Here is a 49,088-nt window from a genome sequence, read left to right on the forward strand (position 1 = left end):
ATCATAAAAATAAATCTCCTTTGAAATGTATTAATGCTGTTTTAGAACCACAGGGTGCTCTTTGCGATTGTAACCTCGTTCTAAATAAACCGTCATGCGGTATCTAACTGATTAACAAATGAACAAAGAGACTGTGGTTGGAGCCTTTCTTAAACCATCAAGTGGTAGGAAATAATAACCAATCCACAGCATCCTAAACATCATAGTCGAACCTATAGAAAAGGTAAAGAAAAGACTATGACTGAATAGTTATAAAGACCTTGGAGAGGGTCTCTAAAAACTACTACTATATAATACGAGGAATATGTATTATGTTAACATTAGACAAATTTGAAGAAGCAAGTGAAAAAGTCAAGGAAGTTACACTAGAAACTAAATTAGTTTATAGTGATTATTTAAGCCAGCAAACTGGAAATAAAGTATATTTAAAACCAGAAAATATGCAATTTACAGGAGCTTATAAAGTTCGTGGAGCGTATTACAAAATAAGTACATTATCAGAGGAAGAGAGAAAAAAAGGTTTAATAACAGCATCAGCAGGTAACCATGCACAAGGTGTTGCATATGCCGCTAAATGTTACGGAGCTAAGGCAGTAATTGTTATGCCAACAACAACTCCGCTCATTAAAGTAAATAGAACAAAGAGTTACGGTGCAGAAGTTGTTTTATATGGTAATGTTTACGATGAAGCATGTGCGTACGCTCTAGAGTTGGCAAAAAAAGAAGGATATACTTTCATTCATCCATTTGATGATTTGCAGGTAGCAACAGGTCAGGGAAGTATCGCAATGGAAATTTTTAAAGAACTTCCATTAGTAGAATATATTTTAGTACCAATTGGAGGAGGCGGTTTGGCGACAGGAGTTTCAACTTTAGCTAAATTGTTAAATCCTAAAATTAAAGTGATTGGAGTAGAACCAGCAGGTGCTGCTTGTATGCAAGCTTCATTGAAAGAAGGAAAAGTGGTTACCCTTCCAAAAGTAAATACAATTGCAGATGGTACAGCAGTTAAAACACCAGGAAGTAAAATTTTTCCTTATTTACAAAAAAATATTGATGAAGTAATAACAGTAAATGATGAAGAATTAATAGTTGCTTTCCTTGATATGGTTGAAAATCATAAAATGATAGTTGAAAATTCAGGCTTATTAACAGTTGCCGCATTAAAACACTTAAAGGTAAAAAATAAAAGAGTTGTATCTATATTAAGTGGTGGTAACATGGATGTAATCACAATGTCATCAGTTGTTCAACATGGCTTGATTTTTAGAGATAGAATCTTTAGCTTATCAGTTTTATTGCCAGATAAACCAGGTGAACTTTCTAAAGTTGCAGATGTAATTGCAAAAACAAAAGGAAATGTTATTAAACTTGAACACAATCAATTTGTTACAACTAATAGAAGTGCAGCAGTAGAATTACAAATAACACTTGAAAGTTTTGGAACAGAGCATAAACAAGAAATTTTAAAATCGTTAAAAGAAAATGGTTATGATCCAAAATTAATTCAGACAAATTTATAGGATAAAGTGACCAATGTAAGTTTCATTTTTCACATAAACGACACAAAATAAACATATAAAAATGATATTATTCACATTTTTTTTCCATAAAGATATTTTAAAATGTATTTATAATAATATGTGAGTATAAAGGAGATGACGTTATAAATGAACGAATCAAATGAAAAAATCATTAATGATACTAGCAAAAAGAAAGGTGACGGCAAATTTTTAAGAGGTGTTTTGATAACATTGACATGTGGTGCTATTGCAGGAGGAACGTTTGCAGGTTCATTTTATTTGTATAATACAAAGTTAAAAACTTTTATAGAACAGCAAGAAGATTCAGGATTACAAACGGCCACATCGACTTCAAGTAAGAAGACTCTTATAAAAAATAATGATGTGTCTGGAGTTGTAAAAAATACAATGCCTTCTATAGTTGCTATTACTAATACTTCTGAAAAAAAGGTTTCTTCTTTTTTCTCAAGTGAAGATAGATATCAGACACAAAAAAGTGTTGGAAGTGGAATTATCGTAAAAGAAGATGGTGATAAATTATATATTGTAACAAACAATCATGTTATAGATGGTTCTACTAAATTGACAGTCAAATTTTGTGATAATGAAACAGCAGAGGCTAGTATTCGAGGAAATGTTGCAAAGAACGATTTGGCAGTTATAACTGTTAAATTATCTTCACTTCCTAAACGTACTAAAAATAAAATAAAAGTAGCAACATTTGGAAAATCAAGTGAAATAAAAGTTGGTGAGTCTGCTATTGCCATCGGAAATGCACTAGGTTATGGCCAGTCAGTAACTACAGGAATTATAAGTGCAGTGGATAGAGAAGTGACAACATCGGATACAAATAACACACAAAAATACACTAATAAATTAATTCAAACAGATGCAGCAATTAATCCAGGTAATAGTGGTGGAGCATTACTTAATGCAAAAGGGGAATTAATTGGAATCAATTCAGCAAAATATTCGTCATCAGCAGTAGAGGGAATGGGATTTGCAATTCCTATAGATACAGCTGCAACGTTGATAAATGATATGATTAAAAACGGAACTAGAGACAACAGCTACAAGGACAGCGAACCATCTTACAAGAGACGTTATAGAAGTTACGATGATGATAACGGCTATGGAAATCCTGGCGATGATGACTCTGATGATGAGTTTGATGGTAGCGATGATGGAAATGATTACGATGGTAGCGAATATGGATATTGATTTTTTTAATTATCAAATTGTAGAGTAAATGCCTATAGGAAAAGATGGAAAATTTGTTCTATCAAGAAAAAATACTTGACATCATTTTTGGATTATGGTAATCTATTCAAGGTGACAGACATGGAAGAAAAAATAGAACAAGCTTTTTTATACGATTTTTATGGCGAATTGCTCAATGAGCATCAGCGTCAGATTTATGAAGATTTTGTCTTCAATGATTTATCCTTAGGGGAAATTGCAGAGACAAGGAATATCACAAGACAGGGTGTCAGTGATATGATAAAGAGATGTACTAGAAAATTAGAAGGATATGAGGATAAGCTACATTTGATTAAGAAGTTTATGATTATTAAAGATGAAGTGGCAGAGATTCATAATTTGACTCGTAAGTTCAAAGATGAGCCACAGACTGATATTATTAATCAAATTGAAGCAATATCAAATCAAATAATAGAGGAATTGTAAATATGGCATTTGATAGTTTATCAGAAAAATTACAAAATGTATTTAAAAATTTAAGAAGCAAAGGCCGTTTAACTGAGGATGATGTTAAGGCAGCTCTTAGAGAAGTTAAGATGGCATTACTTGAAGCTGATGTAAACTTCCGTGTAGTAAAACAGTTTACTAAGAGTGTTCAAGAAAGAGCAATTGGACAAGACGTTATGAATGGTTTAAATCCAGGACAAATGGTTATCAAAATCGTAAATGAAGAGATGACTAAACTTATGGGTTCTGATACTACAGAGATTGATTTTAAACCAGGTAACGAGTTGACTATTATTATGATGGTTGGTTTACAGGGTGCTGGTAAGACAACAACTACTGCAAAGATAGCAGGAAAGTTAAAGAGCAAAGGCAAGAAAGTTTTATTAGCAGCTTGTGATGTATATAGACCTGCAGCTATTGAACAATTAAAAATCAATGGTGAGAAACAAGGCGTAGAAGTATTTGCAATGGGTAATAAAAATAAACCAGCAGATATCGCCAAAGCAGCAGTTAACCATGCTATTTCTAATGGCAATAATGTTTTGATTATTGATACGGCTGGTCGTCTTCATATTGATGAAGAAATGATGGGTGAGTTAGTAGAAATTAAGAATTCTGTTGATGTACATAAGACATTACTTGTTGTTGATGCAATGACAGGTCAGGATGCGGTTAATGTAGCTGGTACATTTGATGAGAAGGTTGGAGTAGACGGCGTTATTTTAACTAAGTTAGATGGTGACACTAGAGGTGGTGCTGCACTTTCAATTAGAGCCGTTACTGGTAAGCCAATTCTTTTTGTCGGTATGGGTGAGAAACTTTCAGATTTAGAGCAGTTTTACCCAGATAGAATGACATCACGTATTTTGGGTATGGGTGATGTTTTAACAATGATTGAGAAGGCTCAAGAGACAATTGATGAGAATAAAGCTAAAGAGCTTGAACGCAAGATGAAACAAAATGAATTTGATTTTGAGATGTATCTTGAATCAATGAGCCAGATGAAGAAAATGGGTGGATTATCAAGTATCATTGGTATGCTTCCAGGATTAGGAATGGGAGCTAAGATGCCTGAATTTGATTCTGATGCAGCAGAGAAAAATATGGCAAGAATAGAAGCTATTATTTATTCTATGACACCAGAAGAAAGAAGAAATCCCAAAATTATGAACCCAAGTAGAAAGAACCGTATTGCAAAAGGTGCTGGAGTAAATATTTCTGAGGTTAATAAATTGATCAAACAATTAGAACAGATGAAGAAGATGATGAAACAGATGCCAGGCATGTTTGGCGGAGGTAAACGTGGTAAAAAAGGATTGTTCAAAGGACTTCCTTTTTAACATAAATGCATTATGCATAAAGCAATATTAGGAGGTGAAACAATGGCAGTTAAAATCAGATTAAGAAGAATGGGACACAAAAAAGCTCCTTTCTATAGAATCATCGTTGCAGATTCAAGATCTCCAAGAGATGGTAGATTCATCGAAGAGATTGGTACATATGATCCAACAAAGGATCCATCAGAATATCATGTAAACGAAGAGTTAGCAAAAAAATGGTTAGCTAATGGTGCTCAACCAACAGAAACAGTTGCTAGACTTTTCAAAAACGCTGGTATCGAAAAATAGGATTTGAGAGGTGGACGTAATGAAAGAATTAGTTGAAGTAATTGCAAAATCGCTAGTCGATTATCCGGAGAAAGTTGTTGTAACTGAATCTGAAAATGAGAAAGCAATTGTTTTGGAATTACGTGTTTCACAGTCTGACATGGGCAAAGTGATTGGCAAACAAGGTCGTATTGCTAAAGCGTTACGTACAGTTGTTAAAGCCGCTGCCTCAAAAGAAGACAAAAAGGTAATTGTTGAAATTATGCAGTAATCCTACGGCCGTCTCGTAAGAGACGGTCTTTTTCGTATATATATTTAAAGAAAAATTCGACAAGGAGAATATTAATGAGAGATAAATTGCAGGTAGGTGTAATTACAAGTACTCATGGAATTCGTGGAGAAGTAAAAGTTTTTCCGACTACTGACGATGCACACAGATTTTTAGATTTAAAGAAAGTTTATTTAGACACAGGAAGAGAAGAACTAGAACTTGAAGTTGAAAGAGTTAAATTTTTCAAAAATTTAGTAATTCTTAAATTTAAAAATTATGATAATATTAATGATATTGAAAAATACAAAAAATGTCCTCTTTTAGTTGCAAGAGAGGATGCAGTTGAATTAGAAGAAAATGAATACTTCATTGCTGATTTAATAGGACTTGAAGCAGTTTCTGACGAAGGCGAAGATTTAGGAAAAATTGCAGATGTATTACAAACAGGTGCAAATGATGTTTATGTTATAAAGAAAAAAGGAACAGATGATATTTTAGTTCCAGCTATTGAACAATGCGTAAAAGAGATAAATCTTGAAGAAAATAGAATTACAATTCATCTTTTACCAGGCCTTAGATAGAACAACAGGAGGATATGATGAATTTTCATATTTTAACTTTATTTCCTGAGATGGTTTTAGGAGGACTTAATACAAGCATTATTGGAAGAGCTTTAAAAAGTGGATTGATATCACTTGAAGCTATAAATATTCGTGATTTTTCCAATAATAAATTTAATAAGGTTGATGACTATACATATGGGGGCGGTGCAGGAATGCTTATGCAGGCAGAACCAGTATATGCCGCTTATAAAAATGTAGAAGACAAAATAAAACCTGAGAAAAAAAAGAGAGTTATTTATGTTACACCTCAGGGATACCCTTTTACTCAAAAAAAAGCAAAAGAATTAGCGCAAAATGATGATTTGATTTTTTTATGTGGTCATTATGAAGGAATAGATGAAAGAGTATTAGAAGAAATTGTAACAGATTATGTGTCTATAGGAGATTATGTTTTGACAGGTGGAGAATTGCCAGCAATGGTAATGATTGATGCAATTTCAAGACTTGTGCCAGGAGTGCTTCATAACGAAATTTCCGCAGAAACAGAATCATTTCATAATAATTTACTAGAGTATCCACAGTATTCAAGACCGGAAGTTTGGAGAGGCAAAAAAGTACCAGAAGTTATTTTGTCGGGAAATACTAAAGAGATTGAAAAATGGCGTCTAGAACAATCTATTATTAGGACTAAAGAAAGAAGAAGTGATTTGTACGTTAAATATGAAGAAAGTATTGAATGTATAGATGCACTAAAGAAAAACAAAATAAATTATGCGGATATAATTAATTTATTCGAAACAGGACGTGCAGAAATTATTCATAAAGATGATAGTCAAATTTTAGTACAAGATATTGAATCTATGAATTATTTTTATGTGGTATTAGATGAAAAAGCAAAAGCTTGTGATGTTTTAAAATTAGTAGAGCAACGTGAAAATCAAAAATCTGATTTTAAAATTGTATGTCACGATAAGAAGGCATCTAAAATAATAGAACAGTATTTTAGAGGAAACGTCAGAAAAGAAGAATATACTCAGTTAGTATATACACAAAAGAATCGTTTGACTATAAAAGGAATGAAACATCCAAAAGTTGATGTAGATAATTCAGTTATATTAAATCAAGAGAAAATTTTAGCAAAGGCAAATATTTGTACTAATGATTTAACTGTTGTTTCATCAATTTGTGTTGATGAAAATGATGAATTCAACTTATTTGATAGACAAACTATATTAACTGCACTTATAAATTATTATCTAGACTTAGGTATTATGCCTATTTTTTGGATGAAAAATGATGATTTAGCATATTATGATGAAGCTATAAATAAGACATATTTATACGAAGCTCGTGAAAAAGTTAATATATTTTTTATAGACAAATAGCTTGACTTTTGCATAATGATTATGATACTATTTTAATGTTGTATTGTGAATAAGAGATGGTCCTCTGTTGCGATATACGCTTTAAGAACATCAAAATTTTAGGAGGTCACAAAATGAACGAAATTATTAAGAAAATCGAACAAGAACAATTAAAAGCTGAAGTTCCAGCATTTAACACAGGTGATACTGTAAGAGTTCACGCTAAAATCAAAGAAGGAAATCGTGAAAGAATTCAGATTTTCGAAGGAACTGTAATTAAAAAACAGGGTGGAAGCAACCGTGCTACATTTACAGTAAGAAAACTTTCTAACGGTGTTGGAGTAGAAAAAACTTGGCCATTACACTCACCAAACGTTGCTAACGTAGAAGTAGTACGTAAAGGTAAAGTAAGACGTGCTAAACTTTACTACTTAAGAGACCGTGTTGGTAAAGCAGCTAAAGTTAAAGAAATCGTTAAATAATTTTTGTTTAATGTGGCAGATGCTTTTGTGGCATCTGCCTTTTTTCACATTATAATTACAATAAATTAACTTTCATGGAGGTTATTTATGTTTTTTAAAAGCAAAAAAGGGCTAGATTTTACTAGAAAAAAAAGAAAAGTTAATCATAAAGCAGTTAGAAAAGTTGTCATTTGGACAATGGAAATAGTGTTTGTTATTTTATTGGCTTTTTCAGTGGTATTCTTTTTCGGAAAAAGAGTTGGTGTTGTTGGGAAAGCGATGGAAACAGATTTGAATATTGATGATCAAATATTAGTAAATAAATTTATCTATAAAGTAACAAAACCTAAAAAGGATGATGTGATAGTATTTAAACCAAATGGTAATAAAAAGTCACAATTCTATTTGAGAAGAGTAATTGCTACACCAGGTGATACTGTTCAAATTAAAAATGGTATGATTTATGTAAATGATAAGATGCTACAAGAAAATCGTAAAGTTGAATCTATCGAAAATCCTGGTCTTGCAAACAAGAAAATCAAATTAAAAAAAGATGAGTATTTTGTTTTGGGTGATAACAGAAATAATAGTGAAGATAGTAGATATTCTAGTGTCGGAAATGTCAAAGCAAAACATATAGAAGGAAAAGCTTGGTTAAGAGTTGTTCCTATGAAAAAAATAGGTTTTGTTAAATAAGAAGTTAATTATTTAAACATAATTTTGTTATATAGAAAAGAGGTTATATATGAATTTTCAATGGTATCCAGGTCACATGACAAAGGCCAAAAGACAGATGCAAGAAGATATTAAACTTATAGATTTGGTAATAGAATTAGTTGATGCAAGAATTCCACTTAGTAGTAGAAATCCTGATATAGATGATATAGGCAAAAATAAATTTAGACTTATTTTAATGAACAAGTCTGATTTGGCAGATAAGAGACAAAGTGAAGAATGGAGTAAATATTTCCAAGCAAAAGGGTACTTTGTATATGGTTTAGATGCTAGAACTAAAAATGGCATGAAGAAAATAACTGATATCATAATGGAAGCATGTAAAGAAAAAATTGAAAGAGATAGAAGACGTGGAATAAAAAACAGACCAATTCGTGCAATGGTTGTAGGAATTCCTAACGTAGGAAAATCTACTTTTATAAATTCTTATGCAGGTAAGGCTGTTGCTAAAACAGGAAATAAACCAGGCGTAACTAAAGGCAAACAATGGATTAGAATGGGTAAAAATGTTGAACTTTTAGATACTCCAGGTATTTTATGGCCTAAATTTGAAGATCAAATGGTTGGGCTTAGATTAGCTCTTGTTGGTTCAATTAAAGATGAAATTTTAAATACAGATGAATTAGCAGTTGAAGTTATTAAATTATTAAAAGATAAATATCCAGGAATTTTACATGATAGATACGATGTGAACGAAGATACCAAAGAAGTTGATATAATATATGAAATTGCTAAGAATAGAAATTGTATTTCAAAAGGCAATGAACCAGATTTTGGTAAGGCAGCGGTTCTATTAATAGATGAATTCAGAAGTGGAACACTAGGTAAAATTACAGTTGAGTGGTGTAAGGACTATGAGTAAAAAGATAGGCGAAATCAAAGAAGAATTAGCAAATATACAAGAACATGAACTTTCAGAGTTTATCAATAATTATATGTCTGATGAAAGAAGTGGTGTAATTAAACTTGTAGAAAGAGCATCTAAAAAGCTACAGGCTTATGAAGCTGAACTTGAAAGACTTGAAATGATTAAAAAGTTTGAAAGGCAATATAATGACTGTGAATTTATTTGTGGAATTGATGAAGTTGGAAGGGGACCATTAGCGGGACCAGTTGTTGCTGGTGCTGTTATTTTACCTAAAGATTGTAATATTTTATATATAAATGATTCTAAGAAACTTTCTGAAAAGAAAAGAGAATTATTATATGATCAAATTATAAAAGAAGCGGTTGCATGGTCGACAGGCCTTGTTTCGCCAGCTCGAATTGATGAGATTAATATTTTACAAGCAACTTATGAGGCAATGAGACAGGCACTTTGTAAGCTTTCGCCACAGCCCGATATACTATTAAATGATGCGGTTACAATTCCACAAGTTAAAATTCCACAGGTCCCTATAATAAAAGGAGACGCAAAAAGTATATCTATTGGAGCTGCTAGTATAGTAGCAAAAGTCACAAGAGATAGGTTGATGGTTGAGTATGATAAAATAATGCCAGAGTATGATTTTGCGTCAAATAAAGGATATGGATCAGCTAAACATATACAGGCTTTAAAAGATATTGGACCATCACCAATTCATAGAGCAACTTTTATAAAAAATTTTGTATTGCCAAAAGATAAATAGTATAATAGTATTTAGATAAAGAAGAATGTAATAACGGGTAGTTGTTGTTGTGGGTATTATTGTAAATTTTGAAAATGGGGTATTAATATGCAAATTTCTAATTTATATGATAAATATAACAATTTGAATAATCAAAAATTAGATTCTAATATTAATATAAAAAATACAGATAGGTCACAAGGCATACAGAATCTAAAAGCTGGAGATGTATTTGAAGGAACTGTTATCTCTGTAAAAAATAACAAGGTGGAGATAGCTTTAGCAGATGGACAAAAAGTAAAGGCTCGTCTTGAAGATAACGTAAATGTTACAAAGGGGCAAGCCTTATTTTTTGAGGTTAAATCTGCTTCTGCAACTACAATTGAGATAACACCATATAGATCAGGAGAAGAAGGTAATAATCCAATTCTTACTAAGGCATTAAGAGAAGCTTCGATAGAAATTAATGCTAAGACGATTGACATGATAAATGAAATGATGCATGAAAGTATGCCAATTGATAAAGAAAGTTTGGCAAAAATGTATAAGATTCTTTCGAATTTTGAAAATATAAATGTTAAGACTCTTGTACAGATGACTAAATTGGATATACCAATTACAGAACAAAGAGCATTTCAATATGAAAATTATTTAGATGATAAACAGGCAATAACTAACAAATTAAATGATGTACTAACTAATCTTGTGAAAGATATTTCTGATCCAAGTATTCCAATAAAACAAATAGAAACTAATAATGTGAAACTTCTTGATATAGTATCAAAGGAAATTGAAACTGTTAAAATTGATCAAATTTTAGGAGAAAAAGAAATAACTGCTTTATTGGAAAGTCTGGCAAAAGTTGAAGAATCAAAAGATGAGGGTAATGATTTTTTGAAGATGTTGAAGTCTTTTCAATCTGGAATTATTAATGAAGGTGAAGGACAAACCACATCGCAAGATGTATCTTCAAAAGATGCACTCAAACCGGATGGTTTAATAAATAACAATGGCATATTAGAAAATACTAATAAAGAAAATGAACAGAGTGCGTTAAAGGGCAATATTGCAAAAGAAACCCTGCAGGAAGAAAATGTTATTAGAGATAATATTTCAAAAGAAGTGGAGCCACAAGAGAATGGTGCAAAGGATATAAATTCGCAAGGAAATATAAAACAAGAAGCATATCAAAATGAAATTGCTAAGCAGGATACAACTTTTCAAAAAGAAGTTGTTCAGCAAAATACAGTATCTCAAAATGAGATAAATCAATCGTCTAATAATGCGCAAAATCGCTTAGAAGTAGGTGATCTTGTAGATAAAATAAAGGCATTATTAAATAATACCTCTGTAAATGAAAAAGAGATTCTATCATTTGTATCAAGTAAAGAATATAAGGGATTTGTTGAGTCAATAATAAAGGAACAGTGGCTAATAGAACCTGAACAATTAAAAGAAAATGGTAAAATTACACAATTGTACAAAAAGCTTGACTTTCAAATAAGTCAAATTGAGGAACTAGTTAATGCTATAGGACAAAACAAAAGTGGTTTAATGTCAACTTTATCTGAGATAAGAGGTAATCTTGATTTTATGAATCAAATAAATAATGTATATAATTATGTTCAGATTCCACTTAAAATGGCAAAACAAGATGTAAATGGAGAACTTTATCTATATACTAGTAAGAAAAATTTGAAGGAAAAAAAGGGTGAGTTATCGGCTTTTTTGCATTTGGAACTAGATAATTTAGGAACTACAGATGTTGCAATTAAGTTGCATGATAAGAATTTAAAGACAAATTTTTTTGTAGAAGATGATGTTTCATATGATTTGATTTTATCTAACTTGCCAATGCTTTTGAGTAGGCTAAAAAAATTAGGATATACGTGTTCTTTAGATGTTATTAATGAAAGAAAGAAAATGAATTTCGTTGATGATTTTTTAAAGAAAGATTTACCAACAGCTGGACCAGTTAAACGATTTTCATTTGATATGAGGGCATAAATATGAATGATAAAAGTTTTAAACAAAAAAATGATAAAGTGTCTAAGATTAATAAGGATAAAACGGCTGTAGCGTTGTCGTATGAACCAGGAGACAAAGCACCAAAAATTTTAGCAACCGGAAAGGGAAATCTTGCGGATAAAATTATTGAAACAGCAAAAGAAAATGATGTTCCTTTATATAAAGATAATAAATTGGCTAATACTTTGTCAAAATTAGAAATAGGTGATGTTATTCCGCCAGAATTGTATGAAGTTGTAGCTGAAATACTAGTTTTTGTGGATGACATGGATAAACTAAAAGCTAAAATAGGTAAATAGATGATTTAAAAAAGAAAATATCTATGGAAAATTAGTTAAAAAAATAATGATAAATGTATTGCATTATTTTTTGTTAAGGAATAAAATATATAAATGAATGAATTTTGCATAAAAAAGTAGACAGAAACGAAATTCAAAGGTAAAATATAATTTGTATGTTTTTTTCAGTTTTCATTTTTAGAGTAAATCAATAAGATGAATTACATGAATAATAAAAGAGAATTTATATACAACAAACGTCAGATAGGACATGAATATGAACGACAAGCCGCTAAGTTTTTAGAAGATAAGGGATATCATGTACTGGTATTAAATTATCAAAACAGAATTGGCGAAATTGATATAATTGCAATGGACGGAGAATGTATAGTTTTTGTTGAAGTCAAGTATAGGAAAAGTTCAAAGTACGGGTTTCCTATAGAGGCGGTTAATTATCAAAAACAAAAAAATATAATTATGGTTGCAAATTATTTTATTATGATGAATAGAATAACTAATAAACAAATTAGGTTTGATGTTATTTCTATTTTAGGTAATAAAATACAACATGTGCAGAATGCGTTTGGTGTATAGCAATAAAACATAAAGGTGAGTTGAGCAGATAGAAAATGAATTTGAACTTAAAAAATGACAAAAATGTTTTAAAACTAGTAAATTATAGGATTTGTGAAGAAATAGCAACAAAAGATAAATCTTTAGAAGATAATTTTTCACAATCAACAATTGATTTGCCATTGCTTAAATTTAATAAGCTTGAAGAGATTGATTTTATAAATCATTGCTTTACAACTCGTGAAGGTGGAGTAAGTAAGAATCATTTATCATCATTAAATCTTAGCTTTACAAGAGGCGATGAAAGAGAAAAAGTTCTTGAAAATTATCGACGTTTAGCAATTGCACTAGAATGTAATTTAGATGATTTTGTTTTGTCTTCGCAGACACATACAACTAACGTCTTAAGAGTGACTAAAGAGGATGCAGGCAATGGTATTACTAAAGAACTTCCATATGATGATATTGATGGTTTAGTTACTAATGAACCAGGACTTGTTCTATCGACTTTTTATGCAGATTGTGTGCCACTTTATTTTGTGGATACAAAAAATAAAGCAATTGGATTAAGTCATTCAGGTTGGAGAGGAACAGTAAAAAGAATGGGCCAAGTGACTTTAGAAAAAATGGCCAAAGAGTTTGGTACTGATCCTAAAGATGTGATTTGTGCGATTGGTCCATCAATATGTCAACAGTGTTATGAAGTAAGTCTTGATGTCGCAAATGAATTCATTGACGAATTTAAAGGACATGAGGACGAGATAATAATTTATAAAGAAAACGATAAATGTTTGTTGAATTTATGGAGAGCAAATGAAATAGTATTAGAAGATGCGGGTGTTTTAAAAGAAAATATTGCGATTACAAATGTGTGTACATGTTGTAATTCAAAATATTTATATTCACATAGAGCATCAAATGGAAAAAGAGGTAATTTAGGAGCATTTATGTATATAAAATAATGTGACTCGAAGCTAATTTTAGGAGGGCAAAATGGAGACAAAAGAGTACGTAGAATATATTTTAGATAAATTAAAAGAAATAATGGCTATTGATAGTCCAACAGGATTTACAAAGAACGTAGCTGATTTTGTAGTAGAAGAATATAAAAAACTAGGATACGATGCAAAATTAACAAAAAAAGGCGGAGTTTTTGTTGATTTAGGTGGAGAAGACAAAGAAGATGGATTAGTTTTAGCCGCACATATTGACACTCTTGGTGGGATTGTAAAAGAGATAAAGTCTAACGGATGTCTTAAATTATCTCCATTAGGAGGAATGAATGCTAATAATGCTGAGGCCGAGAACGTTGTAATACATACACGTTTTGCGGGAGATTTTTCTGGAACATTACAATTAACAAATGCATCTACTCATGTAAATGGAGAATATGATGACACAAAACGTACATGGGATGTTATGGAAGTTGTTATCGATGAAGATACAAAAAGCAAAGAAGATACAGAAAAACTAGGTATTATGGTAGGCGACTTTGTTTGTTTTAATCCACGTACAACAATTACTAAATCAGGATATATTAAGAGTAGATTTTTGGATGATAAATTAAGTGTTAGCATTTTGTTAGGATTTGCTAAATATCTAAAAGATAACAAAATTAAACCATCTAGAAGAATATACAATCATATTACAGTTTATGAAGAAGTTGGTCATGGTGGAGCAGCATCAATACCAGAAGGTGTTACAGAGATGATTTCTGTTGATATGGGATGTGTAGGTGAAGGGTTAAATTGTACAGAAAGACAAGTATCAATTTGTGCAAAAGATTCAAGAGGACCATATAATTATGATGTTGTAACTAAAATGATAGAAATTTCTAAAGAAAAAAATATTGATTTTGCAGTTGATATTTATCCATTTTATGGTTCAGATGTCGATGTTGCCCTATGTGCAGGACATGACATAAGACATGGTTTGATTGGTGCAGGTGTATATGCATCTCATGGATATGAAAGAAGCCATATTGATGGAGTTACAAATACATTTAAATTATTAGTCGAATATTGTAAATAGGATATTTGCATTAATTTTTGAGATTTTGATAGGAGAGTAAAAAATGAGTAAACCAATAGTAGCAATAGTAGGACGCCCAAATGTTGGTAAATCAACACTGTTTAATACTTTAGCAGGAGAAAGAATTTCTATTGTTAAAGATACTCCAGGTGTTACAAGAGATAGAATTTATGCGGAAGTAAGCTGGTTAGATAAAAATTTTACAATGATTGATACAGGTGGTATTGAACCAGAAAGTAAAGATATTATTCTATCTCAGATGAGAGAGCAGGCACAAATTGCGATTGATACAGCAGATGTAATTATGTTTGTAGTAGATGTTAGACAAGGACTACAAGATGCGGATTCAAAAGTGGCGGATATGCTTAGAAGATCTAAGAAACCTGTTGTTTTAGTAGTAAATAAGGTTGATGATTTTAATAAGATGATGGCAGATGTTTATGAATTCTATAATCTTGGTATTGGTGATCCACATCCAGTTTCTGCATCAGGTAAATTAGGTTTAGGTGATATGCTTGACGAAGTTATTTCACATTTTCCTGAAGGCGCTGGAGAAGAGGAAGAAGATGATAGACCAAAAATTGCCGTTATAGGTAAACCAAACGTAGGTAAATCATCACTTATTAATAAATTATCTAACGAAGATAGATCAATTGTTTCAAATATTGCAGGTACTACAAGAGATTCTATTGACACTAATGTTAGATATAATAAAAAAGATTATTTGTTTGTTGATACAGCTGGTATTAGAAGAAAGAGCAAAGTAAAAGAAGATATTGAAAGATATAGTATCATTCGTGCAGTTGCAGCAGTTGAAAAAGCAGATGTTGTAGTTATTATGATTGATGCAACAGAAGGTGTAACAGAGCAGGATGCTAAGATAGCTGGTATTGCTCACGATAGAGGTAAAGGTATTATTATCGCGGTAAATAAATGGGATGCCATTGAAAAAGATAATAAGACTATGAAAAAACATACAGAAGAGATTAGAGATGTTTTAAGCTTTATGCCATACGCAGAAATTTTATATGTTTCTGTAAAAACGGGACAAAGATTAAATAAATTGTTTGATTTAATTGACATTGTTATGGAAAACAATGCGATGAGAGTTCAAACAGGTGTGTTAAATGAAATTGTAACAGAAGCAGTTGCAATGCAGCAGCCACCAAGTGATAAAGGAAAGAGATTAAAAATCTTTTATGTTACTCAGGTTGCAGTTAAACCACCAACATTTGTTATATTTGTAAACGATAGAAACTTAATGCATTTCTCATATACAAGATATTTAGAAAATCGTATTAGAGATACATTTGGCTTCCAAGGAACAGCTTTGAAATTCATAATTCGAGAGAGAAAGGAAGGGAAATAATGATTTTCGCACGATTAATAGCTCTATTAGTTGGTTATTTATTCGGAAATTTTCAAACAGGATATCTTTATGGAAAAAGCAAAGGAATCGATATTAGAAAGCATGGAAGTGGCAATGCAGGAACAACTAATACTTTAAGAACATTAGGCGTGAAAGCTGGTTTGATTACATTTTTAGGAGATAGCTTTAAGGCAATTATAGCAATCTTAATTATAAAATATGTTTTTAGAAATCAGTATCCTGATGCAATTAAAATTCTTGAAATGTATGCGGGATTTGGAACAGTTTTAGGACATAATTTTCCATTTTATCTCGGTTTTAAAGGTGGAAAAGGCATTGCATGTACAGGTGGTGTTATTTTAGCTGTTTGCCCATTAGCTGCTATTTTATGCTTGGTAGTATTTGTTTCAATTGTTGCAATAACTAGATATGTTTCGTTAGGATCAATAGTTATGGTTTCTGTTTTCTTGATTCAAGTTATAATATTTAATCATTTTGGAATTATTGGATTAGATAGTAAAGAAATGAACTTGATACTGGAATTTGATATTATTGCTGCATGCTTTACTTGTATGGGAATCTGGAGACATAAAGCAAATATTGTGAGATTATTAAGTGGCAATGAAAATAAATTCTTAATGAGTAAAAAATAATAACTTAATTATTGGAAATTAATAAAGTTAGGAGTAATGAGATAATGAGAAGAATAGGTGTTATAGGAGCAGGAAGTTGGGGCATTGCATTGTCAAAAGTCCTTGCAGATAATGGTCATAATGTTGTTGTATGGTCAATTGTGGAAGACGAAATTAAAATGTTAAGAGAAAAAAAAGAACACGTTGAAAAATTGCCTGGTGTTAAATTGCCAGACAGTATAGAATATACAACAAATATAGAAGATGCCATTAACGAAAAAGAAATCATTGTTTTAGCAGTTCCATCTGTTTTTACAAGAAGTACAGCTAAAATGATGGCTCCATTTGTTAAAGAGGGACAGATTATTGTTTGTGTTGCAAAAGGAATTGAAGATAAAACACTTAAACCATTAGCAGAAGTTGTTTCTGAAGAAATTCCAGTTGCACATGTTGCAGTTATGTGTGGACCATCTCACGCAGAGGAAGTTGGAGCAGGTCTACCAACAACACTTGTAGCAGGAGCAAAAGAAAAAGCAATTGCTGAAAAAATTCAAGATACATTTATGAATGAAGTGTTTAGAGTCTATACTAGTCCTGATGTTTTAGGAATGGAATTGGGCGGATCACTTAAAAATGTAATAGCTCTTGCAGCAGGAATGGCAGATGGCTTAGGTTATGGTGACAATACTAAAGCAGCTCTTATCACAAGAGGAATTGCTGAAATTAGTAGATTAGCTTCAAAAATGGGAGCTAGCATGGAAACTTTAAATGGTTTGACAGGTATCGGAGATTTAATTGTAACTTGTGAAAGTAAACATAGTAGGAATAGAAAAGCTGGTATGTTAATCGGTCAAGGTTATACAATGGATGAAGCTACTAAAGAAGTAAAAATGGTAGTAGAAGGTATTTTCTCTGCAAAAGCTGCATTATCTTTAGGAGAAAAATATAATGTTGAACTTCCAATTATAAGAGAAGTAAATAAAGTGTTATTTGAAGACAAAAAGGCAAAAGCTGCTGTTATTGATCTAATGTTAAGAGATAAAAGAAGTGAGAATAGTATGCTAGAATGGGAAAAGTAATGTTAGAAAGGTGCCAAAATGGAAAAAATTTTAATAAAATATTTTTCAGATGAAATTGAAAAATTAACATATATCGAAGGTAAATCTGATTGGATAGATCTTCGTGTCTCAGAAGAAGTTGAATTGAAAAAAGGTGATTTTAAATTAATTCCTCTAGGAGTTGCAATGAAATTACCAAAAGGATATGAAGCACATTTAGTACCAAGAAGTTCAACTTTTAAGAATTTTGGTTTAATTCAAACTAATAGCATGGGTGTGATTGATGGTACATATTGTGGAAATAATGATATGTGGAGAATGCCAGTTTTAGCAACTAAAGATGTCACTTTACATGTAAATGATAGAATTTGCCAATTTAGAATTGTAAAAAATCAACCTGAAATCGTTTTTGAACAGACAGATCAACTTTCCGATGAAGACAGAGGTGGATTTGGAAGTACAGGCATTAATTAATATAAAAAATAATTGAATATTCAGAAAAATATAGTTATAATTATAATTAATAAAACACACTAGAAAAATATAAAAATGTGTATTGTTGAAAATATTAAAGTTATACTATAAAAAATTAAAGAGCTTGCATTTTTTATGCAAGCTTTTTTTGGAAGGAGCATACTATGGAATCAGAAAGAATGGAAGATCGAATGGTTAAGTTTTATTCAAAAGAGAGTAATAGGTTAGCACTTCATGCAATTCCAGGTCATTTTGCAACAAGTACAGCTCATATTAATTTTTATGTAGATGTGACTAGTATCAAAACAAGAGCAAATGAGGCAATGGAAGCTGCAAAGTTGTTTTATTCAAAAATTGATACTAGCGTATATATTGATACAATAATTTGCATGGATGGAACAGAAGTTATTGGGGCTTTTTTGAGTAAAGAATTAGAATCAAGACATTTTTTGTCAACTAATTTACATCAAACTCATTATATAATTACACCTGAATATAATTCTAATAATCAAATGATATTTAGGGATAATAATAAAGCTGCAATAGAAAATAAACATGTTGTTTTACTTTTTGCAAATACTACAACAGGTGAAACAATTAAAAAAAGTCTAGAATGTGTTAGATATTATGGAGGAATTGTAGAAAACATAATGTCTGTATTTGGAATAATTGATAATGTAGAGGGCATTCCAGTAGAATCGTTATTTGGCGAAGATGATGTGCCAGGATATGCTTATTATCCAGCCTATCCAGCAGATGCATGCCCATTTTGCAAGAAGAAAATCAAAATTGATGCAATGGTAAATGGATTTGGATATTCAAAATTTTAGATAGGTGGTTTCGAAAACTACATCAAAAAGAAAAGAAAACTATTTGACGTTGTTAAAGCTAATAGGAAAATTGTACATGATTACTTTACTGTTACCTCTAAAACACGAATGCTTGAAAAATAGGGAAAAATTCTTTTTATTTTGAATGTAATATGTTATACTGTAAAAGTGTTATTGAAAAATAATGGAAACTAAATTGAAAGTAACACATAATCCACGGGACTATAAATGTTGGATAATACATTAGAATTAATAAATTGAAATTATAAATTGGAGGAAGAATGAGTAAAGTAGTTGTTGTTACAGATAGTAGTTGTGCGTTTACACAAGACGAAGCAAAAAAGGTTGGAGTTGAAATAGTGCCATTACCATTTTATATTAATGGTGAAATAAAATACGAAGATGTTGATTTGACACAGGAAGATTTTTACCAAAAATTACAAGAGGGTGTTGAATTAAAAACATCTATGCCATTATTAGGTGATGTGACAGATAAATGGGATGAATTGTTAGAAAAATATGATGAAGTAGTATACATTCCATTGTCTGCAGGATTAAGTAGTTCATGTGAGACTGCAATAATGTTAGCACAAGATTATGATGGAAGAGTTCAGGTCGTAAATAATAAGCGAGTATCCGTAACATTAAAAAGATCTGTATATGATGCAGTTGAATTGGCCGAGCAGGGTAAGAGTGCTAAAGAGATTAAAGAAATTTTAGAGAAAACTGCACACGATTCATCAATTTATATTATGGTTGATACTTTATCATATTTGAAAAAAGGTGGACGTATCACAGCTGCAGCAGCAGCAATTGGTACATTATTAAAAATCAAACCGGTATTACAAATTCAAGGTGATAAATTAGATGCTTTTTCAAAAGCTCGTACAATTAAGCAGGCTAAATCTACAATGATAAAAGCAATAAAAGATGATTTTGAGAAGAAATATAATGATCCAGAAGGAAAGAATATGTATATTCAAGTTGCATATACTCATAATCTAGAGGATGCTTTAGCTTTTAAAGAAGAAGTAGAAAATGAATTCCCAGGTATTGAAGTAAAAATGGATCCTTTATCATTATGCATCGCATGTCATATTGGACCTGGTTCATTAGCTGTTGCTTATTCAAAGAAAGTAGAAGCATAATATAAAATATTATACAAAAAGAAACATATAAAAAAGAAGGTAAAAAGGTTATACGTATTTATATGGATATAAATTTAGAATATTATAAAATTTTTTATTATGTGGGTATGAAACAAAGCATAACACTAGCTGCTGAAGAATTGTCTATTTCACAACCAGCAGTTAGTCAAGCAATAAAAAATATAGAACAGTCATACGGTTGTAAATTGTTTGCAAGAGTTCCGAAAGGTGTACGCTTTACCGCTGAAGGCGAGGTTTTATTTTCCTACGTTAAAAAAGGATATGAAACAATAATGGCTGGAGATAAGCGTCTTAATGAGATGCTTAATCTAGAAAGTGGTGAGATTAGAATAGGTGCGAGTGATATGACGTTAAAATATTATATTCTTTCGTATCTTGAAAAGTTTCATGAGTTGCATCCAGAGATAAAGGTTACAGTGACTAATGCACCTACACCGGAGACAATAACATGTTTAGCAGATGGTGAAATTGATTTTGGCGTCGTAAGTACACCTTTTAATGATGTAAGTAATATAAAAAAGATTCCAGTTAAGGAAATAAGAGATATTTTTGTGGCAGGAAATCGCTTTAGTCATTTAAAAGGAAAAAAGATATCTTATAAAGACTTAGAAAAAATGTCTACAATGTGTCTAGAAGGACATACTTCAACTAGACAATATGTTACCTCATATTTAAAAAAATTTGGAGCAAAGCTTAAACCTGAATTTGAATTAGCTACAAGTGATATGTTAGTTCAATTTGCAAAAAGAAATCTTGGAATAGCAAGTGTAGTAGAAGATTTTGCTAGGGAAGAGCTAGAAAATGGTGAATTGTTTGAATTACAATTCGAGGAAGAAATTCCAAAAAGAAAATTTTGCATAGTATTAAATGAGAAGTTGCCTATGTCAACGGCTGCTAAGGAATTATTATCAGCTATGCTTGATCAAGATAAAACGTTATAAGCACAGATTATCTAGTTTATAAAAAACTATAATTTTACTTATGATAATTTTTGCTTTATAATCATAAAGTAAGGACGGCAAGTTGTTTTTACACTTGCCGTTTTCTATTTTAAACATAATTATTTTATTTCTAATCACTTTTATAGTGTTAGTAGGTTTAGGAGGACAAAAAATGGTTAAAGCAGTAGTTGGAGCCAATTGGGGCGATGAAGGAAAAGGTAAAATTACAGATACTCTTGCAAAAGAAGCAGATATTATTGTAAGATTTCAAGGTGGAGCGAATGCAGGACATACTATTGTAAATGATTACGGTAAATTCGCATTACATACATTGCCATCAGGTGTCTTTTATAGTCATACAACAAGTGTAATAGGTAATGGTGTTGCATTAAATATTCCAATTTTATTCGAAGAAATCAAATCTATTACAGATAGAAATGTACCAATGCCTAAAATTCTTGTGTCTGATAGAGCACAAATTGTTATGCCTTACCACATTTTATTCGATCAGTATGAAGAAGAGCGTTTAGGTGGTAAATCATTTGGTTCAACAAAATCAGGTATTGCACCATTTTATTCAGATAAATATGCTAAAATCGGATTTCAGGTTAACGAGTTATTCGATGAAGAATTATTAAAAGAAAAAGTAGAAAGAGTAGTCGCATTAAAGAATGTTTTATTAGAACATTTATATCACAAACCTTTAATTGACAAAGATGAGTTATTAGAAACATTACACTCATATAGAGAAATGATTGAACCATATGTTTGTGATACAGCTACTTTCTTAGAAAATGCTAATAAAGAAGGAAAAACAATTCTTTTAGAGGGACAACTTGGAACATTAAAAGATCCAGATCACGGAATTTATCCTATGGTTACATCTTCATCAACATTAGCTTCATACGGAGCAATTGGTGCAGGTTTAGCACCATATGACATCAAACAAATCATTACTGTATGTAAAGCATACTCATCAGCAGTAGGTGCAGGTGCATTTGTAAGTGAAATCTTTGGTGATGAAGCAGATGAATTACGTCGTCGTGGTGGAGACGGTGGAGAATTCGGTGCAACAACAGGAAGACCAAGACGTATGGGATGGTTCGATTGTGTTGCTTCTAAGTATGGATGTAGATTACAAGGAACAACAGATGTTGCATTCACAGTACTTGATGTATTAGGCTATTTAGATGAAATCCCAGTATGTGTAGCTTATGAAGTAGATGGTAAAGAAACAACAGATTTTCCAGTTACTCACCTTCTTGAAAAAGCTAAACCTGTTATAAAAAAATTACCAGGCTGGAAATGTGATATCAGAGGAATTAAAAATTACGATGAATTACCAGAAAATTGTCGTAAATATATTGAATTTATTGAAGACCATATTGGATATCCAATTACTATGGTATCAAATGGTCCAGGTAGAGAAGATATCATTTATAGAGAGTCTAAGTTGAAATAAATAATAAAAATAATATAATAAAAATAATATAATACAAAAAACAACCAGAAAGAGATATTATGTTAGTTTTGAAGGTTTCTTTTCAAGAACTATTAAACAATATCAAATCCTGGTTGTTTTTTATTTCTTATTTCTTTTTTTGTTTCTAATTTCTAATTTTTAATTTCTTTTATTTTTTAGATGAATCATTTTTTTTCATTTCTTCGATTTGTTCTCGTAATTCATCTAAGTCATTATCTTTTTTAGTTACAATCTTATAAACAAATGTGTATGTCCAAATTAAAACAGGAATTATAAAAGTTGCAACTATTGATGCGGCAAATAGGTTTTGCGTGTTTGAGGTGTCAAAAATAGCACAAAAAATTGTACTTAAGTAAAGAGCTGTTAACACAATTATTCCTAAAATTGCCAAAATTTGTTTAATCCTTTTCATGTTATATCCTTTCAAAAAAATGTTAAACTTGCACTAAATAAATAATTAATTATAAAAAATTATTTGTTTTATTGTATAATAATACGAAAAATAATGTCTCTAGTCAAGAAAAATTGTTGAACAATTTTAAAGTTGTATTAAGAAGTATTGAATAATATACTAAAAATTGCTATAATAATGATAGATAAAATGTACGCAATTAGCGTATAATAAAAGACGATAAAAGGTGGTAAGAATATGACATTATACAAGAGATGGTACAGTGAGGCTTACAATGAGAAAGCTGATAAAGGGGAACTACAGAGATTTTGGCAGAATTATTTCCTATTAGAAAAAGGAGTATATGAGAAACTTTTATCAAATCCAGATGAAAGAGTTGAAGGAACAGTTAAAGAATTAGCTGAGAAATATGGCCTTTCAACAATAGAAATGATTGGTTTCCTTGATGGAATTAACGATAGTTTAGTTATTCCAAATAATGTTGAAGAATTAGAAGAAGATGATGTTGTAAATCTTAACTTTGATAATGAAAAATTATATAAAAATATGGTAGACGCTCAGGCTGATTGGCTTTACAATTTACCAATGTGGGATAATATTTTTGATAAAGATACACAGCACAAGTTATATCTTGAGCAGAAAAAATCTAAAACAGTTGTTGTGGGTAAGAAAATTGGTAGAAATGAGCCATGTCCATGTGGATCAGGCAAAAAATACAAATATTGTCATGGAGCAATTAAAAAAAATAAATAAAACAACAAAAATTAATTAATTACAAGTTTTCTCTTTACTTTTTGATTAAATAGGAGTATTATGGAACACAGATATTCTTATATCGTCAAAACGTTGAAGAGAAGAGTAGAGTAGTGGAAAGTAACAGAGAGAAATATGTTTGGTGAGAGTATTTTTACGATAAGCTATTTGAAGACCAGCTCTGAGTGACCCCAATCAGGTCCGGTGATTCCGTTATAATCGAATGAGTGACTATGTGGTGGCGCAGAATTTTGACTTTCTGCAGATGTTGTGCATAGTAATTCAGGGTGGAACCGCGTATTTACGTCCCTGATACCTAATATAGGTATCAGGGCTTTTTTATTTGTCTAGAATTTAAAGCGGTATAGGTCCCAAAATGGATTTTCTAGATTACTATAAATTCAGATAAGTCCAAGATGTTGGCGAAAGGAGATATGATGAAGATTACATTAAAAGATGGTTCAGTTAAAGAATATGAATCAAAGATGACAGTTTACGAAATCGCAAAAGATATCAGTGAGGGTCTTGCTAGAGTAGCATGTGCAGGTGAAGTTGATGGTGAAGTAGTAGATCTTAGAACAGAATTAGATAAGGATTGTAGCTTAAATATTATTACAGCATCTGACGAAGAAGGTCTTAAAGTTATTAGACATACGGCAGCTCATGTATTAGCAGAAGCTGTTAAAAGATTATATCCAACAGCAAAAATCACAATCGGACCTGCTATTGATGAGGGATTCTACTATGATTTTGATGCAGAACCATTTTCAAGAGATGCACTTGACAATTTAGAAAAAGAAATGAAAAAAATCATCAAAGAAGGCAAAGAAATTAAAAGATTTACTTTACCAAAAGATGAAGCGATTAAATTTATGCAAGAAAAAGATGAACCATATAAGGTTGAACTTATTGAAGAATTAGATGATGACGCAGTTATCTCATTCTATGATCAAGGTGATTTTGTTGATTTATGTGCAGGACCACATTTGATGAATACTAAAGGTGTTAAAGCATTTAAATTAATTTCTTCTTCAATGGCTTATTGGCGTGGAGATGAGAAAAAAGCAAGATTACAAAGAATTTATGGTACTGCTTTTAATAAAAAAGATGAATTAAAAGAATACTTACAAAAATTAGAAGAAGCTAAAATGAGAGATCATAATAAACTTGGTCGTGAAATGGATTTATTTACAACAGTTGATGTAATTGGACAAGGTCTTCCATTATTTATGCCTAAGGGAACAAAAATGATTCAAAAATTACAGCGTTGGATTGAAGATTTAGAAGACAATGAATGGGGATATGTACGTACACGTACACCATTAATGGCTAAATCTACATTATACAAAATTTCAGATCACTGGTATCATTACAAAGATGGTATGTTTGTTATGAGTGATGCAGAGCTATCTGAAGAAGAGGCAAAACGACAAGGTGGAAGAGAAATCCGTGGAGTACAAGATTTAAGCTTAATTGAGCATGATGCAGATGCAGATACATACGCACTTCGTCCAATGACTTGTCCATTCCAGTACTATGTATATAAAGCTCGTCAGAAGAGTTACCGTGATTTACCATACCGTATGGGTGAAACATCTACATTATTCCGTAACGAAGATTCAGGTGAAATGCATGGATTGACTCGTGTACGTCAATTTACAATTTCAGAAGGACATTTAGTATGTACTCCGGAACAAATTGATGAAGAATTCAAAAACTGTGTTAAACTTGCTAAACACTGTTTAACAACATTAGGTCTTCAGGATGACGTAACATACCGTATGTCTAAATGGGATCCAGAACATTCAGAAAAATACCTTGGATCTAGCGAAGATTGGGATCGTGTAGAAAACGCAATGAGAACAATTTTAGATGAGATTGGTTTAGAATATACAGAAGCAGCTGGAGAAGCAGCGTTCTATGGCCCTAAGCTTGATATTCAGGCAAAGAATGTATATGGTAAAGAAGATACAATGATTACAATCCAATTAGACATGTTCTTAGCAGAGCGTTATGATATGTACTATGTTGACAAAAATGGCGAAAAGAAACGTCCATACATCATTCATAGAACATCAATGGGTTGTTATGAAAGAACACTTGCATGGTTAATTGAAAAATATGCAGGTAAATTCCCAACATGGTTATGTCCAGAACAAGTAAGAGTATTACCTTTATCAGAAAAATATATCGAATATGCTGATGAAGTTGCTAAAGCACTTAAAGCTAGACACGTTGATGTAACAGTTGATAGCAGATCAGAAAAATTAGGTTATAAGATTAGAGAAGCTAGAAACGAAAGATTACCATACATGTTAGTAGTTGGTGCAGAAGAAGAAAATACAAGAACAGTTTCTGTTAGAAGTAGATTTGCTGGAGATGAGGGAATTAAATCACTTGATGAATTTATTGAGCAAATTTGCAAAGAAATTGATACAAAAGAAATTAGAAAAGAAGAAAATCTTGAAGAGACAAAATAATCTAATTTTCTAGAAAATAAATGATTAATCCATAAGGCTTTTATAAGTTCTTTATAGGAGTTTTATGGATTATTAATAATATTTCTCTATTACTTAATTGAAAAAGGAACCATTACATAATAAAATTTAAGATGTTAATGCGCAAATAGTTTGTTAGGTTAATAAATATTTTGTATGTAATTTGGAAGGAGAAATAGATTGCGTAAAAAATCACATTTAGCATTGTCTAATTTTTTAATTAAAACAAGTTCAGATTCGTTTATCAGTAAATATAAAATGGCTTATAGATTTGGAAATATTTTGCCAGATTTAAGAATTTCATTTATATATAAGAGACATGAATTTAAAGGGACAATAGATGATTTAGAGCAATTTGCAAAAGATTTAGTATTTAATAATAAGATTTCAGATAGAAAAAGAGCAATGATGTTAGGGGAAGTAAACCATTATGTAGCAGATTATTTTACATTGCCACATAATGATTTCTTTGAAGGAAATATGAAGGAACATTGCGAATATGAAGAAACTTTAAAACAAATGCTAAGACGATATTTAAAAACAGAGCATGCATATAACATTTTGCCAGAAATAATTAGAGCACAAAATGTTGAAGAAGTTTTTGATGAAATAAAGAAAATGCATGAGTTGTATGCAAAGCAAGAGGCAGGAATATATTGTGATATTGAGTTTATTGTGGTTGTTAATTATCTTGTGGCTAAAAAGATGCTTATTTTAGCACAAAGAGCACAAGTAGAAAATAAATTATATAGCACAGGCTCATTACTTTATTAATAATTAACTAGAGAAGAAATATATTTTGGGAATTTAGTATGATACAAAGAAAAGAGGGTTAAAATTGAATCAAAATATTATTTTTCCACATCTTCACATATGGTTTAGTGGAGTTGGCAGAATGATTGATATTAAAGGTTTTACTATTGCATATTATGGAATAGTTATTGTTATTGGAATGTTAGCAGGAATAACATTAGCATGTTACATGGCTAAAAAAACAGGACAAAATCCTGATAATTATTATGATTTATCAATTTATGCAATAATTTGTTCAATTATTGGAGCTAGACTCTATTATGTTATATTTAGATGGGATATTTATAAGGACGATTTGTTAAGTATCTTTAATATTAGAAATGGTGGATTGGCTATTTATGGCGGAGTTATCGCTGCAATTATTACCACATTTGTATATACAAAAGTAAAAAAATTATCTTTTCCGTTGATGTGCGATACAGCGGGGCTAGGATTAATCTTAGGCCAAGTGATTGGAAGATGGGGCAATTTCTTTAATAGAGAAGCATTTGGTGAATATACAGATAGTATCTTCGCTATGCAATTACCACTTGATGCAGTTAGAAGTTCTGATGTTACGAAAAAAATGCTAGCCCATACAGTTACAAATGAAGGTGAAGTTTATATACAAGTTCATCCAACTTTCTTGTATGAATCTTTATGGAATTTATGTTTATTAATTCTTTTATTGTTGTTTTTTAAACATAAAAAATTTGATGGACAGATTTTCTTATTATATTTGTTAGGATACGGCATAGGAAGATTTTGGATTGAATCGTTGAGAACAGATCAACTTTTGATTCCATACGTAAAATATCCAGTTTCTATGTTTATAGCAGCTTTATTAGTTGTTGCATCTATAGCAATAAATGTTTATATGATTTATTTTAAAAAAGATAAAACAGTAGAAGTTGAATCGTAAAAATTATATAAAACATACAAAAGCATCCTTAAATTACAAGGGTGCTTTTTTAGTTGTTTAAAAAAAATTAATAAAATATATTAAAAAGTGGTGAAAAGTGGTATAATGTTTACAGAAAGTGGTAGAAAGTGGTAAAATAATACCTGAAATAACCGAACTAATATTTAGAAAGTTCTAGGTAAAGCGAGGTGAGACTTATGTTCATGGGCGAATATAGCCATACAATTGATTCGAAAGGCAGAATGATAGTACCAGCCAAATTTAGAGAACAGTTGGGCAATTCGTTCGTAGTCACTAAGGGATTAGATGGATGTTTATTTATCTATTCTGTTGAAGAGTGGAAGAACATAGAAGAGAAGTTTCGCCAAGTACCACTAACTACTAAAGGAGCTAGAAAATTTACAAGATTTTTCTTTGCATCAGCTGCAATGTGTGAAGTGGATAAGCAGGGAAGAATTCTAGTGCCAAATAGTTTGCGAGAATATGCTCAACTTACAAAGGATGTTGTTTCTGTTGGAGTGTTGACTCGTGTTGAAGTGTGGGATAAAGATAGATGGCAAGAAGATAATGACTATGAAGATATGGATGAAGTGGCAGAACAGATGGCTGAACTTGGTCTTTCAATATAAAGATAAATACAAAGATAAATAGCAACAAAATAGAAATAAACAATAGCTATAAAGAACAGATATAACAAAATAGAAATAAACAATAAATACATAGAAACAACAAATACAAAAGAAGCAATTTAAATAAGATATATAGAAAAGAGGTCAAGAATGGAATTTAAACATTATTCCGTTTTATTAAATGAAACAATTGAAAATTTAGATATTAAACCAGATGGAATCTATGTTGATGGTACACTTGGTGGCGGGGGTCATTCGCTAGAAATTTGTAAAAAATTAGGTAAAAATGGAAGACTAATCGGTATAGATCAAGATCAAGCTGCTATTAATGCAGCTAGTGAAAGATTAGCTGATTATAAAGATATTGTAACCATTATAAGAAGTAATTATTCTAATATGAAAAATGTATTAGCAAACATTGGTATTACTAAAGTTGACGGAATAGTGCTTGATTTAGGTGTTTCATCATATCAATTAGATACACCAGAAAGGGGTTTTACTTACAGAGTTGAAGATGCTCCATTAGACATGAGAATGGATGATAGACAGCAATTGACAGCAAGAGATATCGTAAATGATTATAGCGAAAAAGAATTGTTTAGAATCATTAAAGATTATGGAGAAGATCGATTTGCTAAAAATATCGCAAAACATATTTGTGCAGCTAGGCAAGAAAAACCAATTGAGACAACTGGTGAACTTAATGAGATTATAAGCGCAGCAATTCCTAAGAAAATTCAAAAGACAGGCGGACATCCATCAAAGAGAACATATCAGGCAATAAGAATTGAACTTAATCATGAATTAGATGTGTTAAAGAATAATCTAGATGATATGATAGATTTGTTAAATGATGACGGAAGAATTTGCATTATAACTTTTCATTCTTTAGAGGATAGAATTGTTAAATCTGCTTTTAAAAAGAATGAAAATCCATGTACTTGTCCAAGAGAATTTCCAGTTTGCGTTTGTAAAAATAAATCAAAAGGAAAAGTTATTTCAAGAAAACCAATTCTACCATCAGAACAGGAATTGGAAGAAAATTCAAGATCAAGAAGTGCAAAACTAAGAGTTTTTCACAAAATCGACAATTAATTAGTTTATTATTACAATAAATATAAATGGGGGAGTAAAAGACGTAAGTCTCTGATTAAAAAGGAGTAGATAATATGGAGAAGAGAAGAGTTAATACTTACAAAGCGAATAAAACAAATAATCGTTTTTCACAAAAATATGCGGTTGAGGGAAGTGCTGTAAGAAGGGTATCACCTGCTTATGATCCAAATGAAGAAAGAAGGAGAAAACGAGAAGAAAATCGTAGGAAGCGAATTAGAAAGAATGCGGTAAGAAGAAACCGCGAAAAAGCAATGTTCATGAGTGCTTCGTATGTAATGTTTTTAGCAGTGTGTGTATTATGTGGTACAATATTCACTACTTTTTATGTTCAAGAACAGGTTAAAATGAATAGCAATAAAAGAGAAGTGACTAAACTACAAAGAACATACAATGATCTAAAAGTGGATAATGATGAAAAACTAAAAAGAATAGAATCTTCTGTTGATTTAAATCATATTAAAGATGTTGCTATAAATCAGTTGGGAATGAAAAATGCTCGACCAGATCAAATAATTACATATTCAGTAGAATCAAGTAATTATATGAATCAATATAGTGAAATACCGGAAAAATAGGAGATTTAAAAGTGGCTAGAAGAGTTAGAAGAAGACGAGTAAGACCAAAATTTAATAAAAAGATGAGAAAAAAACTTATTCTATTGTTTGGTATACTCATGATTGTTTTTGTAATCTTGATTGTTATGATAACGTATCTTAATATTAGAAATAAAAATGAATATGAAAAAATAGTACTAGACCAACAGGCTTATGGTAGTAGGGTTATTCCGTTTAGACGTGGTGATATACTTGATCGAAATGGAACAATTCTTGCAACTAGTGAGCCTGTTTATAGTGTTATAATGGATTGTACTATTATAAATTCAAATAAAAAAACAAAAAATAATACATTAAAAGTCTTGAAGACAGCATTTAATGAAGTTGATGAAAATAAAGTTAAACAGATTTTGTCGGAAAAGAAAAATAGCAGATATGTTGTATTGTTGAAAAAGCAGCCTAAGGATAAAAAAGATGCTTTTGAGCAATTAAAAAAGAATTCAAAAAACAAAAAATTTATAAAAGGTATATGGTTTGAAAAACATTATCAAAGAAAATATCCATATGGTTCATTAGCAAGTTCTGTTATTGGATTTGCGTCATCAGGTAACGTTGGTACGATAGGTTTAGAAAATCAATATAATAGTACTTTAAATGGTATTAATGGTAGAGAATATGGTTATCTTAAATCAGCTAGTAATATAGAAAAGTCTATTATAGAACCCAAAGAAGGCAAATCAATTGTAACAACTTTAGATTTGAATTTACAGTTAATTGTTGAAAGAAAAATAAAAGAGTTTAATGATGCATATGCTAATAATGCACGTCCAGGAACAGGTAGTAAACATACTGCAGTAATTATGATGAATCCTAATAACGGAGAAGTTTTAGCAATGGCTAGCTATCCAAATTTTGATTTAAATAATCCAAGAGATTTATCTGCATATTATAGCCAAGATGAAATAAATGCTATGTCAGATGAGACTAAGATGGATAATTTAAATAAATTGTGGCAAAATTTCTGCGTGAATTATACTTATGAACCTGGTTCTATTCAGAAACCATTAACAGTTGCAACTGGTTTAGAAACAGGTACAGTAAAAAGAGATATGACATTTTATTGCGATGGTGGAGAATTTTTTGGAAAAACTAAAATCAGATGTGAAAGTAATCATGGTGTTCAAACTGTACAACAAGCTTTAATGAATTCTTGTAATGATTCATTGATGCAGATGTCATATCTGATAGGCAAAGAACGTTTTGAAAAATATATGAAATCGTTTGGAATGTATCAAAAAACTGGTATTGATTTACCTGGCGAAGTTAGAAATAAGGGATTAATCAGAACTGCAGATAAGATGACACCAGTTGATTTGGCGACTAATGCATTTGGACAAAACTATAACTGTACAATGATACAGATGATTTCTGCTTTTTCAAGTATAATAAATGGTGGAAGTTACTATCAACCTCATATGGTCAAAAGGACTATTGATTCAAAAAATAACACTATATCGGTGAATGATAATAGTATACTTAGACAAACAATTTCAAAATCTACAAGTGATCAAGTAAAGGAATATTTATATCACGTAGTTGATGCTGGAACAGGAACAACAGCAAAATTAGATGGTTATTCAATGGGGGGTAAGACTGGTACAGCAGAAAAATTACCTCGTGGAAAACATAATTATTTAGTTTCTTTTATGGGCTATGTGCCACAAAATAATCCTAAGGTAATAATATATTGTATTGTAGATGAACCAAATTCAGATAATCAGCCACACAGTACATATGCACAAAATATTGCAAGAGAAATATTAAAAGAAGCATTACCTTATCTAGGTGTATATATGGATGAACAACCAACAGGCAGAAATGCTGATAAATCGGTAGTTGGAAATGGTGCAATTGCTCCAAAATCAGCACCACAGCAACAAAGTCAGCCATCAGATTTACCAGTTGAAGCATCCGATGTTGGTGATGATAATCAACAAACCGGTGAAGAACAAAACCAAGCACAACAAGAAGAAGCTAAGAAGAAACAAGAAGAGGCGGTTGCACAAGAACAAGCTGAACAAGCTCAATAAATGGGCATTTTTAATAAATTTGAATTATATCATGTGGAGGTCAAAATGAAGTTAGAAAATAAAAAAGTAATAGTAGTTGGAACTGGTATTAGCGGTATTGCTGCTACAGAATTATTAATGGAAAAAGGTGTTCAAACAACATTGTTTGATGGAAATAAAGATTTAGATTTAGAAAAATTATATGATAGAGCACCAAAGTTAAAAAATGTTCCGATTTTACTGGGCGATTTAGAAGGTAAAATTAATGATTTTGATGTAGCTGTTTTAAGCCCAGGTGTACCAACAGATTTACCAATTGTAAATGAAATGAGAGATAATGGTATCGAAATTTGGGGCGAAATTGAATTAGCATATTATTTTTCAAAAGGTTTAGTTGGTGCAATAACAGGTACAAATGGAAAAACAACAACAACTGCATTAACAGGAGAAATTCTAAAAAATTATTATAGCGACGTTAAAGTTGTAGGAAATATCGGTATTCCATATACTTCAGTGGCTAAGGATACAACAGAGAAAACAGTTACAATTGCAGAGATTAGCAGTTTTCAATTAGAAACTATCCATGAATTTGCACCTAAAGTTACTGCGATTTTAAATATTACACCGGACCATTTAAATAGACATCATACTATGCAAAATTACATAGAAGCTAAAGAAGCAATAACTAAAAATCAAAAAGAAGATGATGTTACAGTATTAAATTACGAAGATGAAGTTTTACGTAAATTTGGTGAAACTTTAAATAATAAAGTGATTTATTTTAGCAGCCAAAGAAAATTAGATAATGGTTTCTACTTAGATAATGATGTTATTTATTTTGCACAAAATGGTGAAAGCAAGAAATTTATACACGTTGATGAGCTTAATTTATTAGGTGTTCATAATTACGAGAATGTTATGGCAGCAAGTGCTGTTGCATTATCTATGGGGGTTCCAGAAGAAAAAGTTATTGAAGTATTAAAAAAATTCCAAGCTGTAGAACACAGAATTGAATATGTAACAGAAAAAAGTGGTGTTAAATATTACAACGATTCAAAGGGAACAAATCCAGATGCAGCTATTAAAGGAATTCAAGCGATGAATCGCCCTACATTCTTAATAGGTGGTGGATATGATAAAGATTCTGAATATGATGAATGGATCGAAAGCTTTGATGGAAAAGTAAAAAAATTAGTTCTTATTGGACAAACAAAAGAAAAGATTGCAGATTGTGCTAAAAAGCATAATTTTAATGATGTTGTTTTACTTGATACTTTTGAAGAAGCAGTAAATTACTGCCATGACAATGCATTAAGTGGAGATGCAGTATTATTATCTCCAGCTTGTGCAAGTTGGGGAATGTTTGCTAATTATGAAGAAAGAGGTAGAATTTTCAAAGAATTAGTTAATAATTTCTGCGACTAATTATAGGGGGATGGTTATGGCGAGTATAAAAAGTAAAAAAAATAAAATGGCGGCCCGTAAAAGGGCTGCCTCATATACAAGAGAAAAAAGAGAAAAATCAAAAGCTATTGTTAGTACTCGAACCGTATCAACTACACGCAAAATGACAGATGAAGAACTAATCAAAAAGGCAAGAAATTCTAAATATAAATCCAGAATAAATGATAATATTAAAGCAAATAGCAAGAAAAATTATATGGATTATAATTTTTTGTTTATAATGTTTTTTTTAATTTGTTTTGGGTTGATAATGCTTTATAGTACGAGTTATTATACAGGATTGAATAAATTCAATGATCCAATGTTTTATATGAAAAAACAGCTTAGGTCGATTATTTTAGGATTTATTTTGATGTTCTTTGTTGCAAAAATGAATTATAAATCATTAAGAAAATGGGCATTTCCTCTTTTTTGTATTTCGACATTTCTATGTTTACTTGTACATGTACCTAAAATTGGAATAGAACGTAATGGTTCAAAAAGATGGATTGGATTTGGAAGTTTTACAATTCAACCTTCAGAAATAGCTAAAGTATGTGTCATTATTTGGATGGCTTATTTCTTAGAACGAACAGCTAAAGAAGCTAAAGATTTAGTTTATATCATGAAGGCTTTGATTCCACTAGTAATAGTTGTTTTTGAACTTACGTTTTCAAACTTAAGTACAGCAATTATTGTTGTAGGTATAGCAATGATAATGATTTTTGTTGTAATAAAAAGGGTAAAACCGTATTTTGAGGCGTGTGGCCTCTTGTTGATATTTGGTATAGTAGGTATAAAGTTACAGTCTTATAGAGGTGGTCGAATAAGAGCGTGGTTATCGCCTGAAAAAGCAGCTGGCCCAGTAGGAGAACAAACACTTCAAGGTCTATATGCAATTTGTTCCGGTGGCTTCTTAGGAAAAGGATTAGGCAAAAGTATGCAGAAAATGGGACGTTTACCGGAGGCTCAAAATGATATGATTTTTTCAATTATATGCGAAGAATTAGGTATTTTTGGCGCAATTTGTTTGCTTTTATTATTTGTTTTGTTAATATGGCGAATGATGATTATAGCTAATAATGCACCAGATATGTTTGGAACACTTATTGTTGTAGGTGTAATGGCACATATTTCATTACAAGTTGTACTAAATGTAGCTGTTGTAACTAAAATGATTCCAAATACGGGTGTAACATTGCCATTTGTAAGCTATGGAGGTACATCAATAATTATTTTGATTGCAGAAATGGGCTTGGTTTTATCAGTTTCAAGAGGAATTAAGTTTTAGTATTTAATTTCAAAGAAGAGGTATCTAGATTATGCAAAAAAAACGAAGATTTGAGGAAGCAGAAGATTTTTCATTAGAGAATATAACAATAGATAACATAGAAGAATCACAAGAAGGTACTAAAAGTAAAGCTAAAAGTAAAGAAAAAAATTTTAATGCAATACCAAAACCATTAAAAATATTTGTTGGTATTGCAATGGTATTGCTTATTATTTTCATAGTTTTGTGTTCTTCTTTTAAATTAAAAAAAGTCGAAATTGAGGGAAATACCTTATATGACAACGAAAAAATAAAAAAAGTTGTGTTAAATGATGGTAATAGTTGGAATACACTTTATGTGTTCCTTAAATATCGTATGACAAAGACTAAAGCTGTTCCATTTGTAGACAAAATGGAAGTAAATATGGTTAATGCAACAACATTAAAAGTCCATGTTTCCGAAAAAGAAATTTTAGGATACATTTATATTCCTGCAATAAATTCGAATGCGTATTTTGATAAAGATGGTATTGTAGTCGAGTTATCTCAAAGGATAATTCCTAATGTTCCAAAGGTAGATGGACTATCATGTGCTAAAGTTGTTCAATATGAAAAATTACCTGTTTCTTCTAAAAAATTAGATGACTTATTAGCGTTGACTAGATCATTGAAGAAATATAAGATTCCACCAGATTTGATTTCATATTCGAAAGAAGACACACCAAATTTAAAATATAAAGATATAGATGTTCCATTAGGTAAAACATTAGAGTATACACCAAAGATAGAACGTTTATGTCAAATATTAAAGTCTTTAAATAATCTTAAAGGTGTGTTACACTTAGAAAAGTGGAATTACGGTGACAGTAATATTATTTTTGAAAAAACACAGTAACATTTATCGGTTTATTTGAAAGAAATAATTAGACAAAATAAACAATTTATTGTTGATTATTTTTGAAAAAAATTATATTATTATTTATATAAGTGTTTGTTTTTATAAGAAAATTAAAATAACAGGCGCTATGGATGTTTCTATTATTGAATATAAGGGGTAAGCAAACGTTATTCACATTGTGGAAACTGAATCCATATTTATAATACGGGAGAGAAAGAGGAGGATGGACTTTGCTTGAAATTAAACAAACTGAGACAGATGCTAGCGCAAAAATAATAGTAGTTGGTGTAGGTGGCGCTGGTAATAATGCTGTTAATAGAATGGTAGATGAAAATATTGAAGGTGTAGAATTTATTGGTGTTAACACTGATTCTCAGGCCTTACAATTATGCAAAGCACCAACATTAATTCAAATTGGAGAAAAATTAACTAAAGGTCTTGGAGCAGGTGCACAACCTGAAATTGGACAAAAAGCGGCAGAAGAAAGTGCAGAAGAATTAACAGCTGCAATTAAAAATGCTGACATGGTATTTGTAACATGCGGAATGGGCGGTGGAACAGGTACTGGTGCTGCGCCAGTAGTTGCTAAAATTGCTAAAGAGCAAGGCATCCTTACAGTAGGTGTTGTTACTAAACCTTTTAGATTTGAAGCTAAACAGAGAATGATTAATGCCGTAGGTGGAATTGATAGACTTAAAGATAGCGTAGATACATTGATTGTAATTCCAAATGATAAATTATTAGAAATTGTAGATAGAAGAACAACTATGCCAGATGCATTAAAGAAGGCAGATGAAGTTTTACAGCAGGCAGTACAGGGAATTACAGATTTGATTAATGTACCATCATTAATTAACTTAGATTTTGCAGATGTTCAGACTGTAATGAAAGATAAAGGATTAGCTCATATTGGTATCGGTTCAGCTAAGGGTGATGATAAAGCTATTGAAGCTGTTAAACTTGCTGTTGCATCTCCATTATTAGAGACAACAATCAATGGTGCTTCACACGTAATTATTAACATTTCTGGTGATATCTCATTAGTTGATGCAAACGATGCAGCAACATATGTAGAGGAGCTTGCAGGCTGTGATGCAAATATTATCTTTGGTGCTAAGTATGATGAAACAATGGCAGATGAAACTATTATCACTGTAATTGCTACAGGCTTAGAAGAAGTTGATGAGGATAGAGCAAGAGTTGGAGGTATGGCAGCTTCTAACAATGTTAACGCTAACACAAATGGTTTTATGAGATATGCTCAGCAACAGAATACATTTTCACGACAGCCAGTACATTCAGGCGGAATGAATTATGGTTTTGGATCTGATTCAGTAGGAAATGTCGGAACAGTTCGTCCAACTAATACACAAACATACAATAATAATTCACAAGATTCGATGTATGGTTCATTACAGAGACCACGTCAACCAGAAAGTACTGTTTCACCAGTTGAAATTAGTATTCCAGACTTTTTAAAAAGTTCAAGAAAATAAAACACAAAACTCCAAGATATGTTAAGCATATTTTGGAGTTTTTATTGTTGTTAAGCAAAATTTAATCTGAAATTATAATATTTATTTTTAATATATACAAAATTTAAAAAATATAACAAAAAATACATATTTTTCAAAAAAACAACTTCCGAAATACAAAATAAAGAAATATACATTGCCAAGGAGGGGGATGTTTATGTTACTAGAATTTCTAGGTGCAGATCATGAAGTAACAGGAAGTTGTCATTACATAAGTTTTAATGGAATAAATATATTAGTAGATTGTGGAATGGAACAGGGGCCAGATATTTATGTCAATCAAGAAATTCCTGTAAATGCGACTTTAATTGATTATATTTTTGTCACACATGCGCATATTGATCATTCGGGATTGTTACCACTACTTTATAATCATGGGTTTAGGGGTAAAATTTATGCTACTAAGGCAACATGTGAACTGTGTGATATTATGCTAAAAGATTCAGCGCATATTCAAGAATTTGAGGCAGAATGGAAAAATAGAAAAGCAAAAAGAGCTGGTAAAGAGCGAGTAATTCCAATGTATACAATAGAAGATGCTGTTGGAGTTATGGATTTTTTTGTTCCATGTGAATATAATGAAAAAATACATATTACGGACGGCTTAGAAGTAAGATTCATAGATGCAGGACATTTATTAGGTTCTTCATCAATAGAAATGTGGATTACAGAAGAAGATAAAAATAAATATGTACAAGATTTATTTGAAAATGAAAGATTTATCACTAAAAAAATTGTTTTTTCAGGGGATATCGGAAGCGGAAATAGGCCGTTGATTAAAAATCCAGAATATATAACATCTGCAGATTATGTTGTAATGGAATCTACCTACGGAAATAGAAATCATCAAATTTCAATTGACTATGCATATGCACTTGCTAAAGTTATAAAAGATACATTTGATAAAGGTGGAAATGTTGTTATTCCTGCATTTGCTGTTGGTAGAACACAAGAATTATTGTATTTTTTAAGAAGAGTAAAAACCGAAAATATTTTGCCAGAATACCAAGATTTTGAAGTATATATTGATAGTCCACTTGCAATTGAAGCAACAAATATTTTTCATAAAAATGTTGCTGATTGTTTTAATGATGTGGCGAGAAATTTAATACTTTCAGGTATAAATCCACTTAAATTTCCACAGTTAAAGATTGCAACGACAAGTGATGATTCAAAAGCAATAAATTTTATTGATAATCCTAAAGTAATAATATCTGCATCAGGAATGTGTGAGGCGGGACGAATAAGACATCATTTGAAACATAATTTATGGCGTGAGGAATCGACAATTGTTTTTGTAGGTTATCAAGTTCCAGGAACTTTAGGATATAGCCTTCTAAATGGCGTACAAAAAGTTAGATTGTTTGGAGAAGAAATTGATGTAAAAGCAAGAATACTTAATTTGCCGGGCATAAGCGGTCATGCTGATAAAAAACATTTGGTAGAATGGATTAGCCATTTTGATGAAGGGCGTCCTAAAAAAGTATTCATTGTTCATGGTCAAGATCAAGTGACAGATATTTTTGCAGATACTCTCAAGCGAGAAGTATGCCTTGATGCAATAGCACCATATAGTGGTGATACATATGATTTAATAACGGGAGAATGTGTAAAAAAAGGTCAGAAAATCAAAGCAAAAACGAGCGAGAAGAAGAAAGAGCATTCTTATTCATCACAAGTATTTGCAAGACTTGTTGCAATGGGTGAGCGTTTAATGGCGGTTATAGTGAAAAACGAAGGCGTAGCAAATAAGGATTTAGCTAAGTTTGCAGATCAGATAAAAGCATTGTGTGATAAATGGGATAGGTAAAAAGGTTTGGATTTGACAAAATAAATTAATGGTAGTAAAGTAAACGTTGCTAATTATTGGCAACGTTTACTTTTTTTAGGTCAAATAAAAGAATTGGGATGAAAATAAAATAGAGCTTTAATATTAAAAGATAAAAAATAAAAATTAAAATCAAATTTCTTTCGTTGACAATACTTTTATAGGTATAGTAAAATAAGAAAAGTATGTAAAAATTCAAAAAATTAGGAGGCCAAAATGGTTAAGATTATAGATTTAATTTCAGAAGAAGTAGTTAAAGCTTTTGTTGAAGCTGGCTATGATTCAAAATATGGTAAAGTCACATTATCTAACAGACCGGATTTATGTGAATATCAATGTAATGGTGCAATGGCAGCAGCTAAAGAATATCATTGTGCACCTTTTATGATTGCAGATAAGGTGGCGGAAAAATTAGAAGGAAACAATATGTTTTCTGAGGTTGAGTCCGTTAAACCAGGATTTTTGAATTTGAAATTAAATAATGATTATTTGGCAGATTATTTAAATAAAATGCAACAAGACGAAGAAAGATTAGGATGTGATAAAGTATCTAATCCTTCAACAATTATGGTTGATTACGGCGGACCAAACGTGGCTAAACCTCTTCATGTCGGTCATCTTCGTTCAGCTGTTATCGGAGAAAGTGTTAAACGTTTAGCAAGATTTATGGGTAATACTGTAATTGGTGATGTACACCTAGGTGACTGGGGACTTCAGATGGGATTAATCATCACTGAGCTAAAACTTCGTAAACCAGAATTAGTGTATTTTGATGAGGCATATAATGGTGAATATCCAACAGAGCCACCTTTTACAATTTCAGAATTAGAAGAAATTTATCCAACAGCTAGTGGAAAATCAAAAGAAAATCCAGAATACAAAGAAGCTGCTATGCAGGCAACTTTTGAATTACAAAATGGAAGAAGAGGCTACAGAGCATTATTAAAACATATTTTAGATGTATCTGTATCAGATTTAAAGAAAAATTATGAGAAATTAAATGTTTCTTTTGATTTATGGAAAGGTGAATCTGATGCTCAACCATACATTGCTGATATGGTAAAAAAAATGAAAGATGACGGATTCGCTTATTTAAGTGATGGCGCTTTAGTAGTAGATGTTAAAGAAGAAACAGATACTAAAGAAGTTCCACCTTGTATGATTCTTAAATCAGATGGTGCGTCATTATATAATACAACTGATCTTGCTACAATGGTATGGAGAATGAAAGATTATAATCCATCAAAATTAATTTATGTAGTTGATAAGAGACAAGAATTATACTTTACACAAGTATTCAGATGTGCTAAAAAGACAGGAATCGTTCCTTCAGAAACAGATCTTAAGTTCTTAGGATTTGGTACTATGAACGGTAAAGATGGTAAGCCTTTCAAAACACGTGAAGGTGGAGTTATGCGTTTAGAGTATCTTTTAAAGAGTATTAATGATCAAATGTATAATAAAATCATTGAAAACAAAAAGAACAAAGAAGATATTGACTTTAATGAAGATGATGCAAAGAAAATCGCTCAAGAAGTTGCTCTTGCAGCAATTAAATACGGTGATTTATCAAATCAAGCAAGTAAAGATTATATTTTCGATATAGACAGATTTATTTCTTTTGAAGGAAATACTGGTCCATATATTTTATATACAATTGTACGTATTAAATCAATTTTATCTAAATATAACGCAGAAAATAAAAATGCAAGAGATTGTGCATCAAATATTATGGGTGCTCATTCTAAATCTGAAAAAGATTTAATGTTATCTCTTATTAAATTTAATGCTGTAATGGAAAATGCATATGAGGAGGTTGCTCCACATAAAATTTGTGCATTTATTTATGAATTAGCTAATGCATTTAATAGTTTTTATCACAACAATAAAATTTTAGCTGAAGAAGATGAAAAAATTAAAACATCATATATTGCTTTATTATTACTTACAAAAGATGTATTAGAGAAGTGTATTGATGTATTAGGTTTTTCTGCTCCTGAAAGAATGTAGTAAATAAGTAATATCAAATGTGGTTCGGAGGATATTGTGAGTAATTTAAGAAGTGAAATTGAAAAAAGAAGAACATTTGCCATAATCTCGCATCCAGATGCTGGTAAAACAACATTGACAGAGAAATTCCTTTTATACGGAGGAGCTATTAATTTAGCTGGATCCGTAAAAGGAAAGGCTACAGCAAGACATGCTGTATCAGATTGGATGGAAATTGAAAAACAAAGAGGTATTTCAGTTACATCATCGGTTTTACAATTTAATTATGGTGGATATTGTATAAATATTCTTGATACACCAGGACATCAAGATTTCTCGGAGGACACATATCGTACACTTATGGCTGCAGATTCTGCAGTAATGGTTATTGATGCTAGCAAAGGTGTTGAGGCACAAACAAGAAAATTATTCAAAGTTTGTGTTATGAGACATATCCCAATTTTTACTTTTATCAACAAAATGGATAGAGATGCAAATGATACTTTTGATTTGTTAGAGGATATCGAAAACGAACTTGGAATAGAGACTTGTCCTGTAAACTGGCCAATTGGTTCAGGAAAACAGTTTAAAGGTGTATATGATCGTGAAACTAGAAAAGTGATGACTTTCTCTGATACTTTAAAAGGTACAAAAGAGGGTACAGAAAAAGAGATTGATATTGATGATCTAGCACTTGAAGAGGAAATTGGAAAAGAATTTAAAGAAAAATTACTTGAGGATATTGAATTATTAGATGGAGCCGGTGCTGAATTTGATATTGAAAAAGTATCAAAAGGTGAGCTTTCACCAGTATTTTTTGGATCAGCATTAACAAACTTTGGTGTCGAAACATTTTTACAGCACTTTTTAAATATGACATATTCTCCATTAGCAAGAAATTCTGATAAAGGATTAATTGATCCATTTAACGAAGATTTCTCAGCATTCGTATTTAAAATTCAGGCTAATATGAATAAGAATCATAGAGATAGAATTGCTTTTATGAGAATTTGTTCTGGTAAATTTAATGCAGGAATGGAAGTTACACATATTCAAGGTGGAAATAAAAAGGTTAAACTTTCCCAACCACAACAAATGATGGCGGATGAAAGAAAAATTGTTGAAGAAGCTTATGCTGGAGATATTATAGGTATTTTTGATCCTGGTATTTATTCAATTGGTGATACTTTAACAACAGCAAAAGATAAATTTTCTTTTGAAGGTATTCCAACTTTTGCACCTGAGCATTTTGCAAGATGTTCATTAGTAGATTCTATGAAGAGAAAACAATTTGTTAAAGGTGTAACTCAAATTGCACAAGAAGGTGCCATTCAGATTTTCCAAGAATATAAAGGTGGAATGGAAGAAATCATTGTAGGTGTTGTAGGTGTACTTCAATTTGATGTTCTTAAATTTAGACTTAAGAATGAATACAATGTTGATATTAGATTAGAAACATTACCATATGAGTATATTCGTTGGATTGGTAATCCGAAAGAAGTTAATATGGATACTTTATCTGGTACATCAGATATGAAAAAAGTAAAAGATATGAAAGATCGTCCATTACTTCTATTCGTTAATGAGTGGAGCATTGGAATGACATTAGATAGAAATGAAGGCTTAGTTCTAGAAGAGTTTTCTAAAAACTAAATAATAATGTTTGCAACTATTTTATTCTTTATAATAGGGTGTATAGAGCAAGGAAGCTGTTATGCTCTATAAATATATTAAAAGTTATATGGCAAGAATTGTTTTGCCATATCTGTACAAAATTAATAAAACTTTAAAAAAATAGCGAGGAAGTCTAGGCTGAATCGCTATTTTTTATTAAATAAAAACTTATGTTTGCAAAATAAACGAACATGTGTTATACTAGTAAATGGTGATAAAAAGAGTAGATGAAAGTAAATAAAAATATTGACAAAATATCAGAATCACGATATTATGATACAAGTCAAGTGATTTTTGATTTAAGAATTAATTTTAAAATTTGAATCGTTTAATCACTTATGTAATCATTTCGAGATGAGTTATTTTTATTCTTAGATATATAATAGTCTTATTTTTATTTATAATTCTAAATTAAATTCCAAAGTAAAAATATAGAAAATTAAATGATAAAATAATTAATGTTAAAAATTAATAGTTAAATTGAAGGTATCAGTTTTTCATGTTTTGTATTTCGTGGTTTATAAATTATATTTTGTATTTTATAGTTTATAAATTATATTTTGTAGTTTATAGTTTATAGATTATATTTTATATTTTATATTTTATAGTTTATAGTTTATAGATTATATTTTATAGATTATATTTTATATAAGGTGAAATATAAAGGGTTCAATTTTGGTCATAGAAACACTTGACAGAAACAAGAAAATAATATAATATTAAAAACGAACATTAGTTTGAAAAAAGGAGAAGCAAAATGGCAAAAGAAGATAAATTAAAGGCACTAGATGCCGCAATTTCACAAATTGAAAAACAATATGGTAAAGGCTCTATTATGAAACTAGGTGAGAATGCTGCAAACATGAATGTAGAAGCAGTTCCAACTGGTTCTTTAAGTTTAGATATAGCATTAGGAGTTGGAGGACTTCCAAAGGGAAGAATTATCGAAGTATATGGCCCAGAATCATCTGGTAAAACAACGGTTGCATTACATTGCGTTGCAGAAGTTCAAAAACGTGGTGGTATTGCAGGCTTTATTGATGCAGAGCATGCTTTAGATCCAGCTTATGCTAAGAACATTGGTGTTGATATAGATAATTTATATATTTCTCAACCAGATAACGGAGAACAAGCTCTTGAAATCACTGAGACAATGGTACGTTCAGGAGCAGTTGATATAGTAATCGTCGATTCAGTTGCTGCATTAGTTCCTAAAGCTGAAATAGATGGAGATATGGGTGATTCACACGTTGGTTTACAGGCAAGACTTATGTCACAGGCTTTAAGAAAATTAACAGGTGTAATTAGTAGATCAAAATGTACAGTTATTTTTATTAACCAATTAAGAGAAAAAGTTGGTATCATGTTTGGAAATCCTGAGACAACAACAGGTGGACGTGCATTGAAATTTTATTCATCTGTTCGTTTAGATGTTAGAAGAGTTGAAACATTAAAGCAAGCAGGTGAAGTTATAGGTAACCACACAAGAGTTAAAATTGTAAAAAATAAAGTTGCACCACCATTTAAAGAAGCTGAATTTGATATAATGTTTGGCCAAGGAATTTCTAAAGAAGGAGATATTCTTGATTTGGCCGCAAATATTGATATCATTACAAAATCAGGAGCATGGTACTCATATGAAGGTGAGAAAATTGGACAAGGAAGAGAAAATGCCAAGACATACCTAAGAGAGAATCCTGAATTTAGAGACATGATTGAAGCTAAGGTTAGAGAACATTATTTCAATAATGATGAGGAAGAATCAGACGAATTAGAACAAGCAGATAATAAAGAAAAAAAAGATTCAAATAAAAAAACAGCTGAAGATACTACAGTAAAGGATAATAAATAATGAATCAGATTAGTGTAGAGTCGATAATGCCCGTTTCTCAAAAGAAATATAAAGTAAGATTTGATAATGGTGTCGTTGTGGAACTCTATAAGGGGGATATTAAAGCTTTTTCGCTCTCAGAAGGAAAAACATTAGACGAAGAACAACAAGTTGTTTTTTTTGAAGAATTTCTGGGAAAGAGAGCAACTAAAAGAGCGATGCATCTTTTAGAAAAGTGTGATAGAACCGAATGCGAAATCAGGAATAAACTTAAGAAAAATATGTATCCTGAAGAATGCATAGATATAGCAATTAATTATCTTTATAGCTATCATTATTTAGATGATATGAGATATGCCCAAAATTATGTCATGTTTTATAATGAAACACGAAGTAAACAAAAAATAAAGTGTGATCTTCAAGCTAAGGGAGTCGGCAGAGAAATTATTAATGATGTTCTTGAGGAATATTATCAAGATAATGAAATGGAACAAATAAAAAAATTGCTTGAAAAAAAACAGTTTAATCCAGAAGGGGCAGATGCTAAGGAATTTAATAGAGTATATTCTTTTTTAATGAGAAAAGGATTTAAAAGCTCAAATGTGTTAAAAATGATGAAAAAAGATAATATTTATTATGATTAACTACAAAATTTGCTTTGAAAGAGTCTATTTGCTTGACAGAAGTGTACAAAAAGGATAAAATTTAAGTGTTGTAAGTTATGACATTGAAAGTTTTATTTTGTTATATGTACAATGAAAATTTAATAAGGGAGGTGCTCCTGTGTCGACGATTATAGTGGGTATCGTGACGTTTGTTCTTACCGCAGCATTGGTATGGTTTGTATCATCATGGCATCAAAAAAATTCAGCTGATTCAACATTAAATCGTGCTGAAGAGCAAGCTCGTGAAATAATTGATAATGCAGTTAAGTCTGCAGAAGAGAAGAAACGAGAGGCTATGCTTGAAGTTAAGGAAGAATCAATTCGTACAAAGAACGAACTTGATAAAGAAATCAAGGAAAGACGTTCTGAAATTTCAAGAAATGAAAGACGAATTAATCAAAAGGAAGAAAACCTTGACAAGAAGCTTGAAGCTATGGAAAACCGCGAGCAGAGTTTTAACGCTAAGGAAGAACAATTGGCAAAGCAAAAGGAAAAGATTGCTAAGCTAAATGAACAAAGAATACAGGAACTTGAAAGAATCTCCGGATTAACCTCTGAACAAGCAAAAGAATATCTCTTAAAAACCATCGAAGAGGACGTTAAACTTGATACTGCGAAGATTATCAAGGAAATGGAATCTCAAGCAAAAGAAGAAGCAGGAAAAAAGGCAAAAGAATATGTTATAACAGCAATTCAAAAATGTGCAGCAGATCATGTGGCTGAGACAACAATTTCTGTTGTTCAGTTACCTAATGATGAAATGAAAGGTAGAATTATTGGTCGTGAGGGACGTAATATTAGAACCTTAGAAACAATGACAGGTGTTGATTTAATTATCGATGATACACCAGAGGCTGTAATATTATCAGCGTTTGATCCTATCAGACGTGAAGTTGCAAGAATTGCCTTAGAAAAGTTAATTGTAGATGGACGAATTCATCCAGCAAGAATTGAAGAAATGGTTGAAAAAGCTAAAAAAGAAGTAAATCAAATGATTCATGAAGCTGGAGAAAGTGCAGTATTAGAAGTTGGTGTTCATGGCATTCATCCAGAGTTAGTTCGACTACTTGGTAAGATGAAGTTTAGAACAAGTTATGGACAAAATGCTTTGAAACATTCGATTGAAGTGGCTCAGTTAGCAGGACTATTAGCTTCAGAAGTAGGAGAGGATGTACGTTTAGCAAAGAGAGCTGGTTTATTACATGATATTGGTAAAGCAGTTGATCATGAGATGGAAGGATCTCACGTACAGTTAGGCGCTGAACTTTGTAAGAAATACAAAGAGTCAGCATTAGTAATAAATGCGGTAGAAGCTCATCATGGGGATGTTGAGGCCGAATCATTGATTGCATGTTTAGTACAAGCTGCTGATACAATTAGCGCAGCTAGACCAGGTGCAAGACGTGAAACATTAGAAACATATTCTAATAGGTTAAAACAGTTAGAGGATATCGCAAACGGATATAAGGGTGTAGAGAAATCATTTGCAATTCAAGCAGGTCGAGAGATTAGAATTATGGTTGTTCCTGAACAAGTTAGCGATGCAGATATGGTACTTATGGCTAGGGATATTTCAAAACAGGTTGAAGATGAATTAGAATATCCTGGACAGATTAAAGTTAATGTTATTCGTGAATCTAGAGTTACCGATTATGCAAAGTAGAATTTGAAATTTATGCCAGTAGTTGTCATGACTACTGGCATTTTATTTTTATATTATAAAATTAGTTAAAATGCTTATTTACACGATATATAGGAGGAAGATAAAATGAATAAAAAGAAGGATTATAAAGTAAAGAGAGTAAATAGAGAATTGGTGTATAAAGGTTCTATTTTAGATATTTATGCAGACACAATGGAATTAGATAACGGAAAAAAAGAAAAATGGGATTTTGTATCGCATAGAATGGGAGCTGCTTGTGTTGTTCCAGTTTTACCAAATGGTGATGTACTTTTAGTCAGACAATACCGTCCAGCCTTAGATAGAGAAACGATTGAATTGCCAGCAGGATGCAGAGATAGTTTGACGGAAGACACATATTATACTGCTAAAAGAGAGCTTGAAGAGGAAACAGGATATAGTTCAGATGAAATTTCACCATTATTAAAATTAAAATCGACAGTTGCTTTTTGTGATGAATTTATAGATGTATATCTTGCAGAAAATATTTTCCTAAATGGGGAACAAAATTTAGATGAAGAAGAAGAAATCGATGTAGAGGTGTATACTAGAGAAGAACTAGAAGATTTAATATATTCTGGTAAAATTCAAGACTCTAAAACAGTTTCTGGCTTATTAGCTTATTTCAATTTATGCAATAAAAGAAATTTGGTAAAATAATATCCTAAAATAAAAAGGAGTGAATAAATCAGTATGAACGATGTAAAAAAAGCCTTGATGGATAAAATACTAAAGGGAAATCATGAGGTGCCAATAATATGTGTACCGATTGTTGAAAGGGGAAAAGCAGATATTATTTCCACTATAAAGGAATGTATGAATAACAATACAGAAGCTGTAGAGTGGAGAGTTGATTTCTTTGAGGAATATAATAGCCTTGCTGAAATTAAAGACGTTCTAGAGGCTGTTAAAGATTATACAGAGAATATGTTATTTATTTATACCGTTAGAACAAAGCCTCAAGGAGGAGAAATTGAATTAGATGAAACAAATTTAATGAAATTATATAACGTGGCGGTTGAATCAGAAACAGTTGACTTTATTGATATGGAATGTTTTTCTATGAAATTGGCGAACGCTGAAGTGCAACGAATTCAAAAAAGTGGAAAAAAAGTAATTATTTCTCATCATGAATTCAATGAAACACCAAATGAACAAGTATTGAAGAATATTTTTGAAGAATTAAATAATACAAAAGCTGATGTGGTAAAAATTGCTGTTATGCCACAGAATTCCAATGATGTTGTTAAATTACTTAAATTTACATGCGATATCAAAGATGAATATCCAGATAGACCAGTTATTACAATTTCTATGGGAAAATTAGGTGTTGTATCGCGCTTAATGGGGGAAGTGTTTGGCTCAGTTTTAACTTTTGCTACAATGGAAAAACAGAGTGCTCCTGGTCAACTGACACAAAATCAAGTTAAGGAAATATTAGAAGTTATACATAAAGCATAATACTTATTAGAAAAAGCCCTGTTATTGAGAAAACTTGATATGTACCCTCTTTACTGGACAATGTAAAGTTCAGTAAGGAGGGTTATTTTTATGCGTTATAGTTATGAATTCAAAAGAAAATGTGTGGAAATGTATCGGAAAGGAATTCTGCCAGATATTCCCGATGGTATCACCAAAGAAGAATTTCAACACCAAATTAGAAGATGGACAAGAATTGAGGATGCTAATGGACCTACTGTCTTAAGGCACAAAAGTCAAAATAAATATTGGACACCAGAGGAAAAGTTAAAACTTGTATCTCAAGTCATTACTGGTAAATCCTGTAAATCTGTTGCATTTAATGCAGGGATCAATGATGGTCAGT

General features: G+C 31.0%; 45 protein-coding genes and 2 pseudogenes. 46 read left to right on the forward strand and 1 reads right to left on the reverse strand.

Annotated elements, in window-relative coordinates:
* The first annotated feature begins 311 nt into the window (after window positions 1-311).
* From ilvA to BMY79_RS08705, 25 genes and pseudogenes are all read left to right on the forward strand, one after another.
* Window positions 312-1,523 carry a threonine ammonia-lyase gene (gene ilvA / locus BMY79_RS08585; RefSeq protein ID WP_022748344.1) on the forward strand — a complete coding sequence of 404 codons (1,212 nt, stop codon included), beginning with the start codon at window positions 312-314 and terminating at the stop codon, window positions 1,521-1,523.
* 147 nt (window positions 1,524-1,670) lie between these two features.
* Window positions 1,671-2,744, forward strand: coding sequence for a S1C family serine protease (locus tag BMY79_RS08590; RefSeq protein ID WP_074730777.1), 1,074 nt, complete (start codon window positions 1,671-1,673; stop codon window positions 2,742-2,744).
* 120 nt (window positions 2,745-2,864) lie between these two features.
* Window positions 2,865-3,209, forward strand: coding sequence for a YlxM family DNA-binding protein (gene ylxM / locus BMY79_RS08595; protein WP_022748346.1), 345 nt, complete (start codon window positions 2,865-2,867; stop codon window positions 3,207-3,209).
* A gap of 2 nt (window positions 3,210-3,211) precedes the next feature.
* Window positions 3,212-4,570 carry a signal recognition particle protein gene (gene ffh, locus BMY79_RS08600; RefSeq protein WP_074730778.1) on the forward strand — a complete coding sequence of 453 codons (1,359 nt, stop codon included), beginning with the start codon at window positions 3,212-3,214 and terminating at the stop codon, window positions 4,568-4,570.
* Between the two features lie 42 nt (window positions 4,571-4,612).
* Window positions 4,613-4,858, forward strand: coding sequence for a 30S ribosomal protein S16 (gene rpsP, locus BMY79_RS08605; protein ID WP_022748349.1), 246 nt, complete (start codon window positions 4,613-4,615; stop codon window positions 4,856-4,858).
* Between the two features lie 19 nt (window positions 4,859-4,877).
* Window positions 4,878-5,108: a KH domain-containing protein gene (locus tag BMY79_RS08610; RefSeq protein WP_022748351.1), complete on the forward strand. Its 231-nt coding sequence runs from the start codon at window positions 4,878-4,880 to the stop codon at window positions 5,106-5,108.
* A 74-nt stretch (window positions 5,109-5,182) separates the two neighbouring features.
* A complete protein-coding gene (gene rimM / locus BMY79_RS08615; RefSeq protein WP_022748352.1) occupies window positions 5,183-5,689 on the forward strand; it encodes a ribosome maturation factor RimM in 507 nt (168 codons plus the stop codon).
* Between the two features lie 17 nt (window positions 5,690-5,706).
* Window positions 5,707-6,396: pseudogene (gene trmD, locus BMY79_RS12570) on the forward strand (tRNA (guanosine(37)-N1)-methyltransferase TrmD); the annotation flags it as partial.
* Between the two features lie 773 nt (window positions 6,397-7,169).
* Window positions 7,170-7,517, forward strand: a complete 348-nt coding sequence (gene rplS, locus BMY79_RS08625; RefSeq protein ID WP_022748355.1) for a 50S ribosomal protein L19 — start codon at window positions 7,170-7,172, stop codon at window positions 7,515-7,517.
* An 87-nt stretch (window positions 7,518-7,604) separates the two neighbouring features.
* A complete protein-coding gene (gene lepB, locus BMY79_RS08630; protein ID WP_029067341.1) occupies window positions 7,605-8,192 on the forward strand; it encodes a signal peptidase I in 588 nt (195 codons plus the stop codon).
* Window positions 8,193-8,241: 49 nt separating this feature from the next.
* A complete protein-coding gene (gene ylqF, locus BMY79_RS08635; protein WP_074730779.1) occupies window positions 8,242-9,093 on the forward strand; it encodes a ribosome biogenesis GTPase YlqF in 852 nt (283 codons plus the stop codon).
* The gene (locus BMY79_RS08640; protein ID WP_022748359.1) at window positions 9,086-9,859 is read left to right on the forward strand and encodes a ribonuclease HII; all 774 of its coding nucleotides are present in this window, start codon (window positions 9,086-9,088) and stop codon (window positions 9,857-9,859) included. The genes ylqF and BMY79_RS08640 overlap by 8 nt, the downstream gene beginning before the upstream one ends.
* A gap of 87 nt (window positions 9,860-9,946) precedes the next feature.
* Window positions 9,947-11,845, forward strand: a complete 1,899-nt coding sequence (locus BMY79_RS08645) for a flagellar hook-length control protein FliK (protein WP_074730780.1) — start codon at window positions 9,947-9,949, stop codon at window positions 11,843-11,845.
* 2 nt (window positions 11,846-11,847) lie between these two features.
* Window positions 11,848-12,165, forward strand: a complete 318-nt coding sequence (locus BMY79_RS08650; RefSeq protein WP_022748362.1) for an EscU/YscU/HrcU family type III secretion system export apparatus switch protein — start codon at window positions 11,848-11,850, stop codon at window positions 12,163-12,165.
* Window positions 12,166-12,360: 195 nt separating this feature from the next.
* Entirely contained in the window at window positions 12,361-12,738 is a 378-nt protein-coding gene (locus BMY79_RS08655) for a YraN family protein (RefSeq protein ID WP_242826847.1), read from the forward strand.
* Window positions 12,739-12,773: 35 nt separating this feature from the next.
* Window positions 12,774-13,679 (forward strand): peptidoglycan editing factor PgeF, encoded by a 906-nt coding sequence (gene pgeF, locus BMY79_RS08660; RefSeq protein WP_027422357.1) that lies wholly within the window; start codon window positions 12,774-12,776, stop codon window positions 13,677-13,679.
* Between the two features lie 31 nt (window positions 13,680-13,710).
* Window positions 13,711-14,748, forward strand: coding sequence for a M42 family metallopeptidase (locus BMY79_RS08665; RefSeq protein WP_029067344.1), 1,038 nt, complete (start codon window positions 13,711-13,713; stop codon window positions 14,746-14,748).
* Between the two features lie 43 nt (window positions 14,749-14,791).
* Window positions 14,792-16,117 (forward strand): ribosome biogenesis GTPase Der, encoded by a 1,326-nt coding sequence (gene der / locus BMY79_RS08670; protein WP_027422358.1) that lies wholly within the window; start codon window positions 14,792-14,794, stop codon window positions 16,115-16,117.
* Window positions 16,117-16,770: a glycerol-3-phosphate 1-O-acyltransferase PlsY gene (gene plsY, locus BMY79_RS08675; protein ID WP_022748369.1), complete on the forward strand. Its 654-nt coding sequence runs from the start codon at window positions 16,117-16,119 to the stop codon at window positions 16,768-16,770. The genes der and plsY overlap by 1 nt, the downstream gene beginning before the upstream one ends.
* Before the next feature lie 44 nt (window positions 16,771-16,814).
* Window positions 16,815-17,828, forward strand: coding sequence for an NAD(P)H-dependent glycerol-3-phosphate dehydrogenase (locus BMY79_RS08680; protein WP_074730781.1), 1,014 nt, complete (start codon window positions 16,815-16,817; stop codon window positions 17,826-17,828).
* A gap of 18 nt (window positions 17,829-17,846) precedes the next feature.
* Entirely contained in the window at window positions 17,847-18,281 is a 435-nt protein-coding gene (locus tag BMY79_RS08685; protein WP_022748372.1) for a dUTP diphosphatase, read from the forward strand.
* 164 nt (window positions 18,282-18,445) lie between these two features.
* Entirely contained in the window at window positions 18,446-19,111 is a 666-nt protein-coding gene (locus BMY79_RS08690) for a type I phosphoribosyltransferase (RefSeq protein ID WP_022748373.1), read from the forward strand.
* A gap of 281 nt (window positions 19,112-19,392) precedes the next feature.
* Window positions 19,393-20,259 (forward strand): DegV family protein, encoded by an 867-nt coding sequence (locus BMY79_RS08695; RefSeq protein WP_074730782.1) that lies wholly within the window; start codon window positions 19,393-19,395, stop codon window positions 20,257-20,259.
* Window positions 20,260-20,321: 62 nt separating this feature from the next.
* Entirely contained in the window at window positions 20,322-21,221 is a 900-nt protein-coding gene (locus BMY79_RS08700) for a LysR family transcriptional regulator (protein WP_074730783.1), read from the forward strand.
* A gap of 172 nt (window positions 21,222-21,393) precedes the next feature.
* The gene (locus BMY79_RS08705) at window positions 21,394-22,683 is read left to right on the forward strand and encodes an adenylosuccinate synthase (RefSeq protein WP_022748377.1); all 1,290 of its coding nucleotides are present in this window, start codon (window positions 21,394-21,396) and stop codon (window positions 22,681-22,683) included.
* A gap of 169 nt (window positions 22,684-22,852) precedes the next feature.
* On the opposite strand, the gene BMY79_RS08710 is transcribed toward BMY79_RS08705, so the two are convergent.
* Window positions 22,853-23,116, reverse strand: coding sequence for a hypothetical protein (locus BMY79_RS08710; protein ID WP_022748379.1), 264 nt, complete (start codon window positions 23,114-23,116; stop codon window positions 22,853-22,855).
* Between the two features lie 237 nt (window positions 23,117-23,353).
* Between BMY79_RS08710 and BMY79_RS08715 the strand changes: the two genes are divergently transcribed.
* The 21 genes and pseudogenes from BMY79_RS08715 to BMY79_RS08815 all read left to right on the forward strand — a co-directional run.
* Complete coding sequence (locus BMY79_RS08715; RefSeq protein WP_022748380.1) at window positions 23,354-23,869, forward strand: SEC-C metal-binding domain-containing protein; 516 nt, start codon at window positions 23,354-23,356, stop codon at window positions 23,867-23,869.
* Window positions 23,870-24,306: 437 nt separating this feature from the next.
* Window positions 24,307-26,349 (forward strand): threonine--tRNA ligase, encoded by a 2,043-nt coding sequence (gene thrS / locus BMY79_RS08720; RefSeq protein ID WP_027422361.1) that lies wholly within the window; start codon window positions 24,307-24,309, stop codon window positions 26,347-26,349.
* A 198-nt stretch (window positions 26,350-26,547) separates the two neighbouring features.
* A complete protein-coding gene (locus tag BMY79_RS08725) occupies window positions 26,548-27,141 on the forward strand; it encodes a zinc dependent phospholipase C family protein (RefSeq protein WP_022748383.1) in 594 nt (197 codons plus the stop codon).
* 64 nt (window positions 27,142-27,205) lie between these two features.
* A complete protein-coding gene (lgt, locus tag BMY79_RS08730) occupies window positions 27,206-28,081 on the forward strand; it encodes a prolipoprotein diacylglyceryl transferase (RefSeq protein ID WP_027422362.1) in 876 nt (291 codons plus the stop codon).
* Between the two features lie 197 nt (window positions 28,082-28,278).
* A complete protein-coding gene (gene mraZ / locus BMY79_RS08735; RefSeq protein ID WP_022748385.1) occupies window positions 28,279-28,710 on the forward strand; it encodes a division/cell wall cluster transcriptional repressor MraZ in 432 nt (143 codons plus the stop codon).
* A gap of 150 nt (window positions 28,711-28,860) precedes the next feature.
* A complete protein-coding gene (gene rsmH / locus BMY79_RS08740) occupies window positions 28,861-29,805 on the forward strand; it encodes a 16S rRNA (cytosine(1402)-N(4))-methyltransferase RsmH (protein WP_027422363.1) in 945 nt (314 codons plus the stop codon).
* A gap of 74 nt (window positions 29,806-29,879) precedes the next feature.
* The gene (locus tag BMY79_RS08745; RefSeq protein WP_027422364.1) at window positions 29,880-30,401 is read left to right on the forward strand and encodes a hypothetical protein; all 522 of its coding nucleotides are present in this window, start codon (window positions 29,880-29,882) and stop codon (window positions 30,399-30,401) included.
* Window positions 30,402-30,412: 11 nt separating this feature from the next.
* Window positions 30,413-32,470 (forward strand): peptidoglycan D,D-transpeptidase FtsI family protein, encoded by a 2,058-nt coding sequence (locus BMY79_RS08750; RefSeq protein WP_022748389.1) that lies wholly within the window; start codon window positions 30,413-30,415, stop codon window positions 32,468-32,470.
* 45 nt (window positions 32,471-32,515) lie between these two features.
* A complete protein-coding gene (murD, locus tag BMY79_RS08755) occupies window positions 32,516-33,874 on the forward strand; it encodes a UDP-N-acetylmuramoyl-L-alanine--D-glutamate ligase (RefSeq protein ID WP_022748391.1) in 1,359 nt (452 codons plus the stop codon).
* A gap of 16 nt (window positions 33,875-33,890) precedes the next feature.
* A complete protein-coding gene (ftsW, locus tag BMY79_RS08760; RefSeq protein ID WP_242941492.1) occupies window positions 33,891-35,183 on the forward strand; it encodes a putative lipid II flippase FtsW in 1,293 nt (430 codons plus the stop codon).
* Window positions 35,184-35,214: 31 nt separating this feature from the next.
* Window positions 35,215-36,057 carry a cell division protein FtsQ/DivIB gene (locus BMY79_RS08765; protein ID WP_051532854.1) on the forward strand — a complete coding sequence of 281 codons (843 nt, stop codon included), beginning with the start codon at window positions 35,215-35,217 and terminating at the stop codon, window positions 36,055-36,057.
* 233 nt (window positions 36,058-36,290) lie between these two features.
* Complete coding sequence (ftsZ, locus tag BMY79_RS08770; protein WP_074730784.1) at window positions 36,291-37,556, forward strand: cell division protein FtsZ; 1,266 nt, start codon at window positions 36,291-36,293, stop codon at window positions 37,554-37,556.
* Window positions 37,557-37,752: 196 nt separating this feature from the next.
* A complete protein-coding gene (locus BMY79_RS08775; RefSeq protein ID WP_074730785.1) occupies window positions 37,753-39,405 on the forward strand; it encodes an MBL fold metallo-hydrolase RNA specificity domain-containing protein in 1,653 nt (550 codons plus the stop codon).
* A gap of 234 nt (window positions 39,406-39,639) precedes the next feature.
* Window positions 39,640-41,433 (forward strand): arginine--tRNA ligase, encoded by a 1,794-nt coding sequence (gene argS / locus BMY79_RS08780; RefSeq protein ID WP_074730786.1) that lies wholly within the window; start codon window positions 39,640-39,642, stop codon window positions 41,431-41,433.
* A 36-nt stretch (window positions 41,434-41,469) separates the two neighbouring features.
* Entirely contained in the window at window positions 41,470-43,065 is a 1,596-nt protein-coding gene (locus BMY79_RS08785; RefSeq protein WP_022748399.1) for a peptide chain release factor 3, read from the forward strand.
* A gap of 778 nt (window positions 43,066-43,843) precedes the next feature.
* On the forward strand, window positions 43,844-44,938 hold the full coding sequence (gene recA, locus BMY79_RS08790) for a recombinase RecA (protein WP_022750442.1): 1,095 nt from the start codon (window positions 43,844-43,846) through the stop codon (window positions 44,936-44,938).
* The gene (locus BMY79_RS08795; protein ID WP_022750441.1) at window positions 44,938-45,561 is read left to right on the forward strand and encodes a regulatory protein RecX; all 624 of its coding nucleotides are present in this window, start codon (window positions 44,938-44,940) and stop codon (window positions 45,559-45,561) included. The genes recA and BMY79_RS08795 overlap by 1 nt, the downstream gene beginning before the upstream one ends.
* A 139-nt stretch (window positions 45,562-45,700) precedes the next feature.
* Window positions 45,701-47,245 (forward strand): ribonuclease Y, encoded by a 1,545-nt coding sequence (gene rny / locus BMY79_RS08800; protein WP_022750439.1) that lies wholly within the window; start codon window positions 45,701-45,703, stop codon window positions 47,243-47,245.
* Between the two features lie 105 nt (window positions 47,246-47,350).
* Window positions 47,351-47,923: an NUDIX hydrolase gene (locus BMY79_RS08805; RefSeq protein ID WP_022750438.1), complete on the forward strand. Its 573-nt coding sequence runs from the start codon at window positions 47,351-47,353 to the stop codon at window positions 47,921-47,923.
* Window positions 47,924-47,956: 33 nt separating this feature from the next.
* On the forward strand, window positions 47,957-48,724 hold the full coding sequence (aroD, locus tag BMY79_RS08810) for a type I 3-dehydroquinate dehydratase (protein WP_022750437.1): 768 nt from the start codon (window positions 47,957-47,959) through the stop codon (window positions 48,722-48,724).
* A 123-nt stretch (window positions 48,725-48,847) separates the two neighbouring features.
* A pseudogene (locus BMY79_RS08815) lies at window positions 48,848-49,088 on the forward strand (helix-turn-helix domain-containing protein); the annotation flags it as partial.

Source organism: Lachnobacterium bovis (genome assembly GCF_900111325.1).
Lineage (GTDB): Bacteria > Bacillota > Clostridia > Lachnospirales > Lachnospiraceae > Roseburia > Roseburia bovis_A.

Coding starts and splice junctions, on each gene's coding strand:
- thrS (WP_027422361.1), top strand. CDS start 24,307: ATGAAGATTACATTAAAAGATGGTTCAGTTAAAGAATATGAATCAAAG.
- BMY79_RS08645 (WP_074730780.1), top strand. CDS start 9,947: ATGCAAATTTCTAATTTATATGATAAATATAACAATTTGAATAATCAA.
- BMY79_RS08705 (WP_022748377.1), top strand. CDS start 21,394: ATGGTTAAAGCAGTAGTTGGAGCCAATTGGGGCGATGAAGGAAAAGGT.
- BMY79_RS08700 (WP_074730783.1), top strand. CDS start 20,322: ATGGATATAAATTTAGAATATTATAAAATTTTTTATTATGTGGGTATG.
- aroD (WP_022750437.1), top strand. CDS start 47,957: ATGAACGATGTAAAAAAAGCCTTGATGGATAAAATACTAAAGGGAAAT.
- ylqF (WP_074730779.1), top strand. CDS start 8,242: ATGAATTTTCAATGGTATCCAGGTCACATGACAAAGGCCAAAAGACAG.
- BMY79_RS08690 (WP_022748373.1), top strand. CDS start 18,446: ATGGAATCAGAAAGAATGGAAGATCGAATGGTTAAGTTTTATTCAAAA.
- mraZ (WP_022748385.1), top strand. CDS start 28,279: ATGTTCATGGGCGAATATAGCCATACAATTGATTCGAAAGGCAGAATG.
- ffh (WP_074730778.1), top strand. CDS start 3,212: ATGGCATTTGATAGTTTATCAGAAAAATTACAAAATGTATTTAAAAAT.
- BMY79_RS08610 (WP_022748351.1), top strand. CDS start 4,878: ATGAAAGAATTAGTTGAAGTAATTGCAAAATCGCTAGTCGATTATCCG.
- BMY79_RS08680 (WP_074730781.1), top strand. CDS start 16,815: ATGAGAAGAATAGGTGTTATAGGAGCAGGAAGTTGGGGCATTGCATTG.
- der (WP_027422358.1), top strand. CDS start 14,792: ATGAGTAAACCAATAGTAGCAATAGTAGGACGCCCAAATGTTGGTAAA.
- BMY79_RS08655 (WP_242826847.1), top strand. CDS start 12,361: ATGAATTACATGAATAATAAAAGAGAATTTATATACAACAAACGTCAG.
- ftsW (WP_242941492.1), top strand. CDS start 33,891: ATGGCGAGTATAAAAAGTAAAAAAAATAAAATGGCGGCCCGTAAAAGG.
- argS (WP_074730786.1), top strand. CDS start 39,640: ATGGTTAAGATTATAGATTTAATTTCAGAAGAAGTAGTTAAAGCTTTT.
- BMY79_RS08805 (WP_022750438.1), top strand. CDS start 47,351: ATGAATAAAAAGAAGGATTATAAAGTAAAGAGAGTAAATAGAGAATTG.
- recA (WP_022750442.1), top strand. CDS start 43,844: ATGGCAAAAGAAGATAAATTAAAGGCACTAGATGCCGCAATTTCACAA.
- BMY79_RS08775 (WP_074730785.1), top strand. CDS start 37,753: ATGTTACTAGAATTTCTAGGTGCAGATCATGAAGTAACAGGAAGTTGT.
- pgeF (WP_027422357.1), top strand. CDS start 12,774: ATGAATTTGAACTTAAAAAATGACAAAAATGTTTTAAAACTAGTAAAT.
- BMY79_RS08715 (WP_022748380.1), top strand. CDS start 23,354: ATGACATTATACAAGAGATGGTACAGTGAGGCTTACAATGAGAAAGCT.
- BMY79_RS08795 (WP_022750441.1), top strand. CDS start 44,938: ATGAATCAGATTAGTGTAGAGTCGATAATGCCCGTTTCTCAAAAGAAA.
- rplS (WP_022748355.1), top strand. CDS start 7,170: ATGAACGAAATTATTAAGAAAATCGAACAAGAACAATTAAAAGCTGAA.
- lepB (WP_029067341.1), top strand. CDS start 7,605: ATGTTTTTTAAAAGCAAAAAAGGGCTAGATTTTACTAGAAAAAAAAGA.
- rimM (WP_022748352.1), top strand. CDS start 5,183: ATGAGAGATAAATTGCAGGTAGGTGTAATTACAAGTACTCATGGAATT.
- BMY79_RS08765 (WP_051532854.1), top strand. CDS start 35,215: ATGCAAAAAAAACGAAGATTTGAGGAAGCAGAAGATTTTTCATTAGAG.
- BMY79_RS08665 (WP_029067344.1), top strand. CDS start 13,711: ATGGAGACAAAAGAGTACGTAGAATATATTTTAGATAAATTAAAAGAA.
- BMY79_RS08640 (WP_022748359.1), top strand. CDS start 9,086: ATGAGTAAAAAGATAGGCGAAATCAAAGAAGAATTAGCAAATATACAA.
- BMY79_RS08650 (WP_022748362.1), top strand. CDS start 11,848: ATGAATGATAAAAGTTTTAAACAAAAAAATGATAAAGTGTCTAAGATT.
- rsmH (WP_027422363.1), top strand. CDS start 28,861: ATGGAATTTAAACATTATTCCGTTTTATTAAATGAAACAATTGAAAAT.
- BMY79_RS08695 (WP_074730782.1), top strand. CDS start 19,393: ATGAGTAAAGTAGTTGTTGTTACAGATAGTAGTTGTGCGTTTACACAA.
- BMY79_RS08710 (WP_022748379.1), bottom strand. CDS start 23,116: ATGAAAAGGATTAAACAAATTTTGGCAATTTTAGGAATAATTGTGTTA.
- plsY (WP_022748369.1), top strand. CDS start 16,117: ATGATTTTCGCACGATTAATAGCTCTATTAGTTGGTTATTTATTCGGA.
- BMY79_RS08590 (WP_074730777.1), top strand. CDS start 1,671: ATGAACGAATCAAATGAAAAAATCATTAATGATACTAGCAAAAAGAAA.
- rpsP (WP_022748349.1), top strand. CDS start 4,613: ATGGCAGTTAAAATCAGATTAAGAAGAATGGGACACAAAAAAGCTCCT.
- murD (WP_022748391.1), top strand. CDS start 32,516: ATGAAGTTAGAAAATAAAAAAGTAATAGTAGTTGGAACTGGTATTAGC.
- BMY79_RS08685 (WP_022748372.1), top strand. CDS start 17,847: ATGGAAAAAATTTTAATAAAATATTTTTCAGATGAAATTGAAAAATTA.
- ylxM (WP_022748346.1), top strand. CDS start 2,865: ATGGAAGAAAAAATAGAACAAGCTTTTTTATACGATTTTTATGGCGAA.
- ilvA (WP_022748344.1), top strand. CDS start 312: ATGTTAACATTAGACAAATTTGAAGAAGCAAGTGAAAAAGTCAAGGAA.
- BMY79_RS08745 (WP_027422364.1), top strand. CDS start 29,880: ATGGAGAAGAGAAGAGTTAATACTTACAAAGCGAATAAAACAAATAAT.